Genomic DNA, 57,671 nt, shown 5'->3' with positions numbered 1-57,671 from the left:
CGGATCTCGAAAAGAAAAATTAGCAAAGGTCAATCCCGCAAGAATCGCCCCTTTGATGAGTAAAATCCGTCATTTGTCCGACCCGGTCTTTCCAAAAGGTCGGGAAGGCGGGCGTGTATGGACGATTACATTTGCGATTGCCGTTGGCAGAAAAACCTGGTGACATGGCGAATGAATCGGTTTCCATTCATGGTTCGGTGTTCACCAAACCGTTCCAAAAAAAACAGATGATGTGTCGTGCAGTTTCTTCCACTGAGGAAAACATCGGGCGGTGGTCTTTTCCCCTGTGGTTTCCGACTTTGAGGAGGGCGAGATATATTTGCGTCGCGAATTCGGGATTGATTTTCGGAATCTCCTTACGGTCCATCGCCTCGATGAAGGCCTGTTCGACGGCTTCATACATGCGTGCTTCGGCTAAACGGATCCTATCGATTTGTTGTTCGGAAAGCGAATCACCGGCACCTTGCATGAAATGATCCAAATCGATCCGGTATGTGGCTTTCAAATGGGCATGTGTCATTTTCAGCAAACGAGTTTTGAGCGGCAAATCTTCCGATAGAATCGATTGAATCCGATTCGTAATGCGATCCATCATCCGAACGATCGCTTCGGTGAACAGCTCTGCCTTGCTGGAAAAATAATAGTAAACCGTTGCCTTTGTGACCCCGCTCGATTGTGCAATATTATCAATCGAAACTAAAGGAAAACCCCGATCCAAAAACAGTTCTAAAGCCGTTTTTAATATCAGATCGCGGGTGGACGAGTTCTGTTCATTGACTTTGGGGCGACCAGGGGGTCGACGCTGTTCTTTGTTCATGATGATTACGCTCCTAATACTTCATACATCGTCATTCTAACACAATGAAATTCGAAAATTTATAACTTGTAATTATACTATCAAGTATATATAATGTTGGTGTTAGACGCAATCGACCATTCATCAAATATGAAGAGGTCTGATACGCATAAAATAGACTAAACGGTATAAATAATTTTATATCACCATTGTATAAAAGGAGGATGTCCTTTGAAACGCATGATTGCCAAAGCAACCGGGCCCAAGGGACGCTGGGTCACGATACTTCTTTGGGTTATGGTTGTCGCGTTTCTGTCCGCTGTTTTTCCTTCCGTTAATAAAGAAGAGACCAACTCACCAGCACTGCTCCCTGACAACGTCATGTCCGCCCAAGCAGCGAAGGTTGTGAAAAAGGAATTCCCGAATAATGCAGGGACACCATTATTAATCGTTTGGGAAAGGGACGGAGGACTACAGTCATCGGATTACGAAGCGGTTCGAAAGCTTTATGACGAACTCAGTAATCGGCCATTGCCTCATCAATCTTTTATCCCGCCGCTTAACCAAGTCCCGCAAGCGACCTTGCAAAGATCAACGTCTCAAGATGGCGCCGCATTGATTACACCCGTGTTTTTTAAAGAAAATACACCAACGGATATTTTGAAGGACGCTCAGAACCAAGTTAAAAAGCGGTTGGAAAAGCTGTTAAATGACCAACCATTTGGTCGAACCCTTTCTGCAAACGGATTGCATGTCCGTTTTACCGGTCCGGCCGCCATTCAGACTGACGCGGTGGAACTGTTCAGTCGGGCGGATATCACTTTGTTGATGTCAACTATTTTTCTTGTATTGATTTTGCTCGTATTACTGTATCGTTCCCCGATTCTAGCTGTCGTCCCGCTTATCGGTGTCGTTTTCGCATACGGAGCAATCAGCCCGATTCTCGGGTTATTGGCACATCACGGTTGGATTACAGTGGATGCGCAGGCCGTTTCCATCATGACCGTCTTGTTGTTCGGCGCGGGAACCGATTACTGTCTGTTTCTGATATCGCGCTATCGGGATGAGTTGCATTTGGAGAGCGATAAATACATTGCCCTGCATCGCGCCGTAACAGACACCGGAGGCGCCATCATCATGAGCGCATTGACTGTTGTCATTGCCTTGCTGACATTGCTTTTTGCTCGTTATGCTTCTTTCCATCGCTTCGCCGTTCCGTTCAGCTTGGCGATTTTTGTCATGGGACTGGCGGCACTGACGTTAATTCCGGCGCTTCTTTCCGTCCTCGGGAGAATCTCTTTTTTCCCGTTCATTCCGCGGACGGAAGAAATGGCCAGGAAACTCGAACAAGAAAAAGGCAAGCAGGTCAAAAGACACACACCGAGAAGTCGCTTGAGCTCGGTTATGGGCCGGTTGGTGACGCAAAAACCCCGAACAATTATTATCGGATGCCTCATCGGGCTCGGGCTGCTCGCCGTTTTTTCATCTCGAATTCAATTTACCTACGGTTTGTTGGATTCTTTCCCGAATGATATGCCTTCGAGAGTCGGATTTGACATCATTGCAAAACACTTTTCGCCGGGCGAGCTCGCGCCGGTGCAAGTCATTGTCAAAGACGCCGGCGCCGAGGATGCCGTCCGGGAAGATTTATCGGATCTGCCTTATGTTAAAACCGTATCGGACGTGAGGGCCGGGGAAAAAAATCCCCATTACCGTCAATATCAAGTCACTTTGGCAATGAATCCGTACTCACGCGAAGCCTTGAAAAAAATTCCGGAAATCAAGAAGACGGTTGAAAAAAGCTTAGCAGAAGCAGGTATTGAAAATCCGGATAATCACGTTTGGATCGGAGGAGAAACCGCCGCCTTATATGATACCCATCAAGTGACGGTCAAGGACATGGCAAGGATCATCCCCATCGTCATTGTTGTCATCGCTTTGCTGTTATTGGCGTATCTCAGATCCGTCGTCGCCATGGGCTATTTATTGGCCACCGTCTTGTTATCTTATGTGGCCGCCCTCGGTGCCGGATGGTTGGTCATTCGTTATATCCTTGGTATGGATGCCATGCAAGGGTTAATTCCGCTTTATGCGTTTGTTTTTCTCGTCGCGCTCGGTGAAGATTACAACATTTTCATGGTCTCAAGCATTTGGAAAAAAAGTTGGCATATGCCTTTAAAAGAGGCCATTTCCGGCGGCGTCACGGAAACGTGGAGCGTCATTACCTCGGCCGGGCTCATTCTTGCCGGAACGTTTGCCGTCTTGTCCGTCCTGCCGCTCGAAGTGCTCATTCAATTCGGCACCGTAACGGCGATCGGCATTTTATTAGATACATTTATCGTACGGCCGTTGCTCGTACCGGCACTGACTGCTGTTTTAGGAAAACGGGCCTTTTGGCCTTGGGGTACGGAGAGATTCTCACTTCTCAAAGATAGACAGGGCCAATGATAAATTTATGTTTGTGAGACAAATCACTTCATAAAAACAATGTTTTTATATGAAAACGCGTCTTACGGTTAAGCACTTTATAAAGCATTCAAGCAATCGGGAGAAAAATAGTAACCAGCTTTAAAAATTCTGGAAGATCTTTAAATGAAGACCTTTAAAAAGGCGGTTTTACGGGTTCGTTAAAGCCAAATCAGCAACAAACAATAACGGGAGATCCGAGCTGATAAAAAAATTGTCTCTTGATAAACCGGCTGTGTGCTTTTGATGTTTGGGAAGGAAAATCCCACACATCTTAAGCAAGTAGCCGGTTTTTTATTTTCCATTTATTATCTTGGAGGCGAAATATGGTTAAGGTCCCAAGTAGTGGTGCAAATTCTAAATCTTTATTGACAAAGAAGCCATCGAGTGCAATCATCTAAAACCGGCAATCTAAAACCATTAGGTAAGAGATTCAACACGATGGCATTCATCGATAAGTTTACCTTGTTGGACTTGGTCCGAAGAGTGGGCATGAGGGGAGAGATCTAGTCAAGCTTTTGTGGACCTCTTTTTTGTACAACCATTTTGGAAGCGCTCTTCTATTTTCTTGGCCTTCCGGCTTTTGGTCTCTCCAAGTTTTTGAAAACCGATCAACCCTTTCAAGACGCGGTGAACCATCGTGCCGGAAGATTAGGAGCCGGTAGATCTATTCTTTTGCAAGGTGTTGAATGATAAAACCATTTAGAAAGGAGGCCTTTATTTGGCGGCATATGGCTTTCGTATCCAATACCCGTCCACCAAGGCTATAGCGATCACAAGGTAGGAGCAGGCAAAAAAAACAAGCGTCGATTTGAACGAGTGGTTGACCGGTTTTGCCTCTGTTGAGGAAAACGTCAAACAGAGCGTCATGACGGCGAAAAATACCCCGTTGCTTCCGAAGGGCACGCGCGTCCACGATCCCGTCATTTCGCCGGAACCGGACGACTCGACGTCATCGTGAGAGACGATGAAGGTGAATGACGCATAAAGCCCGTCCGACTTTCATATATAAAGGGATGATCAATCACGGAAGGATGGGCGTTGTCAATGATCAAAAAACGCGCCGCCGCCATCGGCGCACTTGTGCTCCTGCTCGCCGCCCCGCCGGTGATGATCCATCAATACCGATTGGCCGAAGCAAACAATGAAAAATCGCCAACGCTGCAAGGCTTGCAGGAAGGGAAAATGACGGCGGCTTCCCGCTCCGCACGGAAGGTAAGCGCTGGAGGCCAGGCGAATGACGAAAAATCGGAAGGGGGGATCGCCGGTTCGTCCGACTCTAAAAACGGCGGTGCGGAGGATGGGTGGATCGGCAGGCGCGCGCCCGATTTTGAGCTGACGGGCATGGACGGCAAAAAGGTGCGGTTGTCGGATTACCGAGGCAAAAAAGTGGTGCTCAACTTTTGGACGACGTGGTGCCCGCCTTGCAAAGAAGAAATGCCGTTGCTCGCCAAGTTTTATGATCAGGCGGCACGCGGGCGGACCGAACTGCTCGCCGTAAACATCACCGCCATGGAGACGGGCGGAGCGGGGGCGCTCAAGCCGTTCATCGCGCGCCAGCGGATCGCCTTTCCCGTTCTGCTTGATACCCGCTCCGAAGTGAGCGAAAAGTACGGCGTCCTCACCATTCCGACCACCTACGTCATTGATGAATCCGGCCACATCGCGGCTCTCCACATCGGCCCGGTTACGGAGGCGTGGCTGAAACAAGTGTGGCGTTGACTTCTCCGGCCTCTGGGGAAGACGGTCGGAGGATGGCGCGCGTTAAAGCGGGTCTGCCACGTCAGCCGGATGATGAATAGAGATTTGTGGGAGGCGGCCGCCGCGATGTTTAGAAGAGCAGCCGCATGCGGTAAGCGTTCATCGCGGTGCGGCCGAGTTCATCGAGGAAACGGTAATTGGCGACGGCGCCGACCACGGCCCCGAAGCCGGGCAGGAATTGCAGCAATTTGGCGAGATCAATGGTATCGCGGTATTCTTGCTGAAAACTTTGCCAATCGATGAGTTCTAAAGCTGTCCCGTCGGTTTGGAACGATTTCACGGTTTCCTCCCAATTCTTGAGCTTAAGGAACGCGGCGCGCCGCTTTTCGCCGCTTGAGAAGGCCGTTTGAAACACATATAAAATGTACAAGCGCTCAAGGGGCTGTTTGGCGTCAAAACTGTAAATGGCCGCGGCGTCGTACAACAGCTTGATTTTTATGGCGATCAGCGCGGGAAAATCGGCGAGAGTGAGCATAAATCCGCCCGCACCGGTGCCGGCGCCTTCGGCGGCGGCCAAGCGTTTATAAAATCTTATCTTGTCGCGCATGAGCGCTTCTCGCTCGGCCAGCGTCAGCGTTTCGGCTACGGGTTCTCTGCTCGTCCATTCCGACCCCTTGAGCACGGCCTGTACCATATGTTTGACGGCTTCGGTGATCGCTCGATGCACGTGAGCGGGGATTTTCTCGTTGATTTTGTTTTGTACGGCTTTCGCCGTCCGCCCGATGAGGGAAGGGCGCCGCATCATCTCCCGCTGCCAGTCCAGGCATTCTTTGCGCGCCAAATCTTCATATTTCATCATGATGTCTTCCTTTCCCGCGTTTCGGTTCCGCCGGTCCGGCCGCTGGGTGCCAACCGGGCCCGGTTCCGGCTCCATTTTCATAATCAGCGCCGCCTCTTTTATTGGCGGCGTTTCTTCTTTTTAAACGTCTGACATTCGTTATGGTTTCATCTTGATTTCCGCAATTCCATCCGGAGACGGAGGTCCGTTCCGCCTTTTGCACGTTTATTAACGATCCGGCTGCTTTTACATTATAAGAGAAGGCTCCGTATTTATAATGTAACAATGTTATGTTATATTAACTTCCGAGGTGGATGCATGTGGAACGGGAGTTGATCTCGAAGAAGGAATTATTGGAGCGCACCGGCATCTCGTATGGACAGCTTTACAGGTGGAAGCGGAAAAAGCTGATACCGGAAGATTGGTTTATTAGGAAATCGACGTTTACGGGACAAGAAACGTTTTTTCCGCGCGAGCGGATTTTGGAACGGATCCATAAGATTCTCAGCATGAAGGATTCGCACTCATTGGATGAGCTGGCCGACCAATTTTCTCCGAATCCGGCCGAAATCGCTTTGTCTGCGGATGAAGTTTTAAAACGTCACATTGTTTCAAAAACGACGCTGGATTATTTTTATGAACAGACGGGTGCGATGGAAAGTTTCACCTTTGACAAATTGCTGCAGGTTTATGTATTGGAGCAGATCTTGCGGACGGGAGCGATTTCCCTGGATGAGGCCCGCATCGTCCTCGCCGCGCTGGCGGACCATTACGATCAGCTCCAAGGAAAAAGCTGCGAATTGCTTTTTATCCGCAAGTTCGGTCTGGCGACATGCTTGTTCGTCACGGCGCCCGGAGAAGTCTATTTTGAAAAGGATGTGAAGGTGGCCATCCGCCTTCCATTGGCACGCGCGATCGAAGAATTGAAGGAAAAAATAAATGCAACTTGATGTCATGTGCAGATAGCAACCGTATTTTGGGAGGAAAGAGCGATGGAATACGAAAAAAGGCGCGATTTAATCCTGGCGGGCAGCGGGACGGCGGCGGGCGGCCGTTATAACCGGGTGGAGCTCAGCGGATCCTGTAAAGTGGCCGGAGATATTGAGTGCGAAAGGTTGCGGGTCGCGGGTTCGGCGACCATCGACGGCCGCGTCAAAAGCGCCGTATTGACGGTCAGCGGCTCATCCCGTTTTGAGGGCAGCTTGGAAGCGGGAGAACTGGAAGTGAAAGGCAAAGCCCATATTGCGGAACACGCGACGGCCAAGCGTTTGCTGATCAGCGGGCTCGTGCATGTCGGCAAGCAGGTGTCCGGCGAAGAAATTGAGGTTTCCGGGAGCCTTACCGTCGAGGAAAACTGCGCCGCGGAAACGTTTAAAGCCAAAGGGAGTTTTCGGATCGGCGGGTTGCTCAATGCCGATTTGGTTGACATTACGCTCTATCACCATTCCGAAGCCGAAGAAATCGGCGGCGAAGTGATTCGGGTTCGGCGCGGAAAAGCCTTTTCGTTCGGCAGATGGCTGGGCGCCGCCTACCGCCATCGTTTGCGGGCGGAAACCATCGAGGGCGACGAAGTGATGCTGGAAGATACGAGAGCGAAGATGGTGCGCGGCAACGACGTGAAAATCGGTCCCGGCTGCGAAATCGACCGGGTTGAGTATAACGGATCGATCGAAATCGATGCGGATGCCGTCGTCCGGGAACATAAAAAAATTTAAAACGGTGGCTGACGGTTGAACGTCTCACGAATCGATTCAATGCCGGAGGACGCTGGGGCATGATGTGTTTCGCCGCCGGTCCGACGGCTGAACGGGGAAGATGAAGGAGGGAAACCCATGGCAGAAGGTCTGCACGATATTGTCATCAACGGAAGCGGTGAAACGAACGGCGGTCGCTTTCGCAAAGTCGTCATACGCGGCGATGGCAGCATCCATGGAAAGATCGAGTGCGCCGCCTTTATCAACAGAGGAACGAGCACGGCATTCCATGCCGTCCAAGCCGGGAAAATCAAAATCACCGGCCAGTCGTTGTTCAGAGGGGACGTGAGTGCCGAGCGCATGGGCGTCGTTGGGCAAACGACCTTTGAGCGGGCGGTCACCGTCGGACGGATGAACGTGATCGGCGAGGCGGATATTCGCGGACATTTAAAAGGCGAGACCGTCAAAATCCGCGGCAAAGTCTTGATTGCCGGCGATGTGGAAGCGGAATCGTTCACCGCCATCGGCGGATTGTCCATTGCCGGCATGCTGAATGCGGGAACGGTCGACATCGGTTTGCGGCGATATGTCGGAACGAGTGAAGCCAAGGAGGTCGGCTGTGAAAATCTTCGCGTCAGGGCCAAAAAATGGCTGTTCGTGCCCGATGTTGCCAAACCCGCTTTGACCGTCGAACTCATAGAAGCCGATGTGATCGATATCGAGGCGACGCGGGCGAAGGTCGTCCGCGGAAACCGCGTGCGCATCGGCGCGGGTTGCGACATCGATCTCGTCGAATATAAGCAGGAACTTGAGATCCATCCGCGGGCGGCCGTGAAGGAGAAGCGGAAAATTTGACGGATAACGAGCTGGTTTTTCAAATTTGTGAGGTGCAGAAAAACTGTATTGAAAGACTCGTTTTTTCCATTCAAACGCTTGGCTTCGCCCCATGCGCCCCGCTTTTTCAATAGCCGGCGGGTGCATGGCGTGATCGTCCGCATGAAGTCCGGCATCGTCCAGCCATGAGGCCGCATCATGAAGGGTATAATGAATCGATTTCGAATGATAAGGGATGAAAAGGAGCGTCCAAGATGTCCAAGGAAAATAATCGATTGCGATTTGTTGTTGCCGGGTTGATGCTCGGCATGTTTATGGCCGCAATGGATCAGACGATCGTATCGACGGCAATGGCCACGATCGTCAGCGATCTCGGCGGTCTAGATAAATTCGTCTGGGTTACGTCGGCGTATTTGGTGACCGAAATGGCCGGCATGCCGATTTTCGGAAAACTCTCTGACATGTACGGTCGGAAGCGGTTTTTCGTGTTCGGGTTGACCGCCTTCCTGATCGGATCGATCCTTTGCGGAACGGCGCACAGCATCGTTCAGCTCAGCATTTACCGCGCCATCCAAGGCATCGGCGGCGGAGCGCTCATGCCGATCGCCTTCACCATCGTCTTTGACGTCTTTCCGCCTGAAAAACGCGGCAAAATGGGCGGCCTGTTCGGAGCGGTCTTCGGTTTGTCAAGCATTATCGGGCCGCTCTTAGGGGCGTTCATCACCGATAACTGGAACTGGCATTGGGTGTTTTACATCAACGTGCCTCTGGGGATTCTCGCGGTCATCTTCATCGCCGCCTTTTATCATGAATCGCGCGAGCACCGTGAGCAAAAAATCGACTGGTGGGGCGCTGCGACGTTGGTGGCCGCCATCGTATGTCTGATGTTCGCGCTCGAGCTGGGCGGCAAAAAATACGCGTGGGATTCGACGACCATTATTGGATTGTTTGCCGGTTTCGCGGTTTTCTTTGCCATCTTCTTGTTCATCGAAACCAAAGCGGAAGAACCGATTATCTCTTTTAAAATGTTCAAGAACCGGCTGTTTGCCGTCAGCAATCTTTTGGGCATATTCTACGGCGCGGGATTTATCGTGCCCGTCGTCTTCATTCCCATCTTCGTGCAAGGGGTTTTCGGCGGTACGGCGACCAATTCCGGGTTGATCCTTTTGCCGATGCTGCTCGGCAACGTCGTCGCCAGCATGACCGGCGGTATGCTCGCTCCAAAAATGAGTTATCGCTCGATTATGATGATGTCCGGTTTGCTGTTCCTCATCGGCATGGTGCTGCTCAGCACGTTGTCCGCGGATACCCCGCGCTTTGTCGTGACTTTGTTCATGATCATCACGGGGTTGGGCGTCGGCGCCTCCTTCTCCGTCGTCGGCATCGCCGCCATTCATTCGTTTGATCCGCAACAATATGGTGCGGTGAACTCGACGGTCGCGTTCATTCGCTCTTTGGCGATGACCGTCAGCATCACCATTTACGGCACGATCCAAAGCCATTTGATGGTGGATAAATTGTCGAAGATTTTTGCGGGAATGCGCGGCGGGGCGCCGATTGGAAACCTGTCGGGCGATCCGAGGCAAATGCTGTCTCCGGAGGCGCGCGCCCACATTCCGCCGATGGTGCTGAACAAGCTGACCGACGTTTTGTCGACGTCGATCGCTCATACCTTTATGTGGGCGATCATCCCCGCGGCGCTTGCGCTCATCACCGGGCTTTTCTTCGGCAAGGCCCGCATGGTGGTCTCGCAAGCTTTCTCGAAACCGTCGCAACAGGGATGAATGCGCCCGGTTGACCGCCGCATGATGGGCCGCCAACCCATCCGGTTGTTTTGAACTGGCGGGAGCAACGTGCCGCTTTTTTAAGCGGAAGCGGCGGTTTTCCCGCTTTGTCACGGGCATGGTTCATCGCTGCGCTTGGCGGGACACGGCATTACGACCCGTTGACCCATCGTTCATATTCAGCTCATGAACGTGCGTTATCGGATATGCAGGTCAACATTGAGCGTTTCGACCATCGTTCATATTCAGTTCATAAACGTGCGTTATCGTTTCAATGTGTTCAGTTTATAGAAAGATAGGAGGCGTAGCAATGGATCGTGTACTCCGAAGCGTGCCGGACGGCTATGATTGGGCCATCGAGGCACGTGGGCTCGTTAAAATTTTCGGCGACAACCGAGCGGTTGATGGCGTCAATCTCAACGTGCGGGCCGGGACGATCTATGGCGTCCTTGGTCCGAATGGAGCAGGCAAGACCACGACGATAAAAATGCTGGCGACCTTATTGCGGCCGGACGGGGGTTCCGCGCGCATTTTCGGGCACGACGTCGTCAAGGAGGCGCAGATCGTCCGACAATTGATCGGCGTCACCGGCCAATACGCGTCGGTCGACGAGACGCTCAGCGCCATGGAAAACCTCGTCATCTTCTCGCGGTTGCTCGGGCTGGGGCGCAAAGAGGCGCGGCGCAAAGCCTCCGAATTATTGGAGGAATTTGGATTGACAGAAGCCGCGAAGCGCCCGCTGAAGCATTTCTCCGGCGGGATGCGCCGGCGCCTGGATCTGGCGGCGAGTCTCATTGCGCAGCCGCCGCTCATCTTTTTGGACGAGCCGACGACCGGCTTGGATCCACGCACACGGGCACAGATGTGGGACACCATCCGGCGATTGGTGAAGACGGGTTCGACCGTGCTGTTGACTACGCAATACCTCGATGAGGCCGATCAGCTGGCTGACCGGATCGCGGTCATCGACCGCGGCCGGGTCATCGCCGAGGGAACCGCGGATGAATTGAAAGCTTCCGTCGGCACCTCGTCGCTGCAACTGCGCGTTCAGAATCAAGGGGATATCGAGACCGCCCGCCAAATGGTCGAACGCATGCTCAAGGTCCGGGCCATCGTGTCGCCGGAAGCCGGTAAGATCACGGCGCCGATTGCGGATGCCGATCGGGTGGCCGACTTGCTGATCACGCTCCGCGAGGCGGGAATCCGTTTGGCCGAGATGAGCGTGCAAAAACCGACGCTTGATGAAGTCTTTCTGACCATCACCGGGCATGGCGTGGAAGACGATGCGAAAAAAGCATCCCACGCTCCCGACGGAGTGGAGGCGATGTGAACATGAATAGACCACTGAGCACGTCCGGGTCTCAGCTTCAGCTCAAAAACCGCATGAGCCTCGGTCAGTCGGTTCGCCAATCCTTGACGATGGCGTATCGAGGTCTCTTGAAAATCAAGCGCACGCCCGAGCAATTGTTCGACGTCACGTTCCAGCCCATCATCTTTACTTTGATGTTTACCTATATTTTCGGCGGAGCCATCTCCGGAAGCGTGAAGGGCTATTTGCCGATCATCATTCCCGGCATCCTCGTGCAAACGGTGATCACGACGTCGATCGTGACCGGCGTCCAATTGCGGGAGGACATGGACAAGGGGGTCTTTGACCGCTTCAGGTCGCTGCCGATCGCGCGCATCGCTCCATTGGCGGGGGCTTTGCTGGCGGACACCGTCCGATATACCATCGCGACCGTGCTCACCCTCGCGATGGGGTACATCTTGGGCTATCGCCCCGACGGGGGATTCGATCACGTCGTCATCGCGGCGATCCTCGTGATCGTGTGTTCTTGGGCGATGAGCTGGATATTTGCCTTCTTCGGCGTGATCGCCCGGACGGCTTCCAGCGTCCAGGGTATCTCCATGCTCATCCTGTTTCCGCTGACCTTCGTTTCCAATTCCTTTGTGCCGGTCAAGACGATGCCCGACTGGCTCCAATGGTTCGTCCACGTCAACCCGATCTCGCACCTCGTCACGGCGGTCCGGCAGCTTGCCAATCACGGCACCATCGGGAGCGATTTCGCCATCTCCCTCATCGGCGCCGCGATCATCGTGGCGATCTTCGCGCCGCTCACCGTGCGCGCGTACATGCGCCGGACATAATTGAAAAGCTATCGTTTGGAAAGGTCTTTTTCAATGTTCGTCTTTTCCTGGGCATGAGCGGGAGGCTGCCGTCCCGGTTTAATAGGCGTAGTCGGATCAAAAGAGGCAGGGTCTGAAAAATAAGCCTACCGTTCTCATGCCTATCATGATGGGACCTTTTCGCTTGCCGAGCTGCGGATCCTCGTTATCCATTTTCAATGCATTAATCGTGCGAGAGAACCTGGCGCGTGCGCCCGGCCATCGCGAAAAGAAAAGCCGTGCGTCGCGCCGCACGGCGGCTTTCATCGAGCGGTTGTCTTGGGGTAGAATGTGATTCAAGGATTGATAAAATGGCCGCTTCGCCTATTGATTGGCCTTGTAAAAAAAGGTTTCGGACGTATTAAAGGCTGTCGGATGTCCCGACAGCCGTTTTTTAATGCATCAAGCCCGCTTGGCTTTCCAAGCGGGCGGTTTGGGCGCTGTGTCAAGGTTATGTCAAGAACGGCAAGAACAAAACGAAGATGGCAAAAAGGACGAACATCATCGGGTGCAGCTCTTTGATGCGGCCTTTGACGGCCATCAGGACGGGATAGATGACAAAGCCCAAGGCGATTCCGTTCGTAATGCTGTAGGTGAGCGGCATGGTGATGATAGTGATGAACGCCGGAATGGCGATTTCAAGTTCGTCCCATTTGATTTTTCCCATCGCGGACGCCATCAGAACGCCGACGATGATAAGGGCGGGCGCGGTCACTTCATTCGTGACGACGGACAAAAGCGGCGAGAAGAAAAGGGCCAGCAAAAAGAGCGCCGCGGTGACGATCGAGGCAAAGCCGGTGCGCCCGCCGGCCGCCACCCCGGCCGACGATTCGATGTAAGCGGATGTCGGAGAGGTGCCGAGAATGCCGCCGACGACAAAAGCTGCGGATGAGGCACGCAGCGCTTTTCCCGATTCGGGCAGCCGATTGTTTTTTATGAAACCGGCCTGGTGGGCGACCGCCATGATGGTGCCGGCGGTGTCAAAAAAGCCGACCAAAAGGAACGTCAGAACGACGAAGACGAGATGGCCCGTATGAATATCCGAAAGATGGATGACGGCTTCGCCGAATGTCGGCGCGAGGCTCGGAACGCCGGAGACAAGTTTTTCGGGCAACGGGATCAGTCCCGTGATCATCCCGGCGATCGCGGTGATCGCCATGCCGTAAAAAATGGCGCCGTGCACCTTTCGAACCATGAACGCCATCGTCATGACGGTGCCGAAGACGGCCAGCAAGACGTGCGGATCCCTCAAATCGCCGAGCGAGACGAAGGTGTCTTTATTGGCGACGATCAGGCCGGCGTTCTTCAGGCCGATGAACGCGATGAGCAGGCCGATGCCGCTGGCCGTGGCATATTTTAAATCCTCCGGAATCGCGTCTAAAATGATGTCGCGCAGTTTGAACAGCGTGATGATGAAAAAGAGAATGCCGGCGATCGTCACGCCTGCCAGGGCGGTCTGCCACGAGACGCCGTGGCCGAGGACGACTGAATAGGCAAAATAAGCGTTGATGCCCATGCCCGGTGCGATGGCGATCGGGTATTTGGCGAGCAGCCCCATCAGGAGCGTGCCGAAGGCGGTGACCAGCGCCGTCGCCGTAAACACGGCGCCCCGATCCATGTGAGCGGCGCTAAGAATGGCGGGATTGACAAAGAGGATGTAGACCATGGATAGAAACGTCGTCACTCCCGCGATCGTTTCGATCATGAAGTTGGTTTGGCGGCGTTCAAAGTCAAAGTAACGCGCAAACGGATTGGGCTGCTTCATGATTGGACCCCCAAGTTTTTCATTATTATTCGTATTTGATGACAACACTATTATTATATAGAGCTAATTATTTATAAGCAACCCTTAAACCGAACAATAATTAAGTTTATCACTTATAATGTTCATATATTTAGTTCGTTGCCGTGCGGGACGCCGGGTGCTCGCGATGAGAAGCGAACGTTTAAACGAAGAATGGAAGAATGAAAAAAGCCGGCCCCCTGTCATGGACAGGGGACCGGCTTCGGTTGTTTTTGGTTTAATGATTGTCCGTTGATGTTTCCTGTTGTCCTTGACCGTAGTTCGGCAGGGAAGAAGGCGGCATATCTTTGTCTTGGACTTCGCGGCGGTAATCGATTTTATCTTTGTCGACCGGAACGAATCCTTTCGGTTTGTAGAAACGGAGCAGGTCGCTGTAGACGACTTTATCGGACAGTTCCAGTTCTTTCTTGGCGATTTTATCGTACGGCGCGCATTGTTTTTTATCGACGGCTTCACCCGTCGCGTTGTCGTAGCATTTGCCCTTGACGTAGGTGTAATGAGTTGTGACGAAATCCCCGTTCCGGAAAGGAACGATGTCACGATGGTGCGGCGACAGCAAGTCGGAACCGAATTCGATGTAATTCTTCGTGTCGATGCCGAGCAAGTGGAGCAGCGTCGGCCGCACGTCGATTTCGCCGCCGTAAGTATCGATCGGTTTTCCGGGGCTTTTGAGCTGGGGCACGTGAATGAACAACGGCACCCGTTGCAGCTGGGCGTTAACAAACGGCGTGATCTCGGTGCCCAGCACTTTGCTCATCGCCTTGTTATGATTTTCGGATATGCCATAATGGTCGCCGTACATGATGATAATGGTTTTGTCGTACAAGCCGCTCGCTTTCAGATCGTTAAAGAATTGTTCAATCGCTTCGTCCAAGTAGTGAGCGGTTTGGAAGTACCGATTGACGACGCCGTCACCGAAATCGCCCGGCGGAAAATCGATGTCCTCTTTATCCAAGCGGAAATCGAAGTGGTTCGACAGCGTGATAAATTTTGTGTAGAACGGCTGTTTCAAACCTTTTAAGAGCGGCATCGATTCTTTGAAGAACGGTTTATCTTCCATGCCGTAGTTGATCACGTGATCCGGCTGCATGTCGTAGTAACGGGCGTCAAAGAATTTGTCAAAACCGAGCGATTTGTACATGACGTCGCGGTTCCAGAACGATTTATAGTTGCCGTGGAAGACCGCGGACGTATACCCGCGAGATTTGAGAATCGCCGGCGTCGCTTCGTACGTGTTTTCCGCCTTGGTGTAGAAGACGGAGCCTTGCGGCAGCGGGAACAACGAGTTTTCCATCATGAATTCGGCGTCAGACGTTTTGCCTTGACCGGTTTGATGGAAGAAGTTTTTAAAGTAGAACGTATGGTCATCCGTCGTCAAGGAGTGCAGGAACGGCATGACATACTCGTTCGTTCCCGGCATTTTATAGTCGATCAGAAAGTTTTGCAAGGATTCGAGCGAGATGAAAATGACGTTATCACCTTTTGCCTTGCCGAAGTATTTCGGGTTGGGCTCGGTGTAATTCGCTTTCGTGTAGTTCAACACGTCGGTCACGTCGTTGCTGTCAGCCATGGCGCGCTGGGCGGACGACCGGACGTTTTGAATGATGTCGTAGATCGTGTAGTTGTAGGCGCCCAGATACTTGACGAGATAGTTGCGGTCAAAGGCGCGTTTTAAAAGCTGCGGACGGTCGGCTTCAGCCAGTCCGAGGTTGACCGCAAAAAACACGACGGCCGCCGCGAAAACGGTGCCCACCTTGCGCCAAGCCAGGCGTTCGTGGGGTTTGACGACGCGGAAAACGACCAAGGCGATCAACAGCAAAATGTCGGCGAAATAAAGAACGTCGTGGGGTTTCATCAGCGCTGCCGCACTGCCGCTCACTTCGCCGAAGTTTTTCGTTTGGAAGATGAGCGGGACGGTCAGGAAATCGTTAAAGAACCGGTAAAACACGACGTTCGCATAAAGGACTATGGTCAAGATCAGATCGATGATGATCGTTACGATATACTGTTTGCGTCCTTTAAAAAGCAGCCCGATGCCCAAGAAAAAGAGGGCGGAACTGATCGGGTTGAAAAAAAGCAAAAAGCGTTGCATGTCGTTTTGAATGCCTAGATTAAACTCGGTGAGATAGGAACCGTAGGATTTCAGCCAAAACAAAACGACCGCGATAAAGAAAAAGGTCATTTTACCGTTCATTATCTTTTTGCCTAAGTTTAAAAGATTCATAGGTTTCTCCTCCTTAAAAGCCAACAAAGGCACGCACGAGAAAACCGTCATCCAAACCCAATGTTTTTCATTCATCCATCTATTGTAGCCTGATATCATAAAAAGTCAATTCGAATCGTCTGCCAAATTATGACCGTTTATGACTTTAATATAAAAAGTGTTGGGGACAGCTCGTGATGATGAATCGTTTTCGGCAGGGGAAAAACCGGTAGTTATTAAAAAGGAAGAGAGGGGATGTGTGCATTCCCCTCTTTCGTCAAGCTTTCCACCAATCGTCAAACATCGACACCGGCAAGGCTCTTTTGTGGCGGGTCATCAGATATTGCCGTTCGATTTTCTCGGCGACGGCGTCATCCACCGGTTTGCCTTCGAGATAATCGTCAATGGCTTCGTAGGTGAGGCCGAGTTCCGCTTCGTCGGGTTGTTGCGGTCTTTCGTCGAGGAGATCGGCCGTCGGCGTTTTCATGTAAATCCGTTCCGGACAGCCGAGCGCTTTGAGCAAAGCTTTGCCCTGACGTTTCGTCAAACCGGCGAGCGGGAGAATATCGGCGCCTCCGTCGCCGTATTTGGTAAAGAAACCGGTGACGGCTTCTGCGGCGTGATCGGTCCCGATGACGAGCAGCTGATTTTCGCCGGCATAGGCGTACCACGCCACCATGCGGATGCGCGCTTTGGCGTTCCCTTTTTGATAGTCGCTCAATGGAGTGGCATGCGCCCGGTCGAATGTTTCTTTAAAATGGTCCACCGTCTCTTGAATGTTGAACGTATAGCAGACGTCGGGCCGAATAAAGTCGAGAACGGCTTCGGCATCCGCTTCATCCTTCTGAGATCCGTAGGGAAGCCGGAGCGCGACAAAGCGATAGCCTCCGCCGTGCTCCGCGTTGAGCTCATCGACGGCCAGTTGCGCGAGTTTGCCCGCCAGTGTCGAATCCTGGCCGAGGCTCAAGCCGAGCACGAAACCTTTGGCGCCGGTCTTTACCGCGTAAGCCTTCAGAAAGTCGATGCGCTTCCGGATTTCTTTTTCAGGATCGATGGACGGTTGAACATGTAAAGCTTCCATTATTTCTTTTTGCAACGCTCTCACTTTAATCCGCTCCAATCCCGTTAAACGTATCCAAGACGTTCCGCCGGTGCGGAAGCCTCTCCTCTCATTATAATTCATTTTCGTTTTCGGGACACGGGGGTGTCACGGGGGACTGTCCCCCGATGCTTTAAAGCATAAAAGTGGAAAACCCCATGAAATGAAGGGATTTTAATACAAAAGTATTATCTAAAAAATACTTCATAAGTACTAATTTTCGGGGACTGTCCCCCGCTTCCCCGTTTGACAATCTAAATAATTAGATTGATATAATAAATTAGATCGTGAAACCGGTTTTATCGATGATTTGGGACTGACCCAAAAGAAGAAAGGAGCCGAATTCATGGAGTCGAAGGAAGATTTTATAAAAATAACCGCCGAGCAACAAAAAATCTTGGCGAATTCCACACGGATCAAACTGCTGCACTTGTTGCGGAAAAAGGCGCTCACGGCCAAGCAGGCCGCCGACCGCCTAAAAAAGACCGCGGGCAGCGTGCATTACCACATCCGCAAACTGCATGAAGCCGGCCTGTTGGAATTGGTGGAAACCCGGGCCAACGGCGGGGTTTTGGAAAAGTATTACCGCGCCAAGACGACCCGTTTTGTTGCCAACCCTGGCGTTGAACCGCCGAACGGAAAACGCGCCGGATATATCGGCACGCACTTGGCGCTGACCAAAGAACAAAAAGAACAGTTCATCGCGGAGATCACCCAGCTGTTCGAGCGGTGGGAGATCATGATGGAATCGACGCACGAAGATGCTGAAGAGATTTCCGTGGATTGCATATTGACCAAAGTGGAAAAAGAGGAGGAATAACGCGTGGCGGTATCGGTTGGGCAGGGAAAGCAATGGGTGACGGGCTTTTTGTTGGCGGCGTTGGGGATTTCTAGCCTCGGCGATTTCATTTATTTGGTCGCTCTCAATTTGACCGTGCTGGAGCGCACGCATTCGGCCGCCGCGGTGTCGGCGCTGTGGGCGATTCCGCCGGCCGCGGCGATTCTCACGCGGCTCTGGTCGGGCTCGGTCGTCGATCGCGTCGACAAAAAAAGCGTGTTGGTTGCCAACGACATCGCGCGCGGTGTCCTCGTGCTCAGCTTGCCGTTCCTTCACAATCTTTATGTCATGTACGCGGTCATCTTTCTCCTCGGCGTTTGCGACACGCTGTATAGAACGGCGTTCAACCCGTATTTGACGAAGCTTATCCCCGCGGAGCAATGGAAGCGGACGAATTCCCTGCTCGGTATGACGCAGACGGGCGCGATCGTCGTCGGCCCGGCGCTGGCCGGTGCGTTGCTCGCTTTCAGCTCGCCGGGCATCGCCCTTGGTCTCAACGGGATTTCCTTCCTTCTCTCGGGGCTGATCTTCATCTTCTTTTTGCCGAAGGTGGTCATCGAAGCGAAGACCGATACCGCTTCCGGACGACCAAACATCTGGCGGACGATTCTCGCCGACTGGCGGGCGGTGTTTGCCTTTGCCAAAGAAAATGCCTATTTTATCTTTATTTATTTGCTTTGCCAATTGGCGACCGTGATCGGCATGTCGCTCGATTCTCAAGAAGTCGTCTTCGCCGAGCGGGTGCTCGGCCTCGATGCCAGCGGATACAGCCTGCTCGTGTCGTGCTGCGGTGTCGGTTATGTGCTCGGCGCGCTGTTTGTCGCGGTGTTTGCCAAGCGCCTCCCGCTCAAGCTCTTGATCGGTTCCGTTGTTCTGACCAGTGTCGGTTTTATCGTTTATGCCTATGCAGGCGGCTTTTGGGCCGCGGCGTTCGGCTTCGCCGTCCTCGGGTTTTTTCAGTCCTGCACGTCCACGGGTTTTCAGACGTTTTATCAAATGCAAGTGCCGGTGGAAAAGATGGGGCGGATCAGCGGGGTGTTCGGGCTCTTTCAAAGCGCGTCCGTCGTTCTGTGCACCATTTTGGTCGGCGTGTTGGCGGATCTCTGGGGCATTGATGTGTTGGTGAAGAGCGTGGTGTGGCTGCACATGGCGATCACCGCGTCCATCTTTATCACGGCGCTTTGGCCGACCCAAGCGCACCGCTTCGTGGAACATCATGAAGCGACCGCCGCCGCGGAGAACGGGCGCGCGTTGTCCTGAAAAAGGCCGACGGCGAAGGGGCGTCTTCATGGCGTGATCCCCATGGGCGCGGCGCTGGACTTTCCGGAAGGCGCATCAAGCAGCGGCGGATTCGCGAAATGAATATCAGAAAAATGGCATGTGCGCGAAAAAAGAACCGGCACCCAAGCCATGAGGCTGAGGTGCCGGTTCGCCGGCTGCCCGATGTTAATTGTTCGGGGTCAGGGACAGCCCGAGGCCGGCGGCGACGCGTTCGCCGTATTCCGGATCGGCTTTGCGGAAATGTTCGATTTGGCGGCGTTTGATTTCTTCTTTGACCGGTTTCATATCGTTGACGATGTTTTGGATGAGGCGCTCCCGTTCCTCTTCGCTCAAGAGGCGGTAGAGGTCGCCGGCTTGGGTGTAGTGGTCGTCGTGGTCGTACGGCACGCTGTCGGCGATGCCGGACACTTCGAAGGCGTCTTGTTTGGCGTCCGGATCCTCGACCGGTCCGCCGAAGCTGTTCGGTTCATAGTTGACGGCGCTGCCGCCATTGTCGTCGAAGCGCATGAATCCGTCGCGTTGATAATTGTTCACTTCGACGAGCGGACGGTTGATCGGCAAGAGTTGGTAGTTCGCGCCGATGCGGTACCGGTGGGTGTCTGAATAGGCGAAAATGCGCCCTTGCAGCATTTTGTCCGGCGAAAAACCGATGCCCGGGACGATGTTGGCCGGCGAAAACGCCGCTTGTTCGACTTCGGCGAAATAGTTTTTCGGGTTGCGGTTGAGCACCATGCGCCCGACTTCGATGAGCGGGTAGTCTTTTTGCGACCATACCTTCGTGACGTCAAAAGGATCGAAACGGTACGTTTTCGCGTCTTCCAACGGCATGATTTGCACGTAGAGGCGCCAGGCCGGATAATTGCCGCTTTCGATGGCCTCGAATAGATCGCGCGTCGCATAGTCGGGATCAACGCCAGCGATCTTCGCCGCTTCTTCCGCCGTCAAGTTTTCGATGCCTTGTTCGGTTTTGAAATGGTATTTGATCCACACCGATTCGCCTTTGGCATTCGTCCACTTGAAGGTATGGCTGCCGTAGCCGTGCATGTGGCGATACGACTTCGGAATGCCGCGGTCCGAATAGAGAATCGTCACTTGGTGGAGCGATTCGGGCGACAAAGAGAAAAAGTCCCAAACGGCGTTCGGATCTCTCAGGTTTGTTTGCGGATTGCGCTTTTGGCTATGGATGAAATCGGGGAACTTGATGGCGTCACGGATAAAGAAGACAGGCGTGTTGTTGCCGACGATGTCGTAGTTGCCGTCTTCGGTGTAAAAGCGGACGGCGAAACCGCGCGGGTCGCGGACGGTGTCGGCCGACCCTTTTTCACCGGCGACCGTGGAGAAGCGGACAAACACCGGCGTGCGTTTGCCGACTTCGGACAAAAACTTGGCTTTCGTCCATTTCGTCACGTCGTTCGTCACTTCGAAATAGCCGTGCGCACCGGCGCCTTTGGCGTGCACGACGCGTTCCGGCACGCGCTCGCGGTTGAAGTGGGCGAGTTTTTCGACGAGATGGAAGTCTTGCAGCAAGGTCGGCCCGCGGGAACCGGCGGTTATGGAGTTTTGGTTGTCACCAACCGGGATCCCCGCACCGGTTGTCAAAGTTTTTTTGTTCGCCATGTGGCCAATCACCCCTCCGTTTTTAATGTCAGTTTAAGAGTATAATATTTTTTTATTAAAAGTCAATAGTTAATGATAATAATTATCGACAACATCGGGCGCGTTTTTGGTGTTTTTGGACAATAACAGCTAGTTTTTCACGTTTTTCGCAGTTTATTTTTTCCGACGGGCAAGCGCACATTATTTGAATGAGAATGAACGCTCTTTATTGAAAACGGAAGGTGGGTTGCAGTCGGAACGCACTCGGTCGGGGTCGGGCTGCGGTGCAGGACGGAGACCGCGCCTGCGCCATTCCTGCCAGTGCCGTTCGCCTTCGTCTGAAAGTATGGTAAAATGAAGTAAAAACTGAGGACTTGAGGTGGCCATCCGATGCATAAAGACTTGGTGACCATTTTTGGTTATACCGTGCAAACGCACGCCGTCATATCCGTCATTGCCATTCTCATCGGTTTCGGCGTCGCGTTGACCATGACAAAAAACACGATTTACCATGAGCATTTATACAATTATATTTTTTGGGCGTTGATCGGCGCCATCATCGGGGCGCGCCTATGGCACGTCTTTATTTTTCAAGCGCCTTACTACATCCATCATCCCGCTGAAATCATTGCGATCTGGCGCGGCGGGATTTCGATTCTCGGCGCCATCGTCGGCGGCGCCGTCGCATTGATCCTTTACACATATAAGTATCGCCTTGATTTTTGGGAGCTGGCCGATTATCTGGCGCCGCCGATGGTTCTCGGCATGGGCATCGGCCGCATCGCGTGCTTTTTCGGCGGCGATGCGTTCGGGAAACCGACGTATTCCGATTTCGGCATCGTTTTTCCCGAAGGCACGATCGCCCATGAATATTACGGCTCCGAACCGCTCTGGCCCGCGGTATTGTGGGAGAGCCAGGGAGATATCGTCATCTTTGGCTTGCTTTTTTATCTGTTGGGGAAAAATTTGCCCAAAGGCTGGATCGTGGCTTTATTTCTTTTCCTGTACGGCTCGCTGCGCTTCGGGCTCGAGTATTTGCGCGGCGATTCGCCGGCCTATGCGCTCGGACTGACCGGCGGACAATGGACGGCGCTCGGTTTCATCGCCGCCGCCATGATCATGGCTATTTACCTCATTTTCAGGCGTCCGCGTCGGAAGCCGGCTGCCGATCAGGAAGTTCGTCAAAAATGAGCGGAGCGGGAGAAGCGCACCCGTACCGACCGTACGAACGCCCATGAGTCGGCGGTGTCGCTTTTTTCACTCGTTGCGTCCCGACGTATTTCCTTTGCGATGATCAAAATACGGAGCGCCTTCCTTTTCCCGGAAGGCGCTCCGTTCATTTTTACATCCGATAAGCGGCAGGAGGAGCGCGGGCGGATGACGTTTTGCCCATGCCGACGCCTTGAAGAACGGCGACGCCGGTCTCACGGCGTCCGCCATCCAGCTTCTGCAAACGCCTGGCCGCGTTTATCGCTTTGGAACAGATGACTGCTTGTCGTTTTATCAGGTCGCATGTTGCTCCCTTCACAATCGATCTCATGCGCGGCTCAGGAACGGCATTCCCCAATCAAGGGTTACGGCCCACGTATCGTCTCTTTATAAACCCGTTTTTCGAAACAACGGCCCATGGCACCAGAGGAGTTTCTTCCCAAATCTTTCACTAAGTCGTCAAGGCATTTTCACATCTGTGACGACGGTCACACCCTGCTGTCGCTTAATATACTATTAGATGCGGCGATGCGGCGTTATAAATTGATAGAAATTGATCCATAATGGGAAGGGAGGGTTGGCGATGAAACGTTGGGCGCCGGTCATTGTCTTTATGTTAATCCTATGTTTGCCGAAAGGGGCTTGGGCCCACGCCAGCTTGGTGTCGTCCAATCCTCCGCCGAACGCCCATGTGACCCGGGCGCCGGACGAAGTGCGCTTGACGTTCAACGAGCGCATCGAGGACCGTTTTTATTTTATAAAGGTATTTGATCAAAAAGGCGCGGAAGTAAGCCGAGGAAAGACGCAGCTTTCGCGGGATCATACAACCCTCCGCGTCAAATTGCCGAAGTTGCCGGACGGTGTTTATACGGTCAGTTATCGGGTGATCTCCGCGGACGGTCACCCCGTCGCCGCTTCCTACTTGGTCACGGTCGGCAAGGCGCGGGAAGAGACGGCGGCGGCCCCAAGCGGCCATCTGCACGACGTATCGCTCCAACGAACCGTCTTTTACGGTTTATACTATCTCACGTTGTTGGCCTTGGCCGGATGGACGGGGCTGATGCGGCTCTTTCCCGACACCCTTTCATTTGCCCGGAAGAACGGGTATCGAACGCTCAGCCGGTTTTTCCTGCTGATTTGCGCATTGACCGGTGTATCGGAGCTTTACGACGGCGTCGGGGGATTTCACTTCGGCGTGTGGCCGGCCTTCCTGCTCGAAACCGATGCCGGGAGGTTGGTGCTTCTCCGTTTGCTGCTTGCGGCGTCAGGCGTTTTCTTATTGGGAAAAAACCGTTGGGCGGATCTATCGTGGACATTGGCCATTCTTTTGGTCGAAGCGGTTTCAGGCCATGCCGCCGCCTTTCATCCGCAGGCGTTGACGATCTCCCTTGATTATGTGCACTTGCTGGCGGGCGCGTTCTGGGCCGGAGGGTTGGCGGTGGCGGCGCTGCATTGGAAGCGCGCCAAACAGCGGATCTTCGCCGAATTTTTACCCGTGTTTTCGACGGGCGCCTTCATCAGCCTCGTCGTGTTGATCGTGTCCGGGCTCGTTTCGACCGTATTTTATTTGCCCGATCCGTCGGAGATTTTAGCGAGCGGATGGGGGATCGATTTGCTCATTAAAATGGGGCTTGTCGTCTTCGTCGTGGTCGTCGCGGCTTTCCTGCGACGGGCCATGGCCAAACGAGCGCCGGAGGGGGCGGCCAAATGGCTGATCGCCGATTTCGTGCTGATGACCGCCATTATGTTCGTTGTCGGCGCCCTGACGTATTCCAACCCGTTTCCGACGAATCAGCCGCTGGATTGGAAAGCGAAAGCGGACGGTTTTCAGGCGGAGACGACGATTACACCCAATATGCCAGGGATCGCCAATACGGTGAGACTGAGCGTAACAAGCGCCAATCATGCGCTTGAAGACGTTCAGCTTGTTTTGGAAGATAAAGGAGATCCGGAGGTCGCCCCGCTCACCATTCCATTGAAAAAACAGGATGTCAAACGCGTCAAAGGCAAAACGGTTACTGTTTATGAAGCGACCGGACAATTTTTCCTTAAACCGGGACGCTATCGATTAAACCTTTATCTCGTCGATGATCGCGATAATGAAAGCGTCGTAACCCGGGAAATGAAACTATATGACGTTTTGACGCCATAAATCTCAATGGCGATGATTGAAACTATACTTTAAGGAGTTGAAAAGCATGAAAAACATGAAAAAATGGTTAACGATCATCCCTGCGCTGTTTGCCGCCGCCTTCTTGTTCGCCGGTGTGGCGAGCGCGCACGTCACGGTCAGCCCGAATCAAGTTCCCGCTGATTCCTATCAGAAATTCACGGTGAAGGTCCCGACCGAAAAGAATGTGCCGACCGTTAAAGTGAAAGTGGAAATTCCAAAAGATGTGGACATCGCGTCGTTCGAACCGGTTCCGGGTTGGAAGTATCAAGTCGAAAAGGATGCAAATGGAAAAATAACGAGCGTGACATGGACGGCGGAAGGACAAGGCCTCCTGCCGGAACAGTTCGGCGAGTTTAACATGATGGGCAAGGTGGCCGCCAACGCCAAATCCTTGGCGTGGAAAGCTTACCAAACGTACAAAGACGGCAGCGTGGTCAAATGGATCGGCCCCGAAGGTTCGGATTACCCGGCCTCGGTGACTCAAGTCACCGCTGCGGGGACAGGAGAAGCGACCGCCGATCACCACCATGCATCAATGAATGCGACGGATCAGACGGACAGCGATCAAAATCCTTGGGCTCTTTACTTGGCGATTCTTGCGGTTGTGATCAGCACGATTGCCTTGATCGTCAACTTCGTCGGAAAAGAGAAAAAAGCGTAAGACAAAGCCAGCCGGTTCTCATCGATGGAACCGGCTTGTCTTTTTTACTATAGGAAAGCCGTCGATCCTTCCGTGGATTGAGGACAAGCGGGCGGGCGACCGCCAGCGATCGGCTTTCAAGAAGCGTGCGGGGTGTCCGCTAGCGGGATCATGCCGTTCAGGTTCAATCGATGCGTTGAATGACCGCCCGCCAATGGCGGCCGCTTTTTTCATGGAAAAATGACGACGCCTGTTAAAACCGCATCACTCCGTCGCCCTGCGGTTCATGTTGGATCGAGCCCGCCGCTATTTAAAGATGCGTGCCTTGCTCGTCAACGGGTTGGCGTTCGTCGAAGGTTGAGACGGCGGTTGCTCGCACGCATTCGCCGAATCAAGCCATCGACGGGTCGGAGGCGGAGGTGAGATGATTTTTAAAGCGTTCGCGCAGGGCCCGTTTTAAAAATTTGCCGACGGAAGTTTTGGGGATTTCATCCAGGAAGATGATGTCATCGGGCAGCCACCATTTGGCAAACTGGGGCCGCAAATAATCGAGCAAATCTTCTTTGCTCGTCGTCGCTTGATACGGTTCCTTCAAGACGACGCAAGCGATGGGGCGTTCTTGCCATTTCGGATGGGGGACGGCGATGACGGCGGCTTCAAAGACAGCTTCGTGGGCCATGAGCGCGTTTTCCAGATCGACGGAGGAAATCCACTCCCCGCCGCTTTTGACGAGATCTTTGGCGCGGTCGACGATTTTGACAAAGCCTTCCTCGTCGATCGTCGCGATGTCGCCGGTGTGCAGCCAGCCGTCGGTAAACGCTTCGCGGCTGCGCTCATCTTTATAGTATTCGTCCGCCACCCATGGCCCGCGGAGCCAGAGCTCGCCCATTTCCTTGCCGTTCCATGCCGCCTCCCCGTTCTCGCCGACGAGCTTTGCTTGCAGTCCCGGTACGATCAAGCCTTGCGTCGCGCGAATCTCCCATTTTTCCTCTTCGGGAAGATCATTTTGATAGCTTTTCAGCCGGGCGACGGAAACGAGGGGAGAGGTTTCCGTCAATCCGTAGGCGTGGATAAAAGGAATGCCGAGTTTTTCTTCGTACAGGCGGATCAAGCCTTTCGGGGCGGCCGCACCGCCGCAGATGACGGCGCGCAGGCTGTCCGTTTTGTGCGGCCTTTCTTGAAGTTCTTTCGCCAAACCGAGCCAGACGGTCGGCACGCCGGAGGCCGTCGTCACTTTTTCGGCTTCGATCAGTTCGGCAATCACTTTTGGCGTGACGTTCGGACCGGGCAAGACGAGAGTGGAACCAAAATAGGTGCATGCATAGGGCGTTCCCCATGCATTGACGTGAAACATCGGAACGATCGGCAGACACACATCGGCCTCGGACAACCCTAACGTGTCGACCAAGCCCAAGGTCAGGGCGTGAAGCACTGAGCTGCGGTGCGTATAGACGACGCCTTTCGGCAAGCCGGTCGTGGCGGACGTGTAGCACATGCCGGATGGTTCGTTTTCATCGAGATCTTGGGGGAAGCGATATCGCCGATCGCCGGCCGCAATCAGTGATTCATAGGCGTAGACGGGGGCCAGCGCCGTTTCCGGCACTTCCGCTTCATCGCCAAGAATGACGAACGCCCGGACGGTGTAAAGCTCATCTTTGATGGCTTCGATGAGCGGAAGAAATTGGCGGTCGACGAGAAGCACTTTATCTTCGGCGTGGTTGATGATGTAACTTAAGTGATCTTTTGGAAGCCTGATGTTGATGGTATGAAGCACCGCTCCCATGCATGGCACCGCAAAATACGCTTCCAGATGACGATGGTCGTTCCAAGCCAGCGTGCCGACGCGGTCGCCGCGCTTCACGCCCAGCTCGGCGAGGGCGCTCGCCAACGCCCGCGTCCGTTCCCCGATCTCTTTATAAGTGTAGCGCTGAATCCCCGAAGCGGTCCGGGAAACGACCGTTTTTTTCGGAAAAATGGTTTCGGCCCTTTCAAGCACCGATGTGAGCACCAGCGGCACGTTCATCATCATCGCACATTCCCCCTTATCATATTTGAAAGCGGTTTCCTTTGGATTGATCTTAAATTATTCTGACAAGTATGTCAAAATGTTTTTCGCTGCTGAAGCGCCTGTAGGGGCATGCCGCCCGGGGCGCACATTAAATGCCCGGCGGACGGCTAAGCTATGATTGAAAGGTTCGGGTGATCAGAGTGATTCGGACGCTCCTCATGACGCAGGATGGCCGGCTGCTGGCGAATCGGCCGCTCGAAGACTTGGAAAAAACGAAGGTAAGCTGGTACTGGGTGGATTTCGATCGCCCCGATGCCCGTGAAATGGCTTTATTAGAAAAACGTTATCCGTTCGTCGGTTTTGCCGTCGGCCGGCATCTGGCCTATCTGCGCCATCCGAAAATCAAGGTGTTCGAAGATCATCATTACCTCATCATGCACGCGATTGAAGCGGACAAAATGGTGGTCAAAGAGCTGGATCTGTTTATCGGCGCCGGTTTTCTCATTACTTATCACAAAGAAAAATTGAATTTTTTAGCGGAGATCGAGCGGATGATCAAACATGAAGAAACAGGCGTCGAAACCCCGATGGACGTCGTCCGCTTGATGATCAATGAACTCGTCTCGGACTATTATCCGATCGTCGCGGCCTGCGGTGACCGGATTTTGGCGATCGAAGAGAACCGCCATCACCGCCCGAAGGGAACGATGATTGAAGAAATGTTTGCCATCCGCCGCCAGTTGCTCAAGCTCAGCTATTCCATCGTCCCGATGAAAGATCTGATGTTCTCCATCCTCGAATCCGACAAGTTCGTAAAGGGCGCCAAGAATTATTATTTTTTCCATAATGTGTATGACCACTTGTTCCGGCTTTCCGAATTGATCGAAGCCAATGAAAAAGCGATTGAGATTTTGCGCGACAACTATATGACAATCAATGCTTATCGAACCAACCACATCACGAAAACGCTGACCGTCATCGGCACGATTTTCATTCCGCTCACCTTTCTCGCCGGCGTTTACGGCATGAATTTTCGCCACATTCCGGGCCTTGGCGGCCGGTACAGTTTCCACATCATCGTTTTGGTGATGTGCCTCATCGGTTGGACGCTGTACGCGTGGTTTCGCAGAAAGGGTTGGTTCGATATCGATTGACGATTTACGAGTGCAGCCCATCGATTTATAAGCATATATATGCTTTTAGGTGATGGGCGTGAGGGGGACTCTCCGGCGCATGCGGTTGAAAAGGTCGAAGAAAAGCCTGCGGCTTCGGCCTTTCGGCGTCTTTATGATGGCATTGGTGCTCTTTGTCGTTGCGACCTGGTTGGGGCTCACATTCATTGATCAAAAAATGAAGCCGGTTTTAATGGAAATGGCGCAAAACGAGGCGGAACAGGCCGTGATGTATGCGATCAACTACGGTTTACACGACATCAAACTTGAGAAATTGAAAAAAGCGATCGACTTTAACCGCGACGATATTATGGAGGAAAATAAACGATTTTTTCTTAAAACGTACGACAAGGAGGGCCGGGTCACCGACATCAATTTTGACACCGCGGCGATCCGGGCGTACCAGTATGAAAAAACCAAGCGTATCCAATCGTTTTTACAGCTCGTCGAGAACGGGAAAATTTCGATTGAACACGGGAAGGAGCGCATCATCCGCATCAATAAAAAACCGATAGGCGTTTCGGCGTCCATCCCTTTGGGACAAGTGACGGAAACGGCGCTTTTCGGCAGCCTGGGGCCGAATATACCGGTTCATTTCGAGCTGATGAGCGACGTCAAAACAAACGTGACTCCGAAGATAAAAGAAACCGGGATCAATAGCGTGCAAATCCAGCTGATCATCCACGTCTGGGTGCACGTGCGCATCGTCATGCCCTTTTCCACCAAGCCAAGCATCCTGGAACAAGACATTCCGATCACCGAGGATTTCTACAGGGGCGAGACGCCGAAATACATGAACGGGAACGGCGGCAGATGACGTTCCAAAGAACGCGAGGTTGCGCAAGAGGCTATTAAGTTCCGGGGCGTTCGGGATTTTTCAGGATTCGATCGCTCCGAGTCCCGCCTGAACGGTTGCATGGGGACCCGTTTCGGCGGGACTTTTTTTATGCCGACTTGAAGCCGAAGCGAACGTTCCCCATCGTAAGGCAGAAGCAGCGCGTATCAACGGCCGGGCGTTGAAGCATATTAATCGTAAAAAGCGAAAGGGGCGGATGCGGGTGGCCGTGAAGGGGAGAACGGGATTCGGTTCGACGGTCGTCATCTTCGGGGCGATCATTCTTATGGCGATATTAAGCCTCGTCATATTGATGTTTGACTAAAAAGCGCGGCGCGCGTCGAATGGATTGCGACGCCGGGAAAAGCTCCGCCGTTCGACCGGGCGGATCGCGTCAAGGGAATAGATTTTTCCGGAGGTTGGCAAACTATGAACGGATGATCCTTAGGGGGGATTTCAGTGACTGATATGAAGTGGCCGGAGACACCGGAGCCGTATTGGAGAAAAGCATTCCCTGCCAAACCATTCCAACCGTTAAAGGAAGACATCACAGCGGATGTCGCCGTCGTCGGCGGCGGGATCACGGGGATCACCGCCGCTTATCTGCTCGCCCGCGAAGGCGTCGACGTCGTCTTGCTGGAAGCCGATCGGCTGTTGAACGGAACGACCGGGCATACGACTGCGAAGCTGACCGCCCAGCACGGATTGTTTTACGACGAATTGATCCAACATATGGGCAAGCGGGCGGCGCGCTTATACTATGAAGCGAATCGGGACGCCATAGCTTTTGTGCAAGATACCGCATCCGATCTCGGCATCGATTGCGAGTTCACCGAACAGGATGCCGTCGTCTATGCGACGACCGAACGGACCGCGGCACTCGTTGAAAAAGAGGCCAAAGCCTATGAAACACTCGGGATCGAAGGCGAACGTCTAGGGGAGATTCCCTTTGACCTCCCCGTTAAAAACGCGATCGTCATGAAAGATCAAGCGCAATTTCATCCCATCAAATTTTTGGGGCGATTAGTCGAAGAGCTCACCGCCAAAGGGGTGCGGATTTTTGAAGGGACGACCGCCGTTGACGTGGAAAAAGGCCACCAACCGACGGTCATCACCCGCGATGGCTTTCGCGTGACTTGCCGCAAAGTGCTGGCTTGCTCCCATTTTCCGTTTTATGAGTGGCAAGGGCTGTATTTCACGCGGATGTACGCGGAGCGGGCGTATATCCTCGCGGTCAAGGCGGCTAAAGCCTATCCCGGAGGCATGTACATCAATGCCGAATCTCCTTCCCGGTCGCTCCGGTCGCTGAAAATCGGCGGCGAAGAGGTCGTATTGGTCGCCGGCGAAAACCATAAAACCGGGCAAGGTCGGGACACTTGGGAACATTACAAGGCGCTCGCCGATTTTGCCGAGCGGGTTGTCGGGGCGGAAAACATCCTTTACCGATGGTCGGCGCAAGATCTTTATACGTTGGACAAAATCCCTTACATCGGCCCGATCACGTCGGGTTACCCCGATGTGCTGGTCGCGACGGGCTATAAAAAGTGGGGCATGACGTCCGGCATCCTGGCCGCCCATTTGATGCGCGACAACGTTTTAAATCGGAAGAATCCTTATCAATCACTGTTTTCCCCCTCCCGTTTTTCCATCGATCCGAGCTTGAAGAAGTTCCTTCTTGTTAATGGAGACGTGGCCAAACATCTCATTCAAGGCAAGTTGGAAGTGCCGACGGCAACGCCGAACCATTTGGCAAACGGCGAAGGCGGGATCGTTTCCTATAAAGGGAAACGGGCGGGCGCTTACAGAGATGACGATGGCCGGCTCCATATCGTCGACGCGACGTGCACGCACCTCGGCTGTGAATTGCAATGGAACCGCGGGGATCGGACGTGGGATTGCCCGTGCCACGGCTCGCGCTTCTCAACGGACGGCGACATCATCGAAGGCCCGGCTGAACAGCCGTTGACCAAAATGGAGGGATGAAGCCGCCTGAGTTGTGAAGGGGCTTTGGCGTTGTGGCAAGGCTGAAATGGGGATACGGAGGGATGCGGAGTGTGCGCAGCGCACAAGCACAACGAACTGGAACAGATCTTGGATCAATGGGTCGGGCATCGGATTCTGATTACGAAAGAAGAAAAAGACGACATCGATCAAACCGTCATCGATTTGAAAGCTTATCAGCACAAGGTCTACGAACATTCGGGCGACGGTTATTTGCCGAAAGCGGTCTATCAATTGGTCGGCGACGGCCGAACGGTGGACGGCGGAGCGCCGTTGCCGTACGACGCCTTCGATATTCCCGTGGACGATGCCCGTGAGCTCCTTTGTGATCCGGAAGGCGTTTTTCTGAGAACCGATCGCGCGTTATATACGCTAACGCCTTTATATCACTGAACTTGAATGAACGGGAATCCGCCGGATGCCGACGGGTTCTTTTTTTACGGTTCATAAAAGGCGTATGAAATTGTCGAAACATCACGTAAAAAAATCGAAAGCAAACCGGGCTTTCTGTTATATAATAAAAATATAATTTTTTAATCTGTAATATTACAGTAAAGCGGGAGGGTGAGCAGTGATGAATCAGGCCGAACAAGTGGAAAAACTGAAAGAAAGCTGGAACACCGAGCGTTGGAAAGGGGTCAAGCGCCCGTACAGCGCGGAAGACGTCGTGAAACTGCGGGGATCGGTGCTCGTGGAACACACGCTGGCCCGGCGCGGGGCTAAGCGGTTTTGGCGGCTCCTTCAACAAGAAGACTATGTCGCCGCGCTCGGAGCTTTAACCGGCAATCAGGCGGTCCAACAGGTGAAAGCCGGTTTGCAAGCGATTTACGTCAGCGGTTGGCAAGTGGCAGCCGACGCGAATCTTGCCGGACAAATGTATCCCGATCAAAGTTTATATCCCGCCAACAGCGTGCCCCACGTGGTTCAACGCATCAATCAAGCCTTGGCGCGGGCCGATCAAATCGACAGCGTCGAAGGCAAAACGGCGATCGATTGGTTTGTGCCGATCGTGGCCGACGCCGAAGCCGGATTCGGCGGCGCGCTGAACGTTTTTGAGCTCGTCAAAGCGATGATCGAAGCGGGCGCCGCCGCCGTTCATCTTGAAGATCAGCTGTCCTCCGAGAAAAAGTGCGGGCATCTCGGAGGGAAGGTGCTCTTGCCGACGCAAGAAGCGATCCGGCATCTCATTGCGGCTCGGCTGGCGGCCGATGTTTTGGACGTTCCGACCGTCCTCATCGCCCGGACGGACGCTCGTGCCGCGCAATTGATCACGAGCGACATCGATCCGGCCGATCATGAATTTTTGACGGGTGAACGATCGGCGGAAGGTTTTTATTACACGAAGCCCGGACTGGAACAAGCGATTGCCCGGGGGCTCGCTTATGCGCCTTACGCGGACCTCATCTGGTGTGAGACGTCGGAGCCCGATCTGGATGAGGCGAAAAGATTTGCGGAAGCGATCCATGCCCAATATCCGGACAAATGGCTGGCCTATAACTGCTCACCCTCCTTTAATTGGAAAAGGAAACTTGATGATGCCACGATCGCGAAATTCCAGCGGGAACTTGCCGCCATGGGCTATAAGTTTCAGTTCGTCACGCTTGCCGGGTTCCACACCCTCAATCACAGCATGTTCGAATTGGCCAGCGCCTATCGCGATCGCGGCATGGCCGCCTATGCCGATTTTCAACAAGCGGAATTACGCAGCGAAGCGCGGGGATATACGGCGACGAAACATCAGCGCGAGGTCGGAACGGGGTACTTCGATGAAGTGGCGCAAATCGTCTCGGGCGGAAACAGCTCGACGACGGCGCTGAAAGGGTCGACGGAAGAGGAACAATTCGTCTGAGGCGCCGATGCGGATGGCCAAGAAGCACGCGGCGAACACGTGGTCGGAAGACTTGTTGATTCTGTGAAATCATCCGTGGGGATGGTTGCAGAAAAGATGAACGCCACGCAATCCAAACGCGTCCGTCACGATCCGGTGGCGGGCGCTTGATTTTACATAGGGCTTGCTTTTTCTCGCCGGGAAAAATTTTTTTAAAGAAATTGAAGCAACCCCCTTGAAAGTCAAAAAAGGTCAAACTATAATAGGAAGTGAAAGAAAGGTCAAAGATAGTCAAACAAGAGGAGGCTTTGGCCATGGTGCTCTGCTGCAGATGTTAGTGTATGAGGCAGGGTTTTTATAAAACTTAAAAGGTCAAAGAAAGTCAAAGTCAAGTCGGAATGATCAGATTGTAAATATATGAAGGGGGCTGTCGGATATGCGTTGTGACAACTGCCACAAAAACGAAGCGGTCGTGGAAATGGACGTGCAAATCAATGATCGCCGTGAACATCTGAATCTCTGTGAGGCGTGCTACCAACAGTTCCGCGCCCAAGCGAATCCGTTCCACTTCGGCGGGGAGACGCCCTTTGATGAATTCTTCAAAAACTTCTTCGCCGCTCCGGCGGGGATGGTTTTCGGCGGCGGTCCCCAAGTGAAGACGCAAACGGCCGCCCCGAACCGCGGCGGCGGACTTCTTGATCAATTGGGCAAAAACTTGACGGATCGCGCACGCGCGGGCAAGATCGATCCGGTCATAGGGCGCGAGAAAGAAATTGAACGCGTCATTGAAACGTTGAATCGCCGCAACAAAAACAACCCGGTCTTGATCGGCGAGCCCGGCGTCGGCAAGACCGCGATCGCCGAAGGCCTCGCCCTTCGCATCGCTTCGGCGGATGTTCCGGCCAAGCTGTTGAACAAAGAAATTTATGTCATCGACGTCGCTTCGCTCGTCGCCGGCACGAGCTACCGCGGCCAATTCGAAGAGCGGATGAAACAACTCGTCGATGAGCTGGAACAGCGGAAAAACGTCATCGTCTTCATCGACGAAATCCATCAGCTCGTCGGCGCGGGTTCCGCCGAAGGCTCCTCCGATGCCGGCAATATTTTAAAACCGGCGTTGGCGCGCGGCGACATCCAAGTGATCGGCGCGACGACGTTGGACGAATACCGGAAGATCGAAAAAGATGCCGCTTTGGAACGGCGCTTCCAGCCGATCATGGTGAACGAGCCGACCGTCGAAGAAACGGTGGAAATTTTGAAAGGGCTGCGCAAAAACTACGAAACCTATCACGGCGTCCAATACACCGACGCCGCGTTGCAAGCTTGCGCGGCGCTGTCGCACCGCTACATTCAAGATCGCTATTTGCCCGATAAAGCGATCGATCTCATGGACGAAGCCGGTTCGAAGGTCAACTTGAAACAAGTCGTCCCGAACCCGGAAATCATTAAAGAGCGGCTTGAACGCATCGCGCGGGAAAAACAACAAGCGACGCAAAGGGAAGATTATGAACGCGCCGCCAAGCTCCGCGATGAAGAGGCCGCTTTGAAGGACAAGCTTGCCAATGCCAAACACGGCGGTGAAAAAGCCGTCGTCGACGTCGACGTCATCGAAGCGCTCGTCGAAGAAAAAACCGGCATTCCCGTCGGCAAGCTGCAACGCGAAGAACAAGAAAAGATGAAACATCTGGAGGAACGCCTGAACGCGAAAGTGATCGGCCAACGCGAAGCCGTCGCGAAAGTGGCGAAAGCCATCCGCCGCAACCGCGCCGGTTTCAGAAGAAAAAATCGGCCGATCGGCTCCTTCCTCTTCGTCGGTCCGACCGGTGTCGGCAAAACCGAGCTGTCCAAGACGCTTGCCGAGGAATTGTTTGGCGACCGCCAAGCCATGATTCGCTTGGACATGAGCGAATACATGGAAAAACATTCGGTCTCCAAAATCATCGGCGCGCCGCCCGGATACGTCGGCCACGAAGAGGCCGGCCAACTGACCGAACAAGTGCGCCGGAAACCGTACAGCATCATCTTGCTCGATGAAGTCGAGAAGGCGCACCCCGACGTCTTGAACTTGTTCCTGCAAATCATGGAAGACGGCCGTTTGACGGACAGCCAAGGGCGCACGGTCAGCTTCAAGGACACCGTCATCATCATGACGTCCAACGCCGGCCAAAGCGTGAAAAAGATCACCGTCGGATTCGGCAAGGACGGAAAGCAAGCGGACGGGTCCGAGGTCATCGAAAGCTTGACCGAATACTTCCGTCCGGAATTCCTGAACCGTTTTGACGCGATCGTCGCCTTCCGTTCCTTGGCTAAAGACGATCTCGTCCAAATCGTCGATCTGATGCTGAAGGATGTCTTCGAAGCGGCCGAAGCGCAAGGCGTCAAAGTGACGGTGACGGATGAAGCGAAGAAAAAACTCGCCGAACTCGGCTACCATCCGACCTTCGGCGCCCGTCCGCTGCGCCGCGTCATCGAAGAAAAAGTCGAGGATGCCATCGCCGACCTCGTGCTGGACGCGGAAGGCGTCACGGCGGTGACCGTAACCGTCGAAAACGGAGAACTGGCCGTCCGGCGGGCATGAGGCGCCAATCAACTAGGTGCGTGGCGTAAAAAGATCATTTATTCATTGACCGGGATGTTCCCGGTCTTTTTTTGCGCCTGTTTTTGCGGATGGCGATCGCGTTTCGGCTTGCAGAAGGCCGCAGTGCTGCCCCTTGTCGTGAAACACTCGGAGCGGGTGAACCGGCCAAGGGGAAGCGGGCGGTTGAAGCGCGGAGCGATGTTCGAACGCTTTCAATTTTTTTCAATCATATCAAGAACTTTCAATATATAATGTTTATAGATACCGGTATTTTTAGGGAGGTTTAGGCGTGAATCTCCTCCTGCCGTATGTTTTCCCGTTCATCATCGGCGTGTTCATCTGCGTGATGGTCGGCCTGTTGCAATACCGTCGTCCCGACGGTAATTTGATCCATATTTTGGCTGTTTGTTTTCTGGTTGGCGGCATCTATTGCTTGATCACCGCGGATGAAATTTTGTACGTTTATATGACCATTGTTTTTATTTTCTCGTCGGCGACCGCCGCCGCCGTGAAATTGCTGTTGTTCATTAAAAAATACGTCAAAAACCAAAGGCGACGAGATTCCGGATAAAGGGGAAGATCGCAATGAGATGGAGGCGTGACGCGGCCCTCGTCGCTTGGATGCCCCCGTTCGCTGTTAGAAAGGGGGATGGGCAAAGCGGTCCCGGAACGGCGTGCCCCCTGTCCGCGGCGGACGTCTGTGCCGTGGTATACAAAAAAATTCAACGCCTACTGTTTTAAAAGTATAATGAGGATGTTGGCGTCCGAAAAAAGTATTTTTCGGTTCGTCCACATGGGGAAACGGGATGACGAGATGCTCTTGAGGAGGTTATGAGGTGAATAACCACGACATCGATTATAAGATTTATGGCGATGACATGCAATTCGTCGAGATTGAGCTCGATCCCGATGAAACGACGATCGCCGAAGCCGGCAATCTCATGATGATGGAAGACGGCATTGAAATGGAAACGATTTTCGGCGACGGCAGCGAACAAAAGGGATTCATGAACAAGCTGCTCGGCGCGGGCAAGCGCCTGTTGACTGGCGAAAGCTTGTTCATGACCGCTTTTACAAACCGGGGCGTAGGCAAAAAGCACGTCTCGTTCGCCGCACCGTATCCCGGTAAAATTATTCCGTTGGATTTGAGCGAGCTCGGCGGCACCGTCATTTGTCAAAAGGATTCTTTTTTGTGCGCGGCCAAGGGCGTATCGGTCGGCATCGAGTTTCAGCGCAAACTCGGCACCGGCTTTTTTGGCGGCGAAGGATTTATTATGGAAAAATTGGAAGGCGACGGGCTCGCCTTCGTCCACGCCGGCGGCACGATCAAAGCGGTCTCGCTGGCCGTTGGGGAAAAACTGCGCATCGATACGGGGTGCCTCGTGGCGATGACGCGCGATGTCGAGTACACCATTGAATACGTCGGCGGCATTAAAACCGCATTGTTCGGCGGCGAAGGGCTGTTCTTCGCGACGCTGACGGGCCCGGGCACCGTTTGGGTTCAATCGTTGCCGTTCAGCCGTTTGGCGAGCCGGGTCTTCAGCGCCGCGCCGCAAATCCCGGGCGGACGCAGCCGCGATGAAGGCAGCCTCCTCGGAGGAGTCTGGGGGCTTTTTGATGGTGACGATTGAGGTCCGGACATCGGACGATCGCCGGTCAATCGGGGGAAGCCCTTTTTCCGACATTATTGCCGAGCAAGGTTAAACAAAGGATTTCGGGGTTCGGCGTTGGCGACGAGCGCCTAAGGCTCTTGTCGGACGCGCGCTCTCGCCGTTCACGTCGTTCCTTTTTTACAAACGCCCTTCCGATCTGGCGCCGCCGGCGGGAGGGCTTTTTTTTGGCGAAATCGGCCGCCGCGGTCGACAAGACGGCGAAGGCCGGCGGTGGCCGGGTTGCGGACAAATGAATGGCGGGGCATTCGCCGACGAAGCGCGGTCATCCGGCGCGTGAAATTTATGAAAAACTTTTGCGGAAACACGCGGGATGTATTAATCTGTTACTGTGGGTTTTGGACGCTTCATCAGTTGTTAGGTTTTGAAGATCCGTCAATCGTTCCAATACATTGCCGCGCTGATCACCGATCAGGGATGGCGGATGGGTCCGGGATTACCGCCAGAAAAGGCGAACGCCGCCGGACATTGCCGAATCCGAACGGCTTTTTCACCATCCTCCATCCGGCGGCATACGGCCAAATTCAAAGTCAGGGAGAGATCCGTCCATGAGTGATGCGAAAGACCTGTATGATGTGACGATCATCGGCGGCGGGCCGACCGGCCTGTTCACCGCTTTTTACAGCGGACTGCGGCAAATGAAGACGAAGATCATCGAAAGCTTGCCGCAATTGGGCGGCCAGCTGTCCGCTTTATATCCGGAAAAATACATTCTCGACGTCGCGGGGTTTCCGAAAATCCGCGCGCAGGAACTCGTCGACCGGCTCGTCGAACAGGCGAACCAATTTCATCCGACCATTGTGCTGAATCAATCCGTCGAGACGCTTGAGAAAAGCGAAGACGGCACGTTCATCCTCACGACCGCGACGGGGGAAAAACATTACACGAAAACCGTCATCATTACGGCGGGTGTCGGCGCTTTCCGGCCGCGCCGGCTTGAATTGGAAAACGAAAAACAATATGAGGGCAAAACCCTTCACTATTTCGTAAATGACCTCAATCGGTTCGCCGGGCGCAAAGTCGTCATTTCCGGCGGCGGCGATTCCGCGGTCGACTGGGCGAACATGCTTGAACCGATCGCGGAAAAGGTGACGATTGTCCATCGCCGCGATCAGTTCCGCGCCCATGAACAAAGCGTGGAACAGATGAAAAACTCGAGCGTGACGATTAAAACCCCTTATGTCATCAGCGAATTGATCGGCGACGGGGAAAACATTGAACGCGTTGTGATCAAAAACCCGCGCGGCGAGGCGAGGGAAACGATCGAGGCCGACGATGTCATCGTCAGCCACGGGTTTGTCTCCGCGCTCGGGCCGATCAAGAATTGGGGCTTAGAAATCGACAAAAATTCCATCGTCGTGAACACCAAGATGGAAACCAACATTGCCGGCGTGTACGCCGCGGGCGACGTGACGTCCTATCCCGGCAAGGTGAAATTGATCGCCACCGGGTTCGGCGAAGGGCCGACGGCGGTGAACAACGCGAAGACGTACATCGACCCAAGCGCCCGCACTCAGCCGATGCACAGCACATCGATGACGATTTGAATCGCGACGGGTATGAAACAAACGGAGCGTCGGCGCTGAAATAAATATTCGAACAATCGACGGGCTCGTCCTTTCACAAAGCGGTGAAAGGACGGGCCCGTCATCGTTTTGTCGCCGCATCTGATGATAGGAAAGCAAGATCGCACGTTCTATCGAGACCGCCGCCGGTCGATTTCGCTTGATGATGCCGCGCTCGCTTCATGCTTCATGCGGAACGAATGGCCTTTTTTTGCTGGCGCCGCTTTTTTATTGGCACGAAATTCCGGATGGCCCTCATTCCCCGAAACGCGCCAGCCGATGATAAAAAGCTTTTAAAAACGCATACAACATCGCTTCCGATGGGGCGGGATCGCGGTGTTTCGGAATGATGACGCCGACGGTCCGGTAGACGTCGGGTTCCGTGATCGCTTTTTTCACCAAGTTCGGCGCGAGATCGCTTAGGGCGTCCTCAGGCAGAAGCGCCACCCCGAAACCCGCGGCGACCAACGCTTTGATGGTGTTGACGTCTTCGCCTTGAAAGGCGAAGCGCGGGCGGAATCCGGCCGCTTCACACGCTTTAAGGACGTCATCGTGGAGAGGCAGGCCGCGCCGGAACGAGAGAAAAGGTTCCGTCCTCAGCTGACTGAGCGACAACACCCTTTCCTCGGCGAGCGGATGGTCGGCCGGCAACACCGCGACGAGCCGCTCCCGATAAAAGATTTCACCCCGCACGGACTCATGATCGGTCGGCACCGGGGCGCAAAAGGCGATATCCAGCCGCCCGCCGTCGATCGCCGCGAGCAAATCCGCGAGCGCGCCTTGTATAAGTTGAAAGCCGATGGCGGGGTGTTCCTCTCGGAATTGGGAGAGAGCGATGGGCAGCGACGGTGCCGACACGCCCGTCGCCAACCCGATGTTCACCGTTCCGCGCTCCGGATCGAGATATTCTTCGATTTTTTTCTTGCCTTGTTCGATTTCCGCCACCGCGCGCTCGGCGTAACGCAGGAACCGGCGGCCGATGGCCGTGAGCTTCACGTTGCGGCCTTCCCGGGTGAATAAAGCGACGCCGAGTTCCGCTTCCAATAAGGCGAGTTGCCGGCTGACCGCGGATTGGGCGACGTGCAAGCGGTGAGCCGCCTCCGTGACGTGTTCATGTTTAGCCACTTCAATAAAGTAGAGGATTTGCCGCCACTCCATCCCGATTCCTCGCTTTCATATCAATACGAGATGATTTATATCTAAATAATATATTGTTTAGATTGATTGATTGCAAGTATAATAAAAATCCACCGCAATGTTCGTATTATTCGAAACCGAAGGAGGGGATGAACGATGAAACCAAGAGGCCTGTACCATCCGGCATATGAGCACGATGCATGCGGCATCGGATTTGTCGCCCAAATCGACGGCACGCGCTCGCGGGCCATCGTCGACCAGTCGCTCCATTTGCTCGAGCGTTTGGAGCATCGAGCGGGATTTGCGAACGGAACGGGCGACGGTGCCGGCATCCTCACGGAAATTCCCGATGACCTTCTTCGGCAATCCGTGCCGTTTGACCTGCCCGCATTTGGTGACTATGCCGTCGGCATGGTCTTTCTTCCGGATTCCGAACGCTTGGAAACGTTGATCATAGAGGCATTCGAACACGAGGCGCAACGGCTGGCGCTCGGCGTCATCGGCTGGCGCGACGTCCCCGTCGATGCGGCCGTCCTCGGCCCGGCGGCGGCGAAAACAAAACCGCGCATCAAACAAGTTTTCATCGGAAAGCAAGACGAAGCGGACGAGCGGACGTTTGACCGCCGATTGTACGTCTTAAGGAGAGGGATCGAAAAGCGGTTCGCATCCGATCCAGGCGTTTACGTCGCGAGCCTTTCTTCCCGTACGATCGTTTATAAAGGTCTGCTGCGGCCGGCGGAACTTCCGGTTTTTTACGCGGATTTGGCAAATCCCGCTTATCGGTCGGCCTTCGGGCTCGTTCATTCGCGCTTCAGCACGAACACCTTCCCGACTTGGGAGCGGGCGCATCCTTATCGAACCCTCATCCATAACGGGGAGATCAACACGCTGAAAGGCAACATCCATGCGATGAAAAGCCGCGAGCGCCTGCTGAATACGGACGTTTTCGGCGTACCGGCGGATGCGCTCATCCCGATCATCAACGAGGCGGGCAGCGACTCGGCGGCGCTGGACAACGTCTTGGAATTTTTGCTGCTCAGCGGCGTCCATCCCGCCCACGCGGCCATGATGCTCGTGCCCGAACCTTGGGAAAACGATCCGATGGACCCGGACGTGAAGGCTTTTTACGAGTATCACAGCGCCTTGATGGAGCCGTGGGACGGCCCGATGGCGGTCGCTTTCACCGACGGACGGTTTATTGCCGCCGGGCTCGATCGCAACGGTTTGCGTCCGGCCCGTTACGTCGTCACGACGGACGGCCGCCTCGTTTTTTCATCGGAATTCGGCGCCCTCGACGTTCAGCCCGAAGAGATCGAGTCCAAACGCCACCTTAAAGCCGGCGAATGGCTCTTCATCGACCTCGAAGCCGGCCGGATCGTACCAGATGAAGAATTGAAACGGCGCTGTGCCACGGCTTATCCCTACCGCAAATGGGTGGAAGAAAACGTCATCGATCTCCGTCCTGAACGGAGCGAAACGCCGGCGGACAAAGAAGGGGAGGAGGCGCCCGACCTTTCCATGGCAAACGGGAATGAGGCGGGTCGCTCTCATGATGCCGGCCGGCTGAACGAGGCTTCTGAATCCGGCGCCCGCCCCGTCCAATTCGACGCGGATACAAGCAATGGCCGCGAATCGGTGACTTCGGAGCTGTTCATGCGGCAAAAACTGTTCGGCTACACGTATGAAGAGGTGCACAAGTCCATCAAGCCGATGGCGGAAAGCGGCAAAGAACCGGTGGCGTCGATGGGGATGGACGCGCCGGTCGCCGTCTTATCCGAGCGTCCGCAGCTCCTTTATAACTATTTCAAGCAATGGTTCGCCCAAGTGACGAATCCGCCGATCGATGCGATTCGGGAAAAGGGCATCACGTCCACGCTGACGTGGCTCGGACCGACCGGCGATCTCTTGCAGCCGGGGCCGGAAAACGTCCGCCGCATCAAACTCGCCTCTCCGCTGCTCGATGACGCGCTGTTCCGACGGCTGCAAGCCGTCCCCGGATTTAAGGCGTGCCGGCTCGACGCCGTGTTTTCCGCCGATGATGAACACCAATTGGAAAAAGCGTTGTCCGCTCTCTTTAATCAAGCGGAGGAAGCCGTCGCCGCGGGCGCCGCGCTCCTCATTTTGTCCGACCGCTCGACGACGGCAAATCAGGCGCCGATCCCGATGCTGCTCGCCATCTCCGGCCTGCACCATCATTTCATGCGCCGGGGCATCCGGACGAAGGTGAGCTTGATCGCCGACACGGGAGAAGCGCGGGACAGCCACCACGTCGCCGCGTTGATCGGTTATGGCGCCGATGCCGTCTATCCGTATTTAGCGATTGAATCGGTCCGGCGGTTGGTCCGGGACGGCCACATCGAGGGCCTCTCTGAGGAACAAGCCGTCCGCAACTATTTGAAAGCCTTGATCGACGGCGTCGTGAAGATCATGTCGAAGCTCGGCATTTCCACCGTACAGAGTTATCGAGGGGCGCAAACCTTTGACGCGCTCGGGATTTCCGAAGAGGTCATCGACCGTTATTTTACCGGCACGCCTTCGCCGATCGGCGGTTTATCCTTGGCGGATATTGCCCGGGAAACGTTGAGCCGTTTCCGGGCGGCGTTTCGATCGGACGGGAAAGCGGCCGCATTGGATTCGGGCAGCGTTTTGCAATGGCGAAACGGCGGGGAATATCATCGCGTTAATCCGAAGACCGTCTACCTTTTGCAACAAGCGGTCCGCCGCAATGATCCCGATCTTTACCGGCAGTTCTGCGAAGCGGCCGACCAGGAAGAAGCCGTCAATATAAGGAACCTTTTCACCATTGAAAGCGGACGGCCGCCCGTGCCGCTGGAAGAAGTGGAACCGGCGGAAGCGATCTTGAAGCGGTTTAAGACCGGCGCGATGTCTTACGGCGCCCTGAGCCAGGAAGCGCATGAAGCGCTGGCGATCGCGATGAACCGAATCGGCGGAAAATCCAACAGCGGCGAAGGCGGTGAAGATCCCCGGCGCTACCGTCCCGACGAAAACGGCGACTCGCGGCGCAGCGCCATTAAGCAGGTGGCCTCGGGACGCTTCGGCGTGACGAGCCTTTATTTGGCGGAAGCGGATGAAATCCAAATCAAAATGGCTCAAGGCGCCAAGCCCGGTGAAGGCGGGCAGCTGCCCGCGGAAAAGGTTTATCCTTGGATCGCCGAAGTGCGCGGGTCGACGCCCGGCGTCGGGCTTATTTCGCCGCCGCCCCACCATGATATCTATTCCATCGAAGATCTCGCCCAACTCATTTATGACTTGAAACAAGCCAATCCGAAAGCCCGCATCAGCGTGAAATTGACGGCGAAATCGGGCGTCGGCACGATCGCCGCCGGCGTGGCGAAAGCGAACGCGGACGTCATCCTGATCAGCGGTTATGACGGCGGCACGGGAGCGGCGGCGCGCACGAGCATCCAGCACGCGGGCCTGCCTTGGGAGCTTGGCCTCGCCGAAGCCCACCAAACGCTGCTGCTTAACGGGCTGCGCGACCGTGTGACGCTGGAAGCGGACGGAAAATTGCTGACCGGACGCGACGTGATCGTCGCCGCCTGTCTGGGCGCGGAGGAATACGGATTTTCCACCGCGCCGCTCGTCGCCCTCGGCTGCGTGATGATGCGGGTTTGTCATAAAGACACTTGCCCGGTCGGCATCGCGACGCAAAATCCCGAGCTGCGCCAACGCATGGCCGGCGAGCCGGAACATGTCGTCAACTACATGCGCTTTGTGGCGGAAGACGTTCGTCAGTGGCTCGCGGCTCTCGGTTATCGTTCGCTCGATGAATTGATCGGCGCCACGCATTTGCTTAAGCCGGGCGAACCCGTTCGAATGAATTGGAAAGCGAAGCGCCTGGATTTTTCCAAATTGCTCTCTGCGCCATCTGAATTAGAAGGGGACGTGCGGCGAAAAGCGGCGGCCCCCCATCCGCCGCGCGAAGCCTCTTTTGACGCCAAGGTGTTGCTCCCCGCCGCCAAACCGGCGCTGGAACGCGGCGAAACGGTACACCTCCGCACGGTATTGAAAAACACCGATCGCGCCGTCGGCACGCGCCTCGGCCATGAAGTGTCGGCCGCGCACGGCGAAAACGGGCTGCCGGACGGCGCCGTCACTGCCGAATTCAGCGGTTCGGCGGGGCAAAGCTTCGGGGCGTTTGTGCCAAAAGGCTTGACGTTTATCTTGAACGGCGATGCCAACGATTACGTCGGAAAGGGGCTTTCCGGCGGCCGGCTCGTCATTAAACCGCCCGCGGAGACGCCACGGCCCCAAGGCGAAGCAATCATCGGCAACGTCGCTTTTTACGGCGCCACCTCCGGCGAGTCTTACATCCGCGGCGCTGCGGGTGCCCGCTTTGCCGTCCGCAACAGCGGCGCGTGTCTCGTCGTGGAGGGCGTCGGCGATCACGGCTGCGAATACATGACCGGGGGAACGGTGGTCATCCTCGGGCCGATCGGGAAAAACTTCGCCGCCGGCATGTCGGGGGGCGTCGCTTACTTGTGGCCGGACGGGAACCCCTATGAAGTCATGGATCGCGTCAATCGCGAAATGGTTGTCCTCGAGGCTTTGAATGACGAGCAAGAGATCCGCAACGTGCGCAGCCTGGTGGAACAACATTGGAAGTGGACGGACAGCCCGAGGGCGCGCAAGATTTTGGAACGTTGGGAGACATGTGCCGCGCGCTTCATTAAAGTGGTGCCGATTGAATACAAAAAGATGACGATGCGCATCGCCGAACTGTTGGCCGAGGGACATGACGAGCCACAAGCGAAGTGGCTTGCCTTTCAAATGTTAAAAAGCGGGGCCGATCGCCCGGAGAGCAAACGACCGGTCACGAGTTTGCAAGGCGTTTAACCCGAGAGCAAGAACGTTCGCCGAAGGTTGACCCATATAAAAAAGCCGAATGATCAAAACGCCCGATAAAAGTTGGCAAAGAAACGGCATCCACGCGTTGCCGCCATTGCTGCAAGACGATCGGCGTGCGGTTTATTTGCGCGGTCCGGTATGAGAGTCTGGGAAAAGAAGCCGTTTAAAACGTCGATGCCTTTGAAGGAGGGATGCGCATGGGTGATCCGCTCGCTTTTTTGACGATTCCGAGACGAGAAAACGGAGAGAGACAAGCGGCCGAAAGGGTGAACGATTGGGGCGAATACGTCGTACCGCTGGCGGATGAGGCGCTCCGCAAACAAGCCGCCCGCTGCATGGATTGCGCCACCCCGTATTGCCAAATCGGGGCGGAATGGAACGGGGCGACGAGCGGTTGCCCGCTTTACAATCTGATCCCGGAATGGAATGAGCTCGTTCGGCGCGGCCATTGGCGGGAGGCGTATGAGCGGCTGATCAAGACCAACAACTTTCCGGAATTTACGAGCCGGGCTTGCCCGGCGCCGTGCGAAGGGTCGTGCACGGCCGCGCTTCCCGCCGCGCCGGTGGCGATTAAAAGCATCGAAAGGGCGATCATCGACCGCGCGTTTGCTGAAGGCTGGGTGACGGCGATCCGGCCGGCCCGCCGCAACGGCTTCAAAGTCGCGGTCGTCGGATCGGGCCCCGCGGGCCTCGCCTGTGCGGATGAGCTGAATCAAATGGGTTACTGCGTGACCGTCTTTGAACGCGCCGATCGTCCCGGCGGCTTGCTCATGTACGGGATTCCGAATATGAAATTGGAAAAATCCGTCGTTGAGCGGCGCATCCAATTGTTGGCCGAAGAAGGCATCGCGTTCGTCACCGGCACCGAGGTCGGCCGAGATCTCGCCTTTCGGGAAGTGCGGAAGCGCTTTGACGCCGTCGTGCTTTGCATCGGCAGCGGAAAAACGCGCGATCTGGCCATCGAAGGCCGTGATCTGCAAGGCGTCCATCAAGCGATGGATTATTTGACCGCGAGCACAAAGGCCTTGCTTTCCGGCCAACCGCCGGCCATCGATGCCCGCGGCAAGCGGGTGATCGTCATCGGCGGCGGGGACACCGGGGCCGACTGCGTGGCGGTCGCCCTCAGGCAAAAATGCCAAAGCGTCATTCAATTCTCGCGGCGCGGCCGCCTTCCGGATCAACGTCCGTCCGACAATCCTTGGCCCGAAGCGCCGAAAGTGTTCAAGCTCGATTACGGTTATGAGGAAGCGGTCGCGACGTTCGGTTGCGATCCGCGAACATACAACGTCCTTCCGGTGCGCTTTGTCGGGAAAAACGATCGCGTGACCGGGCTGGTCACGGTGGATGTGGCGTTCGACGACCGCGGCCGGCTGCGGGAACTCCCCGGCACGGAACGCACATGGCCGGCCGACCTCGTTCTGCTCGCCGTCGGTTTTTCCGGCGTCGAGGATCATCTGTTTGCACATACCGGCGTCGCCAAATCGCCGCAAGGAACGATCGCCGCATCTCGGAAGACGTATCAAACCGATATTCCCGGCGTCTTCGCCGCCGGGGACGCCAGGAGAGGGGCCAGCCTCATCGTTTGGGCGATGCGCGAAGGCCGGGACGCCGCCGCTGCCGTTGACCGCTATTTGCAGGAGAAGAAAGACTAAGCAAATGAGAAAAACTTTATCGTGCGCCCGGCGGCGCACTTTCTTTTTTCAAAGAGACTAAGTGGGGCTTCCCTTGCTGGACTCCTCGAAGCGATTCCGCCGCTTTCCGAACGCCCGCCGTCAAAAGCGGAAGCCGGTGGGCAGCGCGTTCGAGGCCGTGTTTATCGGGCATGGATAATTTCATAGCCAAATCATGGTTGACCGATACAATATATTGTGCTAATGTCATTTCAGACAACCATATATTGATGCCACGCGTTAAAAGGTGTCCGTTCGGACTTAATAGGGAATCCGGTGCAAATCCGGAGCTGTCCCCGCAACTGTGAATGCGGACGAAACGAAGCGCCACTGTACAGGTTGCTCTTCGGGGTGCCTGTATGGGAAGGGTCGGAGTAGGATGAAGCATGAGCCAGTAGACCTGCCTTTTAACGAACGTTTCAATGCTTCGGGGGGTGAGCCATTGAAACGGCGGAGAGTCGGCAGCGACCAACGGCCTGCGCGGATGGAGATGACCTTTTGGACGGTTTTTCGACTTTTCAAACGCGCGTTGGCCGGCGCGCCGAAGGGATGCTTGGTGCCTGCATTTTGCTACCGCCGTTTCACGCTCATCGCGAAGATGGGCGTTTTTTTATTGGTTGTCGAAGATCAGCATCCATCCAAAAAACATGGGAGGCGGAAGCATGCAAGGTTCTGTCGTTGCGGACAGCCAAGGCAAAACGAGCCGTTATGATGAGCAGCAGCTTATCAAAGTGATTGATGAAGCTTTCGAAGGATTGGATTTGAAGTCGAAGGATGAATTTGTCCAAAAAATTCTCCGGACGGTCGCAGCGGGGAAGACGACGACCGCCCAAGAGATTGAGAGGATGCTTGAATTGGAGGCCGCCGCGTTTATCACGGCCGAGGAGCCGGATTACACGTTCGTCGCCGCCCGTTTCTTGTTAAATCGTCTTTATCAAGAGATAGCCGAAAAGCGCGGATGCGCGGTCCGTCATGTCTATTCCGATTTTTACGGCCTGGTGAAAGCCTTGACGGACAAGGCGCTCTATTCCCGGGAGATCATGGACCGTTATTCCAAGGCGGAGATCGAAGCCGCCGGCAAATTCATCGATCCGGAAAAAGACAAACTGTTTCACTACGTCGGGCTGCGGACCATGATCGATCGCTATTTGACCAAAGACCATGACCATAACGTTTTGGAATTGCCCCAGGAGCGCTTCTTGGTCATTGCGATGGTGCTCATGCAAAACGAATCGAAAGAAAAGCGCTTGGCTCTCGTCAAAGAAGCGTACTGGGCTTTATCCAATCTCTATATGACCGTCGCCACACCGACGTTGGCCAACGCGGGAAAAACCCATGGCCAGCTGTCTTCGTGTTTCATTGACACCGTCGAAGACAGCCTGCGCGGCATTTACGACAACAATACGGACGTCGCCACATTAAGCAAAAACGGCGGCGGCATCGGCGTTTACATGGGCAAAGTCCGCGCGCGCGGGAGCGACATCAAAAAATTCAAGGGCGTCTCATCCGGCGTCATTCCATGGATCAAAGGGTTAAATAACACGGCCGTATCCGTCGACCAGCTCGGCCAGCGCCAAGGGGCCATCGCCGTTTATCTCGATGTTTGGCACAAGGATATCATCCCGTTCTTGGAACTGCGTTTAAACAACGGGGATGAGCGGTACCGCGCCCACGACGTGTTTACCGGCGTATGCATTCCCGACCTCTTTATGGAAAAAGTTCGTGACCGCGAGGATTGGCATTTGTTTGATCCACATGAAGTCCGACGCGTCATGGGCTTTGCGCTTGAAGACTTTTACGATGAAGAAAAGGGCGATGGCGAGTTTCGCAGGCGCTATCAGATGTGCGTGGACCATCCCGAACTGTCGCGGACGACGGTGCCCGCCATCGAAATTTTCAAGAAGATCATGGCGTCCCAGCTGGAGACCGGCACGCCGTATATGTTCTACCGCGATACGGCCAACCGCATGAACCCCAATAAACACAAAGGCATCATTTATTCAAGCAACTTGTGCACGGAAATCGCCCAAAACATGTCGCCGACGACCGTCGTGCAAGAGGAATTGGTTTTGGAAGACGGCGAATCGCGCATCATCATCGTCAAAAAACCCGGCGACTTTGTCGTCTGCAATCTGTCTTCGATCAACTTGGGCCGGGCGGTCGGCAAGGCGGAAGGGGAGTACGGCGTTCTGGACCGGCTCATCCCCATCCAAGTGCGCATGCTGGATAACGTCATCGATTTGAACGATATCGAAGTGCTGCAGGCGAAGTATACGAATCAGCGGTACCGGGCCGTCGGCCTCGGCACGTTCGGCTGGCACCATTTGCTCGCGTTAAAGAACATACGCTGGGAAAGCGAAGAGGCCGTGGCCTATGCCGATCGCTTATATGAATACATCGCCTATAAAACCATCGAAGCTTCCAAGGATTTGGCCAAAGAGAAGGGCAAGTATCCGCTGTTTGCCGGAAGCGAATGGGCGACCGGAGAATATTTCATCCGGCGCGGTTATATCGACCGGAACGGAAAGAACTTGGGCGCTTTGGATTGGGCGTCTTTGGCCGAAGAGGTGCGCGAACACGGCCTGCGCAACGGGTATCTGATGGCGGTGGCGCCGAATTCGACGACCGCTTTGATCGGCGGGAGCACGGCGAGCGTCGATCCCGTTTATCGCAAAATTTACTCGGAAGAAAAGAAGAATTACAAGATCACGGTCACCGCGCCCGACCTCAATCCCACCACATGGTGGCTGTACAAGCATTCGGTGGATATCGAGCAGGAATGGTCGATCCGGCAAAACGCCGCGCGGCAGCGCCATATCGACCAATCCATATCGTTTAACATCTATGTCTACCATAACGTGAAAGCCAAAAAGCTGCTTGAGCTCCATCTGAAAGCCTGGGAAAACGGGCTCAAATCGACCTATTACGTCCGGAGCACGACGTTTGACCAAGAAGATTGCGAGAGCTGCCAGTCATAAAAAGGGGTGGACGTGATGGGCATCGCCATCATTTATGCTTCGCGATCCGGCAACACCAAAGAAACGGCGGAACTCATTCAAGACGAATGCGAAAAGTACATCGGGAACCGGGTGCCGTTGGTGCCGGTCACCGATTTACGGGCCGTGGAAGAAGTGTGCCAACACAGCACGCTTCTTTTCTTCGGCACTTACACCTGGGGAAAAGGAAAATTGCCGGATATCGCGCGCAAGGCACTCAGGTTCATGATCAAGGAAAACGATTTTGCCTTGCCGCCTGTCGCGGTCTTCGGCACCGGTGAAACCATTTTTACTTATTACTGCCGGGCGGTCGATGAAGCGGCCTACCATCTCGCGCATAAAACGGAAGTTCTCGGGACGATGAAAATCGAATTGGCGCCGAGAGGGCCAAAGGCGATCAACGTGGTCAGGCAATTCACGAGGGCCATCATTGACGATTGGATGGAGGGATATAAAAGTGGCATTAAAGAAAATCAAAATACTGGAACCTGAAAATCCGAATAAACCGACAGCGATCGTCAACGGTCAAGCGAGCGGCATCGTAAACTGGAACGATCTGAAATATCCGCATTTCTATGACCACTATAAAAAGCTGCTCTCGCAATTTTGGACGCCGTTTGAAATCAATATGAGCAAAGACGTCATTCAACTGGCGCGCGGCGAGCTGGATCCGGCCGAAGTCGAAGCCTACTTTTTAATCACCGCGCTGCTCACAACGTTCGATTCGATCCAAGCGCGCTGGATCTCTTTCGCCGCTCCGTATATTACGGACACGTCGGTCGCCCACTTGCTCTACTACATATGCCGCGATGAGGTGGTTCATAATCAGAGCTATTCGTATTTGCTCGCCTCGGTGACCGACAACGAGACGCAAATGAAGACGTTTGAGCATGCGCGCACGCATCCCAAAATTTTAAAGCGGAACGAACGCGTCCTGGAAATCTATGAAAAATTTAAAGAGAACCCGACACCCCGCCATTTGGCGGAAACGCTGGTGGCGTCGAACTGCAACGAGGGCATCTTCTTCTACTCGGGTTTTGCCTATTTCTATCATCTTGCAAGAAATCAGAAAATGTTGGCGACCTCGACGATGATCCGCTACATCCAACGGGATGAGATGCTCCACAACCGCATCGGGTCGGATATCCTCAGGGCGCTTCTGGGGGAAAATCCGGAAATCGATGCCGACGGATCGTTTTCCGCGTTCATGTACGACTTTGTCAAATACAGCGTGGAGGCCGAAATCGAATGGTCCAAGTATATCTTAAAAGATATTAAAAACCTTGATCTGCTCGAATTGGAGGGCTATCTCAAGTATTTGGGAAACAAGCGCTCCCGTTTGATGGGCGGCGACATCGTATTTGAAGGGTACGAGGACAACCCGTGCCGCTGGATCCAAATCTATTCGGACGAAACGTTGGACAGCGATAAAACAGACTTCTTCGAGCAGAAGTCGCGAAACTACACCAAAATTACGGACGAAAACGGTTTTGATGAGCTTTAATGGTCCGATTTTCGGCCGCCGCTCAGGCAACCGTTCGAAACGAAGCGCGAAAGGCGGACGTTCAAGAAGAAAGGGGCGGATTCGCGGCGATCGACGGGCAGGAATCCCGGGGGAAGTACGAATTTTATACTATGGAAGACCCCGTTTTCACACAAGGTTTCATGGCTTTGTCAACAACATCGGCAAATTGTCAAATGTTTTTCAAATTTCGTTCGCGATTCTCTCGTTTATGTTAAATAAAATGTAACCCAACCGGAGATCGGACGTATGTATTGATGAAAATCGCGCCGGCGGAATGTTCGCCATTCCGACCATTCTTGAAAGGGGGGACGAACGCATGCCGAAATGGTTGCGGAAAACGCTGATCACGCTCGTGACGGTCTTGACGCTCGGCACCGTCGTCCCCACTTTTAACGTTCATCAGGAATCCAAGAAGCCGGATTCCGGGGAACAGCGTCCGAAGGCGAGCCGCGGTGAATTTCTTGCAACGACGGGCCATGAAGCCATCGCTGTAGAGACCGTTGAGGAGCGGGTTTCGGAATGGCCCGAGATTGCCGCCCTTTGCCAAACGCGTGCGGAAATGCTTGAGCAATTGGAACGGTACGCGGCGAAAGAAGCGACCGCACAAGGCTTTGAAAAATTCGGCCCGGCGATCGCCGAAGAAATCGGAGCGGTTTACGTTGAAGATATCGTTCCGCGTTTTGCCGATGCCGTCGCGTCCCTCGGCGCGACCGTCGACGATGAGACGCTCCGGCATTTGATGGTCAGCCGCCATCCGGCGGGCGGAACGGGCGAGCGCATCCTGCATTTTTACGACGGCCGGACGGGCGAAGAATTGATTAAATTCCACGTGCGCCGCGACCATCCCCCGCAAGAAGGATATTGGTTTAACTTCCATTACCATACCTATCAGGACGGTTTTCAAGAACATCACGAAATCGCCAAGGTTTATTGGGACAAAAACATGCCGCCCAAATGGATGGCGTGACGGCATGAGCATGACCGGATGCCCAAAGCCTTCTCCCGCTCCGGACGGGGGAAGGCTTTTTTTTGCTGGGTCCGGTTCTTTCCAGGCCGCAGCGTCTTCGCGTTTTCCATCCGCGGTTCATTTTAGGATGAAAAAATGTTATAAAAAACATTGTTTTTTTGACAAGAGTATGATAAATTAAGAAATGTCATTGTCAAGAATGGCCGCCTGCCGGGTTGGCCGTGGCGATGATGAAAACCGGAAGGGATAAATTGCTACGATAGGAGTTATCATCCATGGAAAACCTTGTCCAAATTGTGGTGAATCAAGGCTGAAAAAAATCCACGCGATGTTCGTCGTGGGTTTGATTTCGTGCGCCTTTTCATCACCGGACGGGGTGGACCATGATCCGACATAGAACCGTTTTCAAGAGGTCTATGGTGGGCGTGGTTTGTGCCCATCACGGCCTCTTTTTCTTTGTCAAACGGCAAGCGGCCGTTTGCATTCCTTGGACGGCCGTCGCTCATGCGAGGATGGGCATTAGCCGAGAGGCGGCAGCCACTCCCGGTTTGCGGTGGAAAAGGCGGATCTTAGAAGGGAGACATCATTAATGAAGTGGAAAGATTGGGATTTGAACCTGAAGATCCGGCTGATCGGCGAAGGCGCGACCAACCTTTTGTTTTGGATGTTTTTCCCGTTCATGTCCATTTATTTTTCAGATGCCTTCGGCAAAGGAACCGCCGGCGCGCTTCTCGTCCTCTCGCAAGTGATCGGCGTTGTCGTCGGCTTGTTCGGCGGGTATGCGGCCGATCATTACGGCCGGAAAAAAATGATGGTGATCGCCGCTTACGGCCAGGCGTTCTGTTTCATCCCGTTTGCGCTCGGCACGTCGCCGTGGCTGGATTCCGCTCTGTTGACGTACATTGGTTTTTCTTTGCTCGGCTTTTTCGGAAGCTTATACTGGCCGGCCAGCCAAGCGATGATCGCGGACGTCGTCGATGAAAAACATCGGAGCGCCATCTTCGCCGTGTTTTACACGGCGGTGAACATTGCGGTCGTCATCGGCCCGGTGTTGGGCGGCATCTTTTTCTTTAGCTATCGGTTTCCGTTTTTGTTGACGTGCGGCGGCGTCGCGCTCGTGCTCGCCGTCGTCCTGCACCGGTATCTCCGGGAAACGGCGCCCGCGGTCGAACGGGCACATGATGCGAATGCCGGCTGGATCCAATACGCCGTGCAGCAACTGCATGACTATCAAGTGATTACAAAAGACGTCATTTTTTTGCTGTTTATCGTGGCGGGTATTTTGGTGGCTCAAACCTTTATGCAACTCGATCTGCTTATGGCGGTGTACGTGACCGACAAACTGCCGGAGCAAACGTTGTTCACAATCGGCGACTGGTCGTTTTCGCTCAACGGGAAGGAAGCCTTCAGCTGGGTCGTCTCGGAAAACGGGCTGCTCGTCGCCCTTTTCACCGTCTTCATGACGAAATGGATGACCCGATATAAAGAACGTAACGTTTTCGTCATGTCCGCCGTTTTTTACGGCGTGGGCATCTTCATTTACGGGCATACATTGAACATTTGGATATTGTTTTTCGCCGGCGCCATTTTTACGGCCGCGGAGCTCATGGTCGCCGGCCTGCAAAACGATTTCATTTCGAAACTCGCTCCCGAGCACATGCGCGGCCAATATTTCGCGGCGGCGAGCCTCCGGTACAGTATCGGCCGGACGATCGCCCCGCTGGCGATTCCGATGACGGCCTGGATCGGCTATTCCTGGACGTTTACGCTTCTGGCGATCGTCGCCTTTGTCGGCGCCGCTCTTTATGCCCTTATGTTCGAGTTGTTTGAGCGAAAGAAACGGGAGACCGGAGAATGGAAAGACGCCCGGTCTTCCTAATGGCTCATGAAAACATCGCGGAGGCGGCCTCTGCGATGTTTTTTTCATTTATATAAAGTTGTGCTTTTCGGCGCGCGTCGGTTCCGCGCGTTGGATGGGTCCCTTTTTGCCGCCAAGACGGTCAACGGGCTTTGGGACTTCCCGTCCTTGACGTGTGGCTCCCGCGTGCCGCCGCGCAAAAATAACAATAAAAAGAGGCGCTTCCTTTTTATAAAAAAGAACGCCGCGGGCGGCTGCGTTGATTTTATTAAAACTGCTTCACATCATCCCGGCATTTAACCAAGCGGATGCCCGGCCATCTTAAAGGCGGTCACGCTTCGCCCTGGATCGCCGCGTCCTGCCGGCGTTTTCCTGCTTTGAACAGATTGTCGAAACGACGGCCGTTGCCGCGCCTTTGCCAAACAATGGAGCGAGCCGTTTGTTTCCAGGACGTGATTCGTATGGAGGAATATGCTCAAAAAACCTTGGAGAGCCCAATAACCATCAATATTTCCACAACATCCGCCATTCCTTGCCGTCCTTTGCCACGAAGATATCCGTTTCGATCGTCATGAGACCGAAGACGCCGTTGAAGGTTTCGGCGACTTTCAGCCTGTAGACGTTTTTTAAAGGACGGGCTTTGGCGGACATCCGCCAGCTGGCGAGATGGTCGACGTCTTCAATGCGATACGTGAACGTCTTCGCGCCGAGATCTTCGATGAAGACTTTCGTGCGCTTTTGAATGTATTCGGCCTGGGTGAATTTCTTTTTCATTTCCGAATGAAAAAGCGTCCACGCGCTGCCGTAATCGCCCGTCTGCTCATATTGGTAAAATTCGTTCACGATCTCGACCGCTTCCCGGCGCGGCCAATGGCTGTACCAATACAGAGCGGCGGCAGCCAAAACGATAACCACCAGCAAATACAAGATCGCATGGAAAGGTGCGCCGCGGTTCCGCCGTATCATGATTCCATGCCCCTTTCCGCCACCAACGAACCGCTGTCCATCTCCGAACGAGCGATGCCAGGCGATGGGTCGTTGATTGTCTGCTCGTATTAGCAAAGAAAGGTTTGTTACATATTTATGCGACGAGCCGGAGGGAGATAACGGATCAGGCGGCGGCACCGAGTTTTTTGGATCATCTAGGCGAAGGGGGAGGGCGAAAGGCGGTAAGATAAAGGGCGGCACACCGTCCGCCCCGTTTCGGATGAGATCGTCGAAAGGCCTGCGGCTTCATCCGAACAACAGATCGAGGATGTTCGAAAGCTCGCTTCTTTGGCCTTTCAGCACGTCCGAATGGTAAATCTCCGTATACCCGCAATGGGTGCACGAAACAAAGAGGTAATAGTTGTTTTGGATGTCGAACATTTTGCTCAATCCGGTGCCGGTCATGGCGAGTTCCTTCGTCCAGCATTCACTGTGCCCGCACTTTGAACATACAAATCGCGCCCGAATTTCGTCTTCAACGTGGCTCACGGAGGCCGTCCCCTTTCTTTTCAACCATTTTGTAAAACCGGTCCGCCGCCGCTCGGCTGATACACCTGCGCCGTTCAGCCGCAAGCCAACCGCCGCCGGCAAAGCCGGCATTTGCCGCAAACCGCTTCTCAGCCAATGGCAGCGCCGCGTCGATGCCGCTTCGGTTTTATACCATTGATACGAAGGAGGGAGGCGGCGGGTTTCATCAAGGCGTTCGCATCATCGGAACGCCCCGCTTTCTGCACAAAACAAGCGCTTCCGCAGACGGGAAGCGCTTGTTGGCTCAGTCTTCCTTATCTTGATACAGCCGTTTGAGTTCCTCGATGACCGGGGGATCGGTCAACGTCGTCGTATCCCCGAGGACGCGGCCTTCCGCGATGTCGCGGAGCAGGCGGCGCATGATTTTTCCGCTGCGCGTCTTCGGCAGTTCCGCGGTGTAAATGATTTCTTCCGGACGCGCGAGTTTGCCGATTTGTTCGACGACCGTTTCTTTGAGTTCGGCCGTCATGGCGGCGGACGGTTCGTTGCCTTCCTTCAGAATGACGAAAGCGGTGATCGCTTGCCCCTTCACATCGTCGCTGCGGCCGATGACGGCGGCTTCGGCGACCGACGGATGGCTGACGAGCGCGCTTTCCACTTCCATTGTGCCGATGCGGTGGCCGGAGACGTTGATGACATCGTCAATGCGCCCGAGTATCCAGATGTAGCCGTCTTCGTCGCGATGCGCGGCGTCGCCCGGCAAATACCACTCGGGAAACTTGCCGAAGTAAGTGTTGCGGAACCGTTCGTCGTCGCCCCAAATCGTTCGCAGCATGGAAGGCCACGGATGTTTGATGACGAGATTGCCCCCGCCGTTTTCCACCGTCCGCCCGTCGTCATCGACGACGTCGACGAGGATGCCGGGAAGCGGTTTGGTTGCCGAACCCGGCTTGGTCGGCGTTAAACCGGGGAGCGGAGCGATCATGGCGCAGCCCGTTTCGGTTTGCCACCACGTGTCGACGATCGGCGTTTTTTCCCTGCCGACATACTTGTGAAACCACATCCACGCTTCCGGGTTGATTGGTTCGCCGACGGTGGCGAGCAGGCGCAGCGAGCTGAGATCGTGTTTTTCGATGTAGGACGGGCCCCATTTCATGAAAGTGCGAATCAATGTCGGGGCGGTGTAGAAGATGGTGACGCCGTATTTCTCGACAATTTTCCAGAATCGGTCGCGCTCCGGATAATCCGGTGCGCCTTCATAGATGACCACGGTCGCGCCGGCCGAGAGCGGACCGTAGACGAGATAAGTATGGCCGGTGACCCAACCGATGTCCGCCGTGCACCAGAAGATGTCTTCTTCTTTGAGATCGAAAACGCTGCGCAAAGAGGTGTTCACGCCAACCATGTAACCGCCCGTCGTGTGGACGATGCCCTTCGGTTTTCCGGTCGTGCCCGATGTATACAACAAGTACAAAATGTCTTCGGCATCCATTTCTTCGGCCGGGAAGGGCTCTTTGGAAGCCTTTTCGATTTCTTCGTGCCAGTAGAGGTCGCGGCCGGCGACCATTTTGGCACCGGATGCCTCGCCGACGATTCGGACAACCAGCACTTTTTCGACCGAGCTGCCTTCGAGGGCTTCGTCGGCGTACGCTTTCAAAGGCACTTGGCTGCCGCGGCGCCATCCGGCGTCAGCCGTAATGAGGAGCTTGGCGTCGGAATCATCGATGCGGTCGCGCAGCGCTTTGGACGAGAAACCGGCGAAGACGACCGTGTGAATCGCGCCGATCTTCGCGCAAGCGAGCAGGGCGATCGGCAGTTCCGGCACCATCGGCAGATAGACGGCGACGCGATCGCCTTTTTTGACGCCGAGGTTTTTCAACATGTGCGCGGCCTTATCGACTTCGCGGCCGAGCATTTCATATGTGAAAACCTTGCTGTCGCCGTTTTCGCTTTCCCAAATGATGGCGGCTTTGTTTTTGCGCGGGCCTTGGCGATGGCGGTCGACGCAATTGTAAGCGGCGTTCAGCTTGCCGCCGAGAAACCATTTGGCGTGCGGTGGATTCCATTCCAACACTTTATCGTAAGGTTTGAACCAGGTGATGTGCTTGGCTTGTTCCGCCCAATAGCCCTCCGGATCTTTGGCGGCGCGTTCATAAATGTCCGGATCGTTAAAGTTGGCTTGCTTGGTGAAAGCGGGATCCGGGTGAAACACACGGTTTTCCTTCAACAAGGTGTCAAGTTGCTTCGCTTCATTGACCACTTGTATCACCATCCTTGCGCGTTGTATCCGAATGAAGTCGGAGTTGGATAACGCTTACAATATTAAATATAACAAATTTGTGACCATTTTTGAATAAAGATTTTTTGAGGAATGATGAGAATGGTAGAAAATTACGGTCATAATCGGACTCAATG

The 57,671-nt window shown here is 54.4% G+C and carries 42 protein-coding genes and 1 riboswitch (1 of these 43 running past the window's edge); of the genes, 31 read left to right on the top strand and 11 right to left on the bottom strand.

Annotated elements, in window-relative coordinates; genetic code table 11:
- A protein-coding gene (locus CCB157_RS17265) for a hypothetical protein (RefSeq protein WP_143286963.1) crosses the window boundary here: on the top strand, positions 1–163 show its 3' portion. The gene continues 47 nt to the left of window position 1, outside the view; the window shows 163 of its 210 coding nt (coding positions 48–210); the start codon falls outside the window, past its left edge; it ends in the stop codon at positions 161–163.
- 24 nt (positions 164–187) lie between these two features.
- Here CCB157_RS17265 and CCB157_RS07655 read toward each other — a convergent pair whose 3' ends face one another.
- Complete coding sequence (locus tag CCB157_RS07655; RefSeq protein ID WP_077615316.1) at positions 188–817, bottom strand: TetR/AcrR family transcriptional regulator; 630 nt, start codon at positions 815–817, stop codon at positions 188–190.
- Between the two features lie 219 nt (positions 818–1,036).
- Here CCB157_RS07655 and CCB157_RS07650 point away from each other — a divergent pair, with 219 nt between their 5' ends.
- The 3 genes from CCB157_RS07650 (at position 1,037) to CCB157_RS07645 (ending at position 4,984) form a co-directional block, all read left to right on the top strand.
- Complete coding sequence (locus tag CCB157_RS07650) at positions 1,037–3,244, top strand: MMPL family transporter (protein WP_077615333.1); 2,208 nt, start codon at positions 1,037–1,039, stop codon at positions 3,242–3,244.
- Positions 3,245–4,073: 829 nt separating this feature from the next.
- Positions 4,074–4,223, top strand: coding sequence for a hypothetical protein (locus CCB157_RS17595; protein ID WP_158077244.1), 150 nt, complete (start codon positions 4,074–4,076; stop codon positions 4,221–4,223).
- Between the two features lie 86 nt (positions 4,224–4,309).
- A complete protein-coding gene (locus CCB157_RS07645) occupies positions 4,310–4,984 on the top strand; it encodes a peroxiredoxin family protein (protein WP_077615315.1) in 675 nt (224 codons plus the stop codon).
- A 109-nt stretch (positions 4,985–5,093) separates the two neighbouring features.
- Here CCB157_RS07645 and CCB157_RS07640 read toward each other — a convergent pair whose 3' ends face one another.
- Positions 5,094–5,903 carry an EcsC family protein gene (locus CCB157_RS07640; RefSeq protein ID WP_369688663.1) on the bottom strand — a complete coding sequence of 270 codons (810 nt, stop codon included), beginning with the start codon at positions 5,901–5,903 and terminating at the stop codon, positions 5,094–5,096.
- Positions 5,904–6,121: 218 nt separating this feature from the next.
- Between CCB157_RS07640 and CCB157_RS07635 the strand changes: the two genes are divergently transcribed.
- The 6 genes from CCB157_RS07635 (at position 6,122) to CCB157_RS07610 (ending at position 12,261) form a co-directional block, all read left to right on the top strand.
- Complete coding sequence (locus tag CCB157_RS07635; RefSeq protein ID WP_193432270.1) at positions 6,122–6,751, top strand: YhbD family protein; 630 nt, start codon at positions 6,122–6,124, stop codon at positions 6,749–6,751.
- 42 nt (positions 6,752–6,793) lie between these two features.
- A complete protein-coding gene (locus CCB157_RS07630; protein WP_077615313.1) occupies positions 6,794–7,516 on the top strand; it encodes a bactofilin family protein in 723 nt (240 codons plus the stop codon).
- Positions 7,517–7,633: 117 nt separating this feature from the next.
- Complete coding sequence (locus CCB157_RS07625) at positions 7,634–8,350, top strand: hypothetical protein (protein WP_077615312.1); 717 nt, start codon at positions 7,634–7,636, stop codon at positions 8,348–8,350.
- A 233-nt stretch (positions 8,351–8,583) separates the two neighbouring features.
- The gene (locus CCB157_RS07620; RefSeq protein WP_077615311.1) at positions 8,584–10,113 is read left to right on the top strand and encodes an MDR family MFS transporter; all 1,530 of its coding nucleotides are present in this window, start codon (positions 8,584–8,586) and stop codon (positions 10,111–10,113) included.
- Between the two features lie 310 nt (positions 10,114–10,423).
- A complete protein-coding gene (locus CCB157_RS07615) occupies positions 10,424–11,443 on the top strand; it encodes an ATP-binding cassette domain-containing protein (RefSeq protein WP_077615310.1) in 1,020 nt (339 codons plus the stop codon).
- Between the two features lie 2 nt (positions 11,444–11,445).
- A complete protein-coding gene (locus tag CCB157_RS07610; protein ID WP_077615309.1) occupies positions 11,446–12,261 on the top strand; it encodes an ABC transporter permease in 816 nt (271 codons plus the stop codon).
- Between the two features lie 469 nt (positions 12,262–12,730).
- Here the strand turns inward: CCB157_RS07610 and CCB157_RS07605 are convergent, their stop codons facing one another.
- The 3 genes from CCB157_RS07605 to nadE form a co-directional block, all read right to left on the bottom strand.
- On the bottom strand, positions 12,731–14,044 hold the full coding sequence (locus CCB157_RS07605) for an NCS2 family permease (protein ID WP_077615308.1): 1,314 nt from the start codon (positions 14,042–14,044) through the stop codon (positions 12,731–12,733).
- Positions 14,045–14,300: 256 nt separating this feature from the next.
- On the bottom strand, positions 14,301–16,307 hold the full coding sequence (ltaS, locus tag CCB157_RS07600; protein WP_077615307.1) for a lipoteichoic acid synthase: 2,007 nt from the start codon (positions 16,305–16,307) through the stop codon (positions 14,301–14,303).
- Between the two features lie 256 nt (positions 16,308–16,563).
- The gene (nadE, locus tag CCB157_RS07595; RefSeq protein ID WP_238594633.1) at positions 16,564–17,367 is read right to left on the bottom strand and encodes an NAD(+) synthase; all 804 of its coding nucleotides are present in this window, start codon (positions 17,365–17,367) and stop codon (positions 16,564–16,566) included.
- A 364-nt stretch (positions 17,368–17,731) separates the two neighbouring features.
- Here nadE and CCB157_RS07590 point away from each other — a divergent pair, with 364 nt between their 5' ends.
- Both CCB157_RS07590 and CCB157_RS07585 read left to right on the top strand, forming a co-directional pair.
- Entirely contained in the window at positions 17,732–18,205 is a 474-nt protein-coding gene (locus tag CCB157_RS07590; RefSeq protein ID WP_077615305.1) for an ArsR/SmtB family transcription factor, read from the top strand.
- Positions 18,206–18,208: 3 nt separating this feature from the next.
- Positions 18,209–19,483 carry an MFS transporter gene (locus CCB157_RS07585; protein ID WP_077615304.1) on the top strand — a complete coding sequence of 425 codons (1,275 nt, stop codon included), beginning with the start codon at positions 18,209–18,211 and terminating at the stop codon, positions 19,481–19,483.
- A gap of 186 nt (positions 19,484–19,669) precedes the next feature.
- Here the strand turns inward: CCB157_RS07585 and katA are convergent, their stop codons facing one another.
- Positions 19,670–21,121, bottom strand: coding sequence for a catalase KatA (katA, locus tag CCB157_RS07580; RefSeq protein WP_077615303.1), 1,452 nt, complete (start codon positions 21,119–21,121; stop codon positions 19,670–19,672).
- A 369-nt stretch (positions 21,122–21,490) separates the two neighbouring features.
- Between katA and lgt the strand changes: the two genes are divergently transcribed.
- The 3 genes from lgt (at position 21,491) to CCB157_RS07560 (ending at position 25,143) form a co-directional block, all read left to right on the top strand.
- On the top strand, positions 21,491–22,291 hold the full coding sequence (lgt, locus tag CCB157_RS07575) for a prolipoprotein diacylglyceryl transferase (RefSeq protein WP_077615302.1): 801 nt from the start codon (positions 21,491–21,493) through the stop codon (positions 22,289–22,291).
- Positions 22,292–22,892: 601 nt separating this feature from the next.
- Entirely contained in the window at positions 22,893–24,461 is a 1,569-nt protein-coding gene (locus tag CCB157_RS07565) for a copper resistance CopC/CopD family protein (protein WP_077615300.1), read from the top strand.
- Positions 24,462–24,507: 46 nt separating this feature from the next.
- Complete coding sequence (locus tag CCB157_RS07560) at positions 24,508–25,143, top strand: YcnI family copper-binding membrane protein (protein ID WP_238594630.1); 636 nt, start codon at positions 24,508–24,510, stop codon at positions 25,141–25,143.
- 370 nt (positions 25,144–25,513) lie between these two features.
- Here CCB157_RS07560 and CCB157_RS07555 read toward each other — a convergent pair whose 3' ends face one another.
- Positions 25,514–27,148 (bottom strand): long-chain fatty acid--CoA ligase, encoded by a 1,635-nt coding sequence (locus CCB157_RS07555; protein WP_077615330.1) that lies wholly within the window; start codon positions 27,146–27,148, stop codon positions 25,514–25,516.
- Positions 27,149–27,321: 173 nt separating this feature from the next.
- Here CCB157_RS07555 and corA point away from each other — a divergent pair, with 173 nt between their 5' ends.
- The 9 genes from corA (at position 27,322) to CCB157_RS07495 (ending at position 38,761) form a co-directional block, all read left to right on the top strand.
- A complete protein-coding gene (gene corA, locus CCB157_RS07550; protein WP_143286962.1) occupies positions 27,322–28,284 on the top strand; it encodes a magnesium/cobalt transporter CorA in 963 nt (320 codons plus the stop codon).
- A gap of 79 nt (positions 28,285–28,363) precedes the next feature.
- On the top strand, positions 28,364–29,119 hold the full coding sequence (yunB, locus tag CCB157_RS07545; RefSeq protein WP_158077243.1) for a sporulation protein YunB: 756 nt from the start codon (positions 28,364–28,366) through the stop codon (positions 29,117–29,119).
- A gap of 486 nt (positions 29,120–29,605) precedes the next feature.
- The gene (locus tag CCB157_RS07540; RefSeq protein ID WP_077615329.1) at positions 29,606–31,120 is read left to right on the top strand and encodes an FAD-dependent oxidoreductase; all 1,515 of its coding nucleotides are present in this window, start codon (positions 29,606–29,608) and stop codon (positions 31,118–31,120) included.
- Positions 31,121–31,189: 69 nt separating this feature from the next.
- Positions 31,190–31,531: a protein YmzB gene (ymzB, locus tag CCB157_RS07535; protein ID WP_077615297.1), complete on the top strand. Its 342-nt coding sequence runs from the start codon at positions 31,190–31,192 to the stop codon at positions 31,529–31,531.
- A 181-nt stretch (positions 31,532–31,712) separates the two neighbouring features.
- The gene (gene aceA / locus CCB157_RS07530; protein WP_439951312.1) at positions 31,713–32,987 is read left to right on the top strand and encodes an isocitrate lyase; all 1,275 of its coding nucleotides are present in this window, start codon (positions 31,713–31,715) and stop codon (positions 32,985–32,987) included.
- A 415-nt stretch (positions 32,988–33,402) separates the two neighbouring features.
- On the top strand, positions 33,403–35,544 hold the full coding sequence (locus CCB157_RS07525; protein ID WP_077615295.1) for an ATP-dependent Clp protease ATP-binding subunit: 2,142 nt from the start codon (positions 33,403–33,405) through the stop codon (positions 35,542–35,544).
- Positions 35,545–35,833: 289 nt separating this feature from the next.
- A complete protein-coding gene (locus CCB157_RS07515; RefSeq protein WP_077615293.1) occupies positions 35,834–36,115 on the top strand; it encodes a hypothetical protein in 282 nt (93 codons plus the stop codon).
- A 265-nt stretch (positions 36,116–36,380) separates the two neighbouring features.
- Positions 36,381–37,175, top strand: coding sequence for a TIGR00266 family protein (locus CCB157_RS07510; protein ID WP_077615292.1), 795 nt, complete (start codon positions 36,381–36,383; stop codon positions 37,173–37,175).
- Positions 37,176–37,762: 587 nt separating this feature from the next.
- Positions 37,763–38,761 carry an NAD(P)/FAD-dependent oxidoreductase gene (locus CCB157_RS07495; protein ID WP_077615289.1) on the top strand — a complete coding sequence of 333 codons (999 nt, stop codon included), beginning with the start codon at positions 37,763–37,765 and terminating at the stop codon, positions 38,759–38,761.
- Between the two features lie 273 nt (positions 38,762–39,034).
- Here the strand turns inward: CCB157_RS07495 and gltC are convergent, their stop codons facing one another.
- Positions 39,035–39,937: a glutamate biosynthesis transcriptional regulator GltC gene (gltC, locus tag CCB157_RS07490; RefSeq protein WP_077615288.1), complete on the bottom strand. Its 903-nt coding sequence runs from the start codon at positions 39,935–39,937 to the stop codon at positions 39,035–39,037.
- Between the two features lie 135 nt (positions 39,938–40,072).
- Here gltC and gltB point away from each other — a divergent pair, with 135 nt between their 5' ends.
- From gltB to CCB157_RS07445, 7 genes are all read left to right on the top strand, one after another.
- Positions 40,073–44,773: a glutamate synthase large subunit gene (gene gltB / locus CCB157_RS07485; RefSeq protein WP_077615287.1), complete on the top strand. Its 4,701-nt coding sequence runs from the start codon at positions 40,073–40,075 to the stop codon at positions 44,771–44,773.
- A gap of 209 nt (positions 44,774–44,982) precedes the next feature.
- Positions 44,983–46,437 (top strand): glutamate synthase subunit beta, encoded by a 1,455-nt coding sequence (locus CCB157_RS07480; protein WP_077615286.1) that lies wholly within the window; start codon positions 44,983–44,985, stop codon positions 46,435–46,437.
- Positions 46,438–46,683: 246 nt separating this feature from the next.
- Positions 46,684–46,877, top strand: a riboswitch (cobalamin riboswitch).
- 240 nt (positions 46,878–47,117) lie between these two features.
- Positions 47,118–49,433 (top strand): ribonucleoside-diphosphate reductase subunit alpha, encoded by a 2,316-nt coding sequence (locus tag CCB157_RS07470; RefSeq protein ID WP_077615284.1) that lies wholly within the window; start codon positions 47,118–47,120, stop codon positions 49,431–49,433.
- Positions 49,434–49,448: 15 nt separating this feature from the next.
- Positions 49,449–49,943 (top strand): flavodoxin domain-containing protein, encoded by a 495-nt coding sequence (locus CCB157_RS07465; protein ID WP_077615283.1) that lies wholly within the window; start codon positions 49,449–49,451, stop codon positions 49,941–49,943.
- Positions 49,909–50,955: a ribonucleotide-diphosphate reductase subunit beta gene (locus CCB157_RS07460; protein ID WP_077615282.1), complete on the top strand. Its 1,047-nt coding sequence runs from the start codon at positions 49,909–49,911 to the stop codon at positions 50,953–50,955. Before CCB157_RS07465 ends, CCB157_RS07460 begins: the two co-directional genes overlap by 35 nt.
- A gap of 337 nt (positions 50,956–51,292) precedes the next feature.
- The gene (locus tag CCB157_RS07450; RefSeq protein ID WP_158077242.1) at positions 51,293–51,943 is read left to right on the top strand and encodes a YpjP family protein; all 651 of its coding nucleotides are present in this window, start codon (positions 51,293–51,295) and stop codon (positions 51,941–51,943) included.
- A gap of 589 nt (positions 51,944–52,532) precedes the next feature.
- A complete protein-coding gene (locus CCB157_RS07445) occupies positions 52,533–53,822 on the top strand; it encodes an MDR family MFS transporter (protein ID WP_077615279.1) in 1,290 nt (429 codons plus the stop codon).
- Positions 53,823–54,305: 483 nt separating this feature from the next.
- Here the strand turns inward: CCB157_RS07445 and CCB157_RS07435 are convergent, their stop codons facing one another.
- The 3 genes from CCB157_RS07435 to acs form a co-directional block, all read right to left on the bottom strand.
- Complete coding sequence (locus CCB157_RS07435) at positions 54,306–54,767, bottom strand: hypothetical protein (RefSeq protein ID WP_077615277.1); 462 nt, start codon at positions 54,765–54,767, stop codon at positions 54,306–54,308.
- Between the two features lie 267 nt (positions 54,768–55,034).
- Positions 55,035–55,277 (bottom strand): zinc ribbon domain-containing protein, encoded by a 243-nt coding sequence (locus CCB157_RS18020; protein WP_439951311.1) that lies wholly within the window; start codon positions 55,275–55,277, stop codon positions 55,035–55,037.
- A 283-nt stretch (positions 55,278–55,560) separates the two neighbouring features.
- Complete coding sequence (gene acs / locus CCB157_RS07425) at positions 55,561–57,516, bottom strand: acetate--CoA ligase (protein WP_238594629.1); 1,956 nt, start codon at positions 57,514–57,516, stop codon at positions 55,561–55,563.
- Positions 57,517–57,671 lie beyond the last annotated feature (155 nt).

It is taken from the genome of Caenibacillus caldisaponilyticus, assembly GCF_002003465.1.
Taxonomy (GTDB): domain Bacteria; phylum Bacillota; class Bacilli; order Bacillales; family Sporolactobacillaceae; genus Caenibacillus; species Caenibacillus caldisaponilyticus.
This window is presented reverse-complemented; position numbering and strand designations above follow the sequence as displayed.

Excerpts from the sequence above, each read along its gene's own strand:
- CCB157_RS07655 (WP_077615316.1), bottom strand. The coding sequence starts at position 817 with ATGAACAAAGAACAGCGTCGACCCCCTGGTCGCCCCAAAGTCAATGAA.
- CCB157_RS07650 (WP_077615333.1), top strand. The coding sequence starts at position 1,037 with ATGATTGCCAAAGCAACCGGGCCCAAGGGACGCTGGGTCACGATACTT.
- CCB157_RS07645 (WP_077615315.1), top strand. The coding sequence starts at position 4,310 with ATGATCAAAAAACGCGCCGCCGCCATCGGCGCACTTGTGCTCCTGCTC.
- CCB157_RS07640 (WP_369688663.1), bottom strand. The coding sequence starts at position 5,903 with ATGAAAATGGAGCCGGAACCGGGCCCGGTTGGCACCCAGCGGCCGGAC.
- CCB157_RS07630 (WP_077615313.1), top strand. The coding sequence starts at position 6,794 with ATGGAATACGAAAAAAGGCGCGATTTAATCCTGGCGGGCAGCGGGACG.
- CCB157_RS07625 (WP_077615312.1), top strand. The coding sequence starts at position 7,634 with ATGGCAGAAGGTCTGCACGATATTGTCATCAACGGAAGCGGTGAAACG.
- CCB157_RS07620 (WP_077615311.1), top strand. The coding sequence starts at position 8,584 with ATGTCCAAGGAAAATAATCGATTGCGATTTGTTGTTGCCGGGTTGATG.
- CCB157_RS07615 (WP_077615310.1), top strand. The coding sequence starts at position 10,424 with ATGGATCGTGTACTCCGAAGCGTGCCGGACGGCTATGATTGGGCCATC.
- CCB157_RS07610 (WP_077615309.1), top strand. The coding sequence starts at position 11,446 with ATGAATAGACCACTGAGCACGTCCGGGTCTCAGCTTCAGCTCAAAAAC.
- CCB157_RS07605 (WP_077615308.1), bottom strand. The coding sequence starts at position 14,044 with ATGAAGCAGCCCAATCCGTTTGCGCGTTACTTTGACTTTGAACGCCGC.
- ltaS (WP_077615307.1), bottom strand. The coding sequence starts at position 16,307 with ATGAATCTTTTAAACTTAGGCAAAAAGATAATGAACGGTAAAATGACC.
- nadE (WP_238594633.1), bottom strand. The coding sequence starts at position 17,367 with ATGGAAGCTTTACATGTTCAACCGTCCATCGATCCTGAAAAAGAAATC.
- CCB157_RS07590 (WP_077615305.1), top strand. The coding sequence starts at position 17,732 with ATGGAGTCGAAGGAAGATTTTATAAAAATAACCGCCGAGCAACAAAAA.
- katA (WP_077615303.1), bottom strand. The coding sequence starts at position 21,121 with ATGGCGAACAAAAAAACTTTGACAACCGGTGCGGGGATCCCGGTTGGT.
- lgt (WP_077615302.1), top strand. The coding sequence starts at position 21,491 with ATGCATAAAGACTTGGTGACCATTTTTGGTTATACCGTGCAAACGCAC.
- CCB157_RS07565 (WP_077615300.1), top strand. The coding sequence starts at position 22,893 with ATGAAACGTTGGGCGCCGGTCATTGTCTTTATGTTAATCCTATGTTTG.
- CCB157_RS07560 (WP_238594630.1), top strand. The coding sequence starts at position 24,508 with ATGAAAAACATGAAAAAATGGTTAACGATCATCCCTGCGCTGTTTGCC.
- CCB157_RS07555 (WP_077615330.1), bottom strand. The coding sequence starts at position 27,148 with ATGATGAACGTGCCGCTGGTGCTCACATCGGTGCTTGAAAGGGCCGAA.
- yunB (WP_158077243.1), top strand. The coding sequence starts at position 28,364 with ATGCGGTTGAAAAGGTCGAAGAAAAGCCTGCGGCTTCGGCCTTTCGGC.
- CCB157_RS07540 (WP_077615329.1), top strand. The coding sequence starts at position 29,606 with ATGAAGTGGCCGGAGACACCGGAGCCGTATTGGAGAAAAGCATTCCCT.
- aceA (WP_439951312.1), top strand. The coding sequence starts at position 31,713 with ATGAATCAGGCCGAACAAGTGGAAAAACTGAAAGAAAGCTGGAACACC.
- CCB157_RS07525 (WP_077615295.1), top strand. The coding sequence starts at position 33,403 with ATGCGTTGTGACAACTGCCACAAAAACGAAGCGGTCGTGGAAATGGAC.
- CCB157_RS07495 (WP_077615289.1), top strand. The coding sequence starts at position 37,763 with ATGAGTGATGCGAAAGACCTGTATGATGTGACGATCATCGGCGGCGGG.
- gltC (WP_077615288.1), bottom strand. The coding sequence starts at position 39,937 with ATGGAGTGGCGGCAAATCCTCTACTTTATTGAAGTGGCTAAACATGAA.
- gltB (WP_077615287.1), top strand. The coding sequence starts at position 40,073 with ATGAAACCAAGAGGCCTGTACCATCCGGCATATGAGCACGATGCATGC.
- CCB157_RS07480 (WP_077615286.1), top strand. The coding sequence starts at position 44,983 with ATGGGTGATCCGCTCGCTTTTTTGACGATTCCGAGACGAGAAAACGGA.
- CCB157_RS07470 (WP_077615284.1), top strand. The coding sequence starts at position 47,118 with ATGCAAGGTTCTGTCGTTGCGGACAGCCAAGGCAAAACGAGCCGTTAT.
- CCB157_RS07465 (WP_077615283.1), top strand. The coding sequence starts at position 49,449 with ATGGGCATCGCCATCATTTATGCTTCGCGATCCGGCAACACCAAAGAA.
- CCB157_RS07450 (WP_158077242.1), top strand. The coding sequence starts at position 51,293 with ATGCCGAAATGGTTGCGGAAAACGCTGATCACGCTCGTGACGGTCTTG.
- CCB157_RS07445 (WP_077615279.1), top strand. The coding sequence starts at position 52,533 with ATGAAGTGGAAAGATTGGGATTTGAACCTGAAGATCCGGCTGATCGGC.
- CCB157_RS07435 (WP_077615277.1), bottom strand. The coding sequence starts at position 54,767 with ATGATACGGCGGAACCGCGGCGCACCTTTCCATGCGATCTTGTATTTG.